Raw genomic sequence first — 45,956 nt, 5'->3', positions numbered from 1 at the left:
GAAATGCAGGATAGTGCGCGTGAAATGTGCTGAGTTTGGCGTGAAAAACACGGAGTCCCGCGTGAAAAGACACTCACGCAACACAGCTATACAGGAACGGCGTGAAAAGGCGCTGATTTGGTGTGAAAAAATGGTTATCCGGCGTGAAACGATTGAGCGTGTTTTAAAATAGATTGTCTTTTTATAAAAAAAGAAACCAATCTGCAGTGGTTAATTGGCCAGTATTCTTTATTCTAAGAGACCCTGACCGCCAATGTGTTATAATTAACAGAAAATACTGAAAGTAAACAGGGGGATCCTTCATGCCGCTATCCGCAGCTGAAATCATCAACCTGCCGGCCATGCAGGCAGCGAGGGTTGTCGCAGGTGAAAATAGTCTCAAGGATAAAAAAGTTGAATGGGTGTCTGTGCTGGAGACGCCGGTGGAGAACTTTGTCCGGAAAAATGAGTTTGTGCTCAGCACGGGAATCGGATGCGGACAAAGTGAAGCGTGTTTGCGTGATTTTGTGAAAGAGGTGTTTGAATCCGGCGCCACGCTGCTGGGGCTTGCAACCGGCCGGCATATTTATGACATACCACAGAGTGTGATCGAGTTCGGTGAACAGCATCAGTTTCCGATTATCGAAATTCCGTGGGAGATCCGTTTTGCTGATATCTCGAAAAATTGCATGGATATTCTGGATCGCCATCAGAAGGAAAAATATAAGAGATCAGAGGAACTGCAGCAGCAGCTTTTGCAGCTTGTACTTTCAGGAGGAGACTGTTCGGATATTTCAAGGTTCGCCAGAAAAGAACTCGGTCTCCCCATTTTAATTACTGATCAGAACGGAAAAGTGAAAGGGAAAGCCGGATGCCCGGGTAATTTGCTGGAGAAATGGGAGCGGTATGTGCTGGCAGGATTAATAGCAGGAAATCTGCCGCAGATCGAAAGTAAGGGCATGACTAGGCTTGAACCGGTGCCGGAACAGGAGGAAGCCGACTATACAGGGATCAATCCCATAGAAACTTCCCCGTTAGAGCCTGAAACTCAATCTGACCGGAATCAAAGTGAACTTCTTGAAACCCATCCGCTCCAAAAGCAACTTGAAGCAACTGACCTGGATGGAGTATTGGCACTGAAAATGAAAATCCAGTCTGCAGCTGTCATGCAGGGCTGGCTCGTTGTGTTTCTTTCAGAAGGGAAACCGGAGATTAATGAATCCGGAGTGAACATCATCGAGCATGCCGCAACTGCTGCGGCTCTGGCTTTTTTAAAAGACAATGCCATCGCTGAAACGGAGATGAGGCTGAAGGATGATTTCATCTGGAGTATAGCGAGCGGCGATATACCGGATAAAGACCGGATGGTGTCACGGGGGAAAATGCTCGGCTTCAATCTCAGTCTCCCTTACGTTTGTATTGTCGGTGAACTGGAAAATCTGCCCGAATTGTTTGATGCTGCAAAACCCGATTTCAAATCGTACGGGCACTGGTTTGAAAGTATGATGTATTACGCTGTGGACGAAATTGTGTATGCCGGTGAACTGGTGGAGAAGCGGCTTTTGATAACGTCAGAAAAGAACCGGGTCATCATCTTTTTTGAAGCGCCACCCCCCCTTGGCACGCAGATAGTCACCCAGTTTCTGGATCTTACTGAAAGGCGCCTGAAAAACTTCCTGCCTGGTGTTTTGCTGTCATGGGGCATCGGCCACGAGGAAGATGGGATTCATGTTTTCAAGGAAAGTTATGAAAAGGCGAAAACCGCGCTTGATCTCGGCAGAAGGCAAAAGGGCCCGGGGCACATTGTCAACTACGAGGATACAAAGATGAACCGCCTGCTGCTCAGGCTTTCGGATGACAGTGAAGTGCGGGAAATCATCCTGTCGACCATTGCGCCGATTCTCCAATATGATAAAAAGCGGCCAATGGATCTTGTCGGCACGTTCGCCGCTTATCACCGCAACAAGGGGAATGTCAGCCAGACTGCAAGGGAGCTGAATCTCCATCGCCAATCCCTGCTGTACCGGCTGAGGAAGATCGAGTCACTTACCGGGCTTTCCCTTGTGAATCCGGATGATGTGTTTTTGCTTGATCTCAGCATCAAAATTTGGTCGATCGGGGTTCGGCCTTTAGAGGAGAAGCCGAAATCCAAAAAATAAAATTTCTTATCTATATTGTACAAATTGGGAATTGAAACTTCATACAATTTTGCGATTGTTTCAAAGGAGTGAGTTCGATTATCATTTAAATTAATTGAAAATTTAAAAAATAAACAACCAGGAAGGGAGTGATTTCCCGTGGTCTCTTTCGAACTCCGGGAATTTCAGGAGAGGATTCAGCGCACGAAGCGCCGGATGATTGAAAAGGGGATCGATGTCCTTCTCATCACCGATCCTGCCAACATGAACTATATATCCGGATATGACGGCTGGTCGTTTTATGTCGATCAGATGGTTGTATTGGTCCTTGATGAAGAACAGCCGCTCTGGATCGGCAGGAAAATGGATGCAAACGGCGCCAAAGCGACCACCTGGCTTTACCATGAGAATATCATTCCTTATACAGATGATTATGTCCACTCTTCCACAAAGCACCCGATGGACTTTACCGCCGAAATTTTGGCGCAAATCGGGCACAGCAGGAGCAGAATAGGTGTGGAAATGGGCGCGTACTATTTTTCAGCACTTGCGTTTGAACGGTTGAAAAAAGGGCTGCCGGATGCAAACTGGCAGGATGCGACCCTGCTGGTCAATGATGTCCGCATGATCAAGTCTCCGCAGGAAATCGAGTACATGAAAAAAGCCGCCAAAATAGTGGAAGCGGCGATGAGAAAGGGTATTGATGCCATTGCGGAAGGAGTCAGGGAGTGCGATGTCGTTGCGGAAATCTATCACAAGCTGATCAGCGGGACGCCTGAGTTCGGAGGGGACTATCCGGCAATCGTACCGATGCTTCCGGCCGGAAAGAACACGTCGACTCCGCATCTGACCTGGTCGGATCAGAAGTACCGGAATAAAGATTCGGTGATTATCGAGCTTGCCGGCTGCTACAAACGGTATCACAGCCCACTTGCCCGGACCGTATCGATCGGGCCGCCATCCCCGAAAGTGAATGACCTGTCAAAAGTGGTCGTGGAAGGGTTGAATAATGCGCTGGATTTCGTGAAGCCCGGTGTCACATGTGAAGAAGTCGAAGAAGTGTGGCGCAGCACGATTTCCAAATATGGAATTGTGAAAGATTCGCGGATCGGCTATTCAATAGGCCTGAATTACCCGCCGGATTGGGGCGAGCATACGGCCAGCCTCCGCCAGGGGGACAAAACGGTTCTTAAGCCGAACATGACATTCCATATGATACCGGGAGTCTGGTACGGCGACTATGGTGTCGAAATCAGTGAATCCTTCCTGGTGACTGATAAAGGATGTGAAGTGCTTGCCGATTTTCCGCGCGAGTTGATCGTCACTCCGAAAATGATGGTGCTTGGCGGCACTGAAGCAGGTGACCTTGCCCACGGAGAACCGATGTAATTCTAATATAGGGAGCTGAGATGATGAAAAAATCACCAAGTATCGGAACCAAATCAGTATGGGACGGCGAAAAAGAGTATCTCGTCCACGGCGCGACACAGGTGCCGGTCGTCCACAGCGTATCGTTCGGCTATGATGACATGGATGAGTGGTATGACGTGGCGGTCGGCAATAAAGAAGGGCACATTTATGGAAGAAACACGAATCCAACCGTGCAGGCCTTTGAAGATAAGGTGAAATCCCTGGAGGGGGCTGAAGCGGCGACAAGCTTTTCGACAGGCATGGCGGCAATCAGCAATACCATTGCCACCTTCCTCGTTCCTGGGGACAGAATCGTCTCGATCAAGGATACGTACGGCGGCACGAATAAAATTTTCACGGAATTTTTGCCGAGACTGAACATTGATGTGGAGTTATGTGATACAGGAGACCACGAAGCAATCGAACGCCAAGTGGAAAAAGGCTGTAAAATCCTTTACCTGGAAAGCCCTACAAATCCTACAGTCAAAATCACTGACATTGAACGGATGGCCAAGGCAGGACAGGAAGCGGGCGCTCTTGTCATTGTCGATAACACCTTTGCGACACCTGTCAACCAGAATCCGCTTGAGCTTGGCGCGGACCTCGTTATCCACAGTGCGACGAAGTTCCTCGGCGGCCATGCCGATGCACTCGGAGGTGTCGTTTGCGGTAAGGAAGAGCTTGTTGAAAAAATTTATCACTACCGTGAAATAAACGGGGCCACTCTCGACCCGATGGCAGCCTATTTGCTTCTGCGCGGGATGAAGACCCTCCACCTCCGCGTCCGGCAGCAATGTGACAACGCAATGAAAGTAGCGGAATATCTGCAAAAACAGGATCTTGTCGAAGATGTATTCTATCCAGGGCTTGCAACCCATCCAGGCCATGATATAGCGAAAAAACAGATGAAAAACTACGGCGGTATGCTGAGTTTTGCGGTTAAAGGCGGTGTGGAAACTGTCCGTGACCTTCTTCCAAAACTGAAGTATGCCAATAGGGCGGCAAATCTCGGGGCAGTTGAGACGACGGTCGGGCCATCCAGAACGACAAGTCATGTCGAATGCACTCCTGAGGAGCGGGCCGCAATGGGGATACCTGAAGGGCTGATCCGCTACTCAGCCGGAATTGAAGATATCGAGGACTTGATTGATGACCTTGAACAGGCCTTCAAAGCGGTCAAGGAAGGAACAGCCGTATAGGGAATTGCCCGAAAAAGGAGGGAGCCGCGTGACCGGCAGCAGGCATGAACTGGCAGAGAGGGCTGACAGGCTTTATGAATCACTTGTCAGCTGGAGGAGAAATATTCACGCCAATCCTGAGCTGAGTTTCAAGGAAGTTGAAACATCGCGTTTCATCGCGGACAAGTTGAAAAAGATCGGTGTCGATTCAATTCAGTCAGGGATTGCCGGGACAGGTGTGGCTGCGATAATTTCATCAGGGGAAGGGCCAACAGTCGCTCTCCGTGCCGATATGGATGCCCTGCCGATCATGGAAGCCGGGTTTCACGATTACCGGTCGGTGAAAGACGGTGTCATGCATGCCTGCGGCCATGATGCCCATACCGCCATGTTACTGGGTGCCGCGTCCCTGCTTGTTGAAGATAAGAATAACAATCGCTTTAACGGCACCGTCAAACTTATTTTCCAGCCGGCGGAGGAGGATACAGATCAGGAAGGCAAATCAGGGGCTCCGCGCATGATTGAAGAAGGCGTGTTGGAGGGTGTGGACTTTGCGGCAGCCCTCCATGTTTGCCCGTGGCAGCCGCCAGGCACGATCCAGGTGAACGATCATTTCAGCATGGCCAATATCGATGTGTTTGAAGCGAAAATTTTCGGCACCGGCGGTCATGCGGGCTATCCTCACTTTGCAAAGGACCCGATTTGGATGCTGTCAACCGTGCTGCCAGTCCTTTACGGAATCATCAACCGCCGGATATCGCCGCTGGAAACGGCCGTCATGAGTATTGGGAAAATACACACCGGCACGGCAAGCAATGTCATCCCTGATGAGGTCTCGATTACCGGCACAATGCGGTCCTATACACCACAGGCAAGGGAGCAGCTCGTATCTGAGGTGAAGGCTGTTTTTAAAATGGTGGAAGCGTTAGGGGGGCGTTTTGAATTTATGCTTGAAAGAGGGGAGCCGGCACTGAATAATCATCCGGCTGTCAACAAGGAGATTGTGAAAGCTGCTAACCGGGTTTATCCCGACTTAAAAGTCGAATATGGTCCGTTCGGGCTTGGCGGTGAAGATTTCGGATTCATGACAGAGAAGATACCAGGGGCCATGTTTTTTCTTGGCTGTTCGTTACCGGATGGAGTGAACAGAGATCTCCATACCCCCGTTTTTGATATTGATGAATCATGTCTTCCGATTGGAACGGCGATTTTGGCAGCGGCGGCACACAGGCTGCTCCAAATGGAAAACCATCAAGGAAGTAAGATGAGGAAAGAGCAATTTTGAGAAAAAATTGCTTTTTTTTTGTGGTTAAGGAAATTATAAATTTTTTGTGGTGTGGATATAAAGCGAGAAGGGAGTCATCCAGCTCCAGGAGCCAGCGGCTACCGTCATAAGCGGTAATCCCCTTCGGAAGGAAAGTCACCTTCCTGCAGGTACCCCCGCTTATGCGTACGCTGCTAAGCGGGCGCCTTGCGATTTTGTTCCGGAATGCTTAGAAAGGCGTGGTATTTTCTTCTCATAAACAGTCCGTTTTGGTTGTCTGCACTTCCTTTAATCGGGAAGTTCGCCCCTATTTCCCATCCCTTTATTGATAATGATATCCAACACAGGTAAAATGCTCCTCATATTCTAAGCTGAAATATATTTGAAAAAGGAGCTAAAAAATGGCTGGTATTGAGAAACAGAGACGGCAGCTGCTGAAAGTTTATAAGCAAACGATTTTCCGATACCGGAAAAAGTATTTATACGGCTATATTTCAGCCCAGGATTACTGGGAAAAGTACATGTTTGCAGCGAGTATGCTCGTCGAAATGGAATATGCGATATCAACGGCACATCACTACTTATTTGAATCAGAGCGCCAGGCCGACCGTGATCTGGCATCGTTAAGTGAAAAGATAGAGGATCCTAGAGGGAAAGTGGGGGTTCATAAACGCATCCTGTTACATAAAAAGATTATGAATGATTATTGATTTCCAGCCTCTAAGTCTTGAAAATGATGAAGTCAGCACCTGTATGATTGTGTATACTTTACGTATAAGGAAAAGGGGGCAATCAAATGAAAACGAGATTGATGCATGTCCGGGCAAATGTGCGTAACTTAGACGAAGCGATTGACTGGTACACAGATGTTCTGGGGTTCAAGGTTACAGGCACATGGCCTCCGGAAAAACCGAATTATGCCCATTTTGAATCTGAAAATGGCGCAATTTTTGCAGTTATGGAAGATTTAAATACGCCTTCACATGGGCGGTTCAATTTTACCGTGGAAGATACAGATGCCCTATGGCAGCGGCTAAAGGACAGGGCAGAAGTGGTAGAAGAGTTATTTGATACGCCGTACGGTACCAGGAAATTCACGATTAAAGATATTGCGGGGAATGAATTGGGGTTTGTCCAGGAGCAAGGAAAAGATGAATAGATTTACATATTATAAAGGGAAGATCCAGAAAGTATAGCGCTCACTCGGCTTCTGGATCTTTTTTCCGTATAGGAATATAAATTGTCATCAAGGAAATATGTTAACGCAGTGGCCAATTTAAAGAATATAAACAAAATCAGCTGCATCTCTGTCTTCGCCTAAAGGGCCGCCAGTCGGCGAGTTTCACTTACTGGCCCATCTTTTCATCAAGTGCTTTATTAGCAAGGTTAACGTCATTTTTCAATAGCTTATTTAAATCATAAGAAGGATAATAGCCGTTCTGGTACATATAAGAGTAGATCGCTGCGTGCATATCAACCGCATTGTTCAAATGTTTTTTTAAAACGGCTCTTAGTGCAGGGGTTGCTGTTTCGGTAATGGCGATTGCATAGTTTCTTACCCCTGTTTTGAAGAGGGCCAAAACATCACCAGCATAAAACGGAAGATCCCCATCACGGTAATTGCTGCTGTGGCCCGGATGAGGCGCCATCGGATAAAAAGAGAGAAGATCCTGCAGGTTTTTGCTTAAGCCTTTTATCGCTTTCTTATACAGACTTTTTAGTGTGGGTCTGTAACTTTGGGATATGCCTTTTTCAGTTTCATGAGCCCGATTGATTGGAAAGCCACCAACTCATGGATTTCTAATGTTTCATGCCAGGCAAGATAGTGTGTTGACGGATTTTGATGTTGCATTTTTATTCCTCCCGATTAATAGTCCTTCACACAATATTCAGGAAAGGGGCCTATGGGAGCTTGCCTTGCCTAATTTGGGCTTGTTTGGATTTATGTCGGATTTGGTTTTATATAGCAATTAATCCGTGCCTGGCAAGCTTGCAGTGGTGAAAAGGAAATGATACCTCTCTTCTTTAGTGTAGTTTCCAATTCACGTTAAAAAAAAAGCATTTTTTAAAGGAAGATTCCCCGGGAAAGTTTTCCGTATTTTTATTTGGCTCTTTAAATAATGATGTTGATTTTCTGAAATAAAAGAAAGGACCTGATTTTATGGTCCTTTTTCTATTTCCCCCAATATTCGATTGTTACATATGAATATTCATCTTCACTTAGAACAAATCCAAAATTAAATTCTTCGGAAACAACAACCAAATCATCATGCATTTCTAACATCAGGTTCATAATAATATCTTTACTTTCAGATAATCGTAGTGTTGTGGCAAGAGGATAATCAAGGTAGAGTTGATTACTGCTCCTAAAGTAAAATCTGAATGTAGATGTAGAAGGATAAAACAAAACTATTTCTTCTCCATAATTCTTATAATAATCAAAGATAAGTTCAATCTTAGACTTGAGTGTTTTTTCGTCATAGGGGAATTTGAAAGAATTGATTTCATCAGTTCTAATTCGCTCATAAACCCTTTTATGCACTTCCTGTGATGTTTGATAATCCACAAATTCCTTATCCGAAATATCTATATCATGGTACTTTATTAAGTCATCAATAAGCTGTCTCTTAGCTTGTTTCACTTTATTTTTCTTCAGTAACTTTTCTAATTGGGCTTTCCTATTATTGGTCATAAAATCATCCTACTTCAAGCCTTGGTTATTTTAATAATCGAGTTCAAAACGACAATCTGCTAATCTGAGCTTATCATAAGTAGTATTTATTGAGAACGGGCAGCCATCAACCACCATTTTACTTACAGTTGTATTATCATTCCGATGTTTAATAATATCTATTGAAACCAACTCAAATAATGGTCGAGGTATATAGTTGCCACACCATTAAAACGGTCAATCCAGCCTTTAAGACGACTGTGATAATTATTTGCATTTTGGATGTGATAAAGCCCTTTAACTCGTTCCTTGCCATCTGATATGAAGAGATAATGTTCTAATCCTAACACTTAATGGTTTCGCTTGATACATTCCCAGCGGTAGATACAAAGTAGGAACGTGTCCAAAGACTCGGCAAATGTTGCAGATGTGCAAATTCCTCTCTTAGTATTTTTGAAGTGTAGCCTTTGATGTTTGCCATAATGTCCGAAGGACTTAATTTAGGCAGTACATTAAGAAACATATGCGTATGATCTTTATCACACTCAATAGCTACAATTTTTATTTCCAAATTCATCGCATACTTCCAGCACCAATTCTTTGAACCGCTTTTCTACATCTGTCCGTTGAAAAATCTTTCTTCTATAACGAGGACAGAAAAAAATGATAATTTAATAATGAAACGGTTGTTTTGGTTCTTCTATATTCATTCATATAAAAATTGTATCAGTTCACATAATAAACTGCACCGATTCACAAAAAAGAAATCCAGGATTTTCAAATACTTGAAGCACCCCAAACCTTCGGTTTATAAGGGGTACTCCGTATTTGACCTCACTCCCATCCCACACCTAAAGGAGTGGGCTTTCACGTTCGGAGATTCTGTAAAAAAAAACTCTTTTAGACGATATTGGTCTGCTTCACTTAGTTTATTAATTTCATTGATTATTTCAACCAAAGCCATTCGCATTCACCCGTTCTAATTATTTTATCTAATTATAGAACGGTTGTTCGCTTTGTTCAAATATCAACAGAGTTATTTAACAGAGCCTTTTATTTAAAAAAAGGAGAAACAGCAGCCAGGAAAGAAATAGAAAATACGTAAGGAATTTACTGCATGGAAATATGTCAGGGGAGGGTACGGTGAAACGATTATTAAAGTGGAGTCTTTTCATTACCGGATTAGGCGTCATTACTGGAGCATTACTTTTTGCGGTTTCGTTTGAACGGTCGGTACCGAAAGGAGTAGATCTCGGTATAGAACCTTTCTATTTTCTTGCATTTCTGGCAGGCGGGTTTATGGTTTTTTTAAGTACAAGATTTAGTCAAATGAAAAAGTCTGAAAAAGCGGGGTGCAATGAACAGTAAACTGCCTTGGGCAAGAACGAGCTATATCCCGGTAAGCAATTCCGGCCAGCCGGCTGAGTCATATGAAGATAAGCTGGATACTGAGATTAGCTGAAAAGACAATCAACAAGCCAACCTTGCAAGAGTGTGGATTGAGCTGAGTCATATCTTCAAAGAGAATTGAAAAAAATTATTTAAAAGTCAGGAGAACGATATGGAACAAGAACAGTTGAAAATATTTGACCGTTACCGAAATCAGATCGGTGTTGCCTCGCGTACGGAAGTGCACCGCATCGGCTACTGGCATGAAGCGTTCCAGTGCTGGTTTGTCGGCAGGGAAAATGACAGGGACATCGTTTTTCTGCAAATCCGGAGCGAGACGAAAAAGGACTACCCAAATCTGTTGGACATAACGGCTGCAGGTCATCTGTCAGCTGATGAAACCGTCCGCGACGGCGTAAGGGAGATTGAAGAAGAAATCGGAATCGATCTATCTTTTCATGAGCTGATACCGCTTGGGGTCATTGAATACTGTGTAACGAAAAAGAACTTCATAGACAAAGAACTGGCTAATGTTTTCTTATATCAAAGTGATCATTCTCTTGATGACTTTATCCTGCAGCGGGAAGAAGTCTCCGGCATGGTGAAGGCTGATTTGAACGAGTTTGCGGAATTATGGTCGGGAAAAAGGCAAGCTATCCGGATCGAGGGGTTTGAAAATAAAACGGATGGCAACAAAGCTTCGATTGATAAAATGGCTGGCAGGGATGAGTTTGTCCCCCATCCAGTTTCATATTACGAGACGGTGATCAAACGAATCAAAGAAAGAATGAATGATTAATAATAGAATTTTGAAGAAAGGGGGAGAGACTCTATGAAACTCGTCCTGTTGTTCGGTCCCCAGGCAGTTGGGAAAATGACTGTCGGGGAAGAACTGGAGAAAATGACGGAGCTCAAACTTTTTCATAATCACATGGCAATCGAATTTGTCACTCCCTTTTTCAGTTATGGAACCGCGGAAGGAAAACGCCTTGTTAACCTGTTCCGGCAAGAGATTTTTGAGGCTGTTTCTAATAGCAGTTTGTATGGCTTGATTTTCACATACGTATGGGCATTCGATCAGCAGGAAGACTGGGATTATGTAGCTAAGCTGTGCAGCACTTTTGAGGAAAAGGGCGGCACGGTTTACCTGGTGGAACTTGAAGCCAGTCTTCAGGAAAGGCTTAAGCGCAACAAAAGCGGGCATAGGTTACAACAGAAGCCAACGAAAAGAGATGTTGAGTGGTCTGAAAATGAATTGAAATCAAGCATGCTAAAATATAGGTTGAATTCCGAAGAAGGGGAAATACGAAGGGATACCTATTTAAGAATTGATAATACAAAATTAAGAGCTGAAGAAACTGCAAGAATTATTAAAGTACGGTTTGGACTGTAAAACAGTGACGATAAAAAGTGAGCAAGACTTAATTAGGTTCATAGAGAATGATATGTGGATGATGGATATGTTGTATGCTGCAAAAAAATTAGAATTATCCGATTGGTGGATATGTGCCGGATTTGTCCGTTCGAAAATTTGGGATATGCAGCATGGTTTCGGGGAAAGAACAAAACTGCCTGACATTGATGTCATCTACTTTGATCCAACAAATATCAAAAGTTCCCAAGAAAAGAAGCTTGAGAAGAGGTTGGAAATGATTCACCCGGGTGAGCACTGATCAGTAAAAAATGAGGCAAGGATGCATTTGGTTAACGGCTTTCCGCCTTATAAGTCTTCAGTCGATGCCATCTCAAAATTTCCGGAGACCGCTACTTCCCTTGGAGTGAAACGTGCTGACAATAACTGAGTAATGCTGGAGGCCCCGCACGGACTGAGGGATGCTGTGAACTTAGACGTTAAGCCGACTCCATTTTTTATGGAGAGTCCTGAGAGGCTCGAACTCTATACAAAACGGACTTCACGTAAAAAATGGAATTCAGTCTGGCCTAAGTTCAATGTACATATTGACGGAAACATCGCTTATCGGTAAACAAAGAGGAGACAAAAATTGAACAAATCTTTTTATGCGCTTCTAGTAAGTCAAACTTCAACAAATCTTGGTTTTGCCCTATATACTATGGCTGTGGTCCTGCATCTTTTTAATGAAACCGGTTCTACGGCCTTGTCGGCGGCAGTAACGCTCGTAAGCGTCATTTCACGCATGGTGAGTCATGTCGTGCTGCCGTCAATTTCTGACCGGTATAAACTTCGGGATATATTAAAACTGTCACAGCTGCTGCAAGTGGTCTTGCTTATCGGAATGTTTTTCTTGCTGCTTCAAAAGCTGACTGGCGTGATGACGACGGCAGTTTTTATTCTGTTGAGTTTAATCTCTTTTTTTAACGGATTTTTTGTACCAATCAAGAGCTCACTGGTCAAAGTGGTTATACCTGCAAAATTAAGAGTGAAAGCAAACAGTCTCATCTCAACTGTTGACCAGACATTTTTATTTGCAGGCTGGACGTTTGGCGGTGTGATTCTGGCATTTCTCGGGATACCACTCACTCTTATCATTACGATTTTCTTCCTTGCGATTTCAGTCTTCAGTTTATTGCTATTCAAAACAAACAGCTCGCCTGACATTAAGGAAACTGCCGGAATGATGGAACGTTTGACAATCGGATGGAAGTATCTCTTTAAACATAAGGGACTGCGGATTTTGATTATGATGGATTTAATGGAAGCATGGGTGGGAACGATTTGGATTGGTGCCGTTACGCTAACATACGCAGAACAAGCTCTCGGTAAGGGTGAAGCGTGGTGGGGTTACATTAACGGCGGGTATTATTTTGGAACCATAGCGGGAGGAATTTTGATTTATCGCCTTTCGAAAGTTATGCAAGGGCGTTTGGCCGGTTACATGCTTGTAGGTTCATTCATTTTTGGCATCTTGACGTTCTTATATGGCTTTATTTTCAAACCCCTTTGTTGCTTTATTATTGGTTATCCTGATGGGGCCGTCTTATCAACTGAGGGATCTTGCCCAGGAAACAATGTTTCAAAACAGCACCGATGAAAACACTCTTGCCAAAATACTTGCCGCACGATCTGCGCTCGTCCAGTTTATCTTTATATTTTCCATCTTAGGAATTGGCGCACTGACTGATCTTATTGGTGTTCGTCTTGTTTACATTCTATCGGGGGGCTTGCTGCTCTTTTCGTCAGTTTATGGATTTGTCCATTTAATTTTGGGCAAAAAGAGGGATTCACTGGAAACAGAAGATGCCGCAGCCAAATAGCTTTAAAGCGGAGTCCTGTGCCTATAATCAGCCCTGAGGGTAAAATATAGGCACGGAAATTCGTTTTCCCTGCCTATAATTAGAGGGAGCCCTACATTACAGGTCCTGAACCAAGATTCAGTGCCCATATTCAGCTGAATGATTGAAATAAAGGCACTGACTTCAGCCTGCCATGCCTATAAGGTTTTTGTTAAGCTTCATTCTGAAATCGGCGCCCGGCATCCAATTTTGCAGAGCCCTGAGAGGAATGTCTCAGAGAGAAATGAAGTCGAAGCAATGCCCTGCCAAATGGCGGCAGGGCACTGGAAATTAAGCTTCTGTCAAAATCCTTTTCTTCTTTTCATACTCTTCTTCATCAATTTCTCCGCGTGCATAACGTTCATTCAATATATCAAGGGACGATTGACCGGCCTTTTTCTCGAAATTTATGCCTCCTCCTGATTTGGTGAAATAATAAACGGCTGCTATCACGAGAACGATAAATACAATACCCACTTAAAATCACTCCTTTTAATTATCCTGGTTTTAGTATAACCCGATTTTATGGAGAAATTGTGCATAGGGTGAGGCTTGAAGCTAAGGCCGGGAAGTCAGAGAGGAAAAGGACGTTCCGGCCTTAAGTGGGCCAGAACGTCCAGAAGTCTACTCCTCCACTTTTATCTGTCCCGCCATCCCTGCATCTTCGTGATCAAGTATATGGCAGTGATACATGAAGATCCCCCTATAATCAAACGTGATAAGAACCTCCACTTCCCCGCCGGGATAGACGGGCACCGTATCCTTCCAGCCCCTTCCGTTTGCCGGAGGAGGGCTTCCACTATAAGAGAGTCTCTTCTTTCTGTTATGTAATTGCTTCAGTACAAATCTCATATACTGATTTATTATGCAGCAGTGACTGACAAAAATAATGAATTATTAAACAATTTCATCGTAAAAAGGTATGATAGAACATATAAAAGTGCCTTACCCTTATATGGTCAGGCACAGTCCACTGGGGGATACATATGGGGAAGCTCTTTTCGTACTTGAAACCTTACCGACTCCCGATCGGGGCGGCGGTGTTTTTAATGCTGACGGAACTGGCAGTCGAACTTGTTCAGCCGTTGTTGATGGCAGCCATCATAGATGAGGGGATCATGAAAAATGACCTGGATCGTGTCTTGTTATGGGGTGGTGTCATGATCGGTATTTCGCTGCTGTCCTTTGCTGCTGGCATCACGAACTCGTTCTTTGCTTCGCATGTCAGCCAGAGTTTCGGATACGATGTCAGGGTGGGCTTGATGGAGAAGCTGCAGTCTTTTTCCTTCAATAACTTGCAGAAGTTTTCGAATGCATCGTTGATAACAAGGATGACGAATGATGTCACCCAGGTGCAAAATACAGTGTTTATGGGAGTCCGCATCATGTTGCGGGCACCGCTGCTGCTGTTTGGCGGCGTGATCATGTCCCTTCTGGTAGATGTGCAGCTGGCACTAATCTTAGTTATCACAATCCCGATATTATTCTTATTCCTTGTGTGGGCTTTAAACAGGGCCGGCAAGCTGTTCACCTCTGTACAAGAGCGGCTCGATGCGGTCAACAACGTGATGCGTGAGAATCTATCCGGCATGAGGCTCATCAAAGCTTTTGTAAGAGGGCCGCATGAAATCGGGCGGTTTGAAGAAGTGAACGAACGGCTGAGGGACCGGACGATTGCTGCGCTGCGCCTTATTGAATTTACGATGCCGGTATTGCTCCTTGTGATGAATCTAAGTGTGCTCGTCGTGCTCTGGTTTGGAAGCATCAAGGTCGATACGGGAGGTGCAAGTGTTGGTGAAGTTGTCGCTATCATAAATTACGGAACACGGATGACGTCCGCACTCTCAGTCATGACCTGGATATTGATGGTGATTTCGCGGGCCAAAGCATCAGCTCGCCGGATTTCAGACGTGTTCGATGCAGAAGTGGATGAAACTAAGACAGAGGTTGGCGACCTGTCAGGAAAGATACGGGAAGGGAAAGTGGAATTTGATGAGGTGTCCTTCCGTTATCCGGGAACTGATGCATCCGTGCTTACTAACATTTCCTTTTCAGTGGATCCGGGTGAGACTGTTGCGTTTCTTGGTGAAACAGGCTCCGGAAAGACGTCTCTTTTTCAATTGATTCCCCGCCTGTATGATGCAGATGCGGGCGAGGTCCGGATCGACGGCAGGGGCGTGCGTGAAATAGATACCGGCATCCTGCGCCGGGCCATTGGTTTTGTGCCGCAGGAAGCCATACTGTTCAGCGGCTCAGTTAAAGAAAATATAAAATGGGGAAATGCGGATGCGTCCATGACGGATATCATTAATGCAGCACGGGACGCCCAGATTCACGGCACAATCGAAAAATTGCCGGGTCAGTATGAGACGAAAATTGGCCAAAAGGGTGTAAATCTCTCGGGCGGTCAAAAGCAGCGGCTGTCGATTGCAAGGGCGTTAGTCCGCAAGCCAAAGATCCTTTTACTTGATGACAGCACCAGTGCACTGGACATGCGAACAGAGGCAAGGCTGCTGCAAGCAATTGCAAACGATCATTGTACAACCCTGATTATTACGCAAAAAATCAATACGGCAATGAAGGCGGACCGCATCATCCTTTTGGAAGACGGGGAAATCGCAGGCGCAGGGAATCACCGCCAGCTAATGGAGGAATCGCACCTGTACCGAAAAATCGTTCTGTCTCAAAACTGGGAAGGGGATGAAGTATCATGTTCAAGGAACTGATCAAGCCTTTCCAATATAAGAAAATCAACCTGGCAAACATCGATGCCCAAAATCAGGAAGATGCAGCCCCGTTGAGTAACAAAAGCAAACGATTCGAAACGCTCAAAAGGATATGGCGCTTTCTGGCTGTTGAAAAAGGGCTGTTTCTGCTTGTGCTCCTGATGGTCGCAGGCAGTTCGGCGCTGGCACTTGCCGGGCCATTTTTTGTCGGTAAAGCAGTGGATGATTTTCTGGTCAACCAGGATATAAGCGGCCTTGGTTTTATGCTGGTGCTGCTTGTCGCCATTTATTTACTGCACTCAGTGACGCTCTTCCTGCAAAATTATTGGATGGTCGGCATTGCCCAAAATACCGTTTTTGCGATGCGTGACAAATTGTTCCGCCACCTCCATCGCCTCCCTGTTGCCTTTTTTGATAAAAGGAAGCATGGCGAACTGATGAGCCGGGTGACAAATGATATTGAAAATGTCAGCTCAACACTGAACAGCTCGGTTATTCAAATTTTCTCAAGCCTGCTGACCCTTATCGGCACGATTGCGGTCATGCTCTGGCTCAGTCCTTTGCTCACCTTCATCACCATTCTTGTCGTGCCGGCGATGTTTTTCGGTCTGAAGTGGATCACGAACCGGACCGGAAAGCTTTTTAAAGAACAACAGCGTAACCTTGGTGACATGAACGGTTTTATCGAAGAGACAATCTCCGGGCAGTGTATTGTCAAAACGTTTTCCAGGGAAAACGAAATCATTGAGGAGTTCAAAATCAAAAATGAAAAACTGAGGCGTTCGGCCTTCTGGGCCCAGGCCTTCTCAGGATTCATTCCGAAAGTGATGAATACACTTAATCATTTGAGTTTCGCATTGATTGCGGCAATTGGCGGCCTGCTTGCAATGAAAGGAGCAATTTCAATCGGGACCATTATTGTATTCACCGAATACTCACGGCAATTCACACGTCCGCTTAACGACCTGGCCAACCAGTTTAACACATTGCTTTCGGCCATTGCCGGAGCGGACAGGGTGTTTGACATCTTGGACGAGAAAGAAGAGGCAAAGCGTGAGTCTGAAGGAAAAGAATTCGGTGAGATAAAAGGTGAAGTCCGGTTTGACGATGTCTCGTTTTCCTATGAAAAAGATGACGATGGCGATACGGTAACAGACATCAGTTTCACGGTTTCACCGGGGGAAACAGCGGCACTTGTCGGACCGACGGGTGCCGGCAAATCGACGATCCTTAATTTATTGTTCAGATTTTATGACCCTGGCAGCGGTAAGATTTTGATCGACGGCCAGGATATATCTGAAGTAAAACATGAAAGTGTCCGTAAACAAATGGCATTTGTGCTCCAGGATACATTTCTTTTCGAAGGGACCATCAAGGACAATATCAGGTTCGGCAGGCTGGATGCCAGTGACGAGGAGATTGTGGCAGCGGCAAAGCAGGCAAATGCCCATTCATTCATCAGAAAGCTTCCGGAAGGATACGATACCGTGTTAAAACAGGACGGCAGCGGCATCAGCCAGGGCCAGCGGCAATTGCTTTCCATCGCCAGGGCGATCCTTGCCGATCCTGCCATCCTTATTCTTGATGAGGCGACGAGCAGCATCGATACCATAACGGAACTAAAAATCCAGGAAGCACTTGATCTGTTGATGAAAGACAGGACAACGTTCGTCATCGCCCATCGGCTGAACACCATTCGCAAAGCGGATCTCATCCTTTTCCTTGCGGATGGAGAGATTGTTGAGAAAGGGACACATGAGGAGTTGATTGGGAAGAGAGGGTATTATGCCGGGCTCCATGGGGCATAGCGTATTGGGTGCCTGGCCCCGGTGCGTTAAAACACCGGGACCACCCACCGTCAACGGCACCAGCAAAACATCCTACTCATAAATTTCGTCAGCGAATTCATAGCGCATTTTTTCAGAATGGATTTTTTCCTTTTTATCCTGCCCGGTGTTTTGGGCATTTGGCAAGCCTTCATTTTCCCGGGGCTCTTTTTGCTGCTGCTTGTTGTTGTTATCTTTCATGTAATCACTCCTGTGTTTAGACTATGGTTGTTATTTTACCCAGAGCTTATCGTTGAATGTAAAGAATTACAGGGTTTACGTCAGTAGATAGGGGGAAAGGAAATGGGATTTCCGGAATTGGAAACAAAAAGGCTGAAACTTGTTCAATTGGGAGAGGAACACATTCCCGGGTTTTATGACATTATGTCGCGCGATGAAGTCACTAAATACTACGGAATGGAAAGTTTAAAAAATTTGGAGGAAGCTGCCCGGATAATCGAATCTTTCCGTACGAATTTTGAAAATAAGAGGGCGGTAAGATGGGGGATCTTGCTAAAAGATACAGAAGATTTTGCCGGAACAGTCGGATTGAATAATCTCCACGTTCGGGGCAAGAGGGCTGAAATCGGCTATGAATTGCATCCTTCACACTGGAATAAGGGGATTACAACGGAAGCTGTCAAAGAAGTGTTGCGCTACGCTTTTGAAGAGCTGGACTTATTCAGAATGGGTGCTGTAACGTTTACCGAAAACAAGACATCTATCCAGTTATTAAAGCGCCTGGGCTTTAAGGAAGAAGGGATTCTCAGGGGATATCTGTTTCAGAATAATCAATCCCATGATGGTCTGGTGTTTTCGCTGCTTAAGACAGAATGGTGAGCGCTTGCTATGATAAACTGCCGTGATTAATTAAGGCCGATTTAACGTTCGATGTCGATGCCTGAAAATTAAATCGGAATAAACCTTGATATATGGAAAAAAGGAACTGCAGGGGGAAGAATCGAAAAGGATTAAGTGTTGCGTTTTTCCAGGACGGAATACAATCAGTATAAAGTTACAACTTCAGTTATCGGAGGGATACGATTTGAGTAAGAAACTTAGAGTAGGCCTGGTTTTTGGCGGTAAGTCGGCTGAGCACGAGGTATCACTTCAGTCGGCCAAAAACATTGTGGATGCGATTGATAAGGACAAATATGATGTTACGCTGCTCGGGATTGATAAAGAGGGAAAATGGCATTTGAATGACAGTTCAAAATATCTCATAAACGAGGAAAACCCGAAACTTATCCAGCTGAACAAGTCCGACCAATCGATTGCTGTTATTCCGGGAGAAGAGGACCGGCAAGTTTTGAATGTAACCCGTTCCAATCCCATTGAGCAGCTGGACGTGATATTTCCGATTGTCCACGGGACTCTCGGTGAAGACGGCAGTATCCAGGGGATGCTTCGCATTGCCAATATCCCTTACGTTGGAGCGGATGTGTTAGGATCGGCTGTTTGCATGGATAAAGATATAGCAAAAAAATTGCTTAAGAGTGCCGGTATTAATGTCGCCGATTCCCTGACGTACCGGAGAAGTTCCCGTCAGGCCATCAGCTTTGAAGAAGTGAAAGAAACACTGGGTCTGCCGTGTTTCGTAAAGCCTGCCAGCCAGGGGTCTTCCGTAGGCGTCAGTAAAGTGTACGACGAAGAAGGGTTCAACAAAGCGGTAGAAGAAGCTTTTTCTTATGATCATAAGATTTTGATTGAAAAAGCGGTAAAAGGCCGTGAAATTGAATGTGCAGTATTGGGGAATGATGAGCCGGAAGCTTCATTGCCGGGTGAAATCCTTCCGCAGGGAGATTTCTATTCGTATGATACAAAGTACATTGATGAAAATGGCGCTATCCTGGAAATGCCGGCAAAGTTAAATGATGAACAGATTGATGAAATTAAAAAGACCGCTATCGAAACTTTTAAAGTTCTGGAATGTCAGGGAATGGCAAGAGTGGATTTTTTTCTGACGGAAGATGGCCAGCTGATCATCAATGAAGTGAACACGCTGCCCGGCTTCACAAAAATCAGCATGTATCCAAAACTGTGGGAGATAAGCGGACTTTCCTATCCAGAGCTTATTGATCGGCTGATCCAATTGGGCATTGAGAGATATGAGCAGAATCAGATGTTGAAGAGTAGTGTGGATTGAATGTAGAGCAGTTGGTGCCTGCCCCCGGCGATTTAAAGCGACGGGGGCAGGCGCGGCAAAGGGGGAATACATATGCTAATCAAACCTAAAAAATTGCAGCCGGGTGACACGGTTGCAACCGTAAGCCCTTCCTGGGGCGGTGCAGGGGAACCGGATTTGCGGTGGCGTTATGAACAGGGTGTGGAGAGGCTGGAGAACGTTTTTGGCCTTAACGTTGTGCCGATGCCGAACAGCCTGAAAGGCGCAGAATATTTATACCAGAATCCGCAAGCCAGAGCTGAAGATTTGATGACAGCTTTCAGGGATGAAAAGGTAAAAGCGATTTTTGCCAATATCGGCGGGAGTGACAGCATTCGGCTGCTCCCTTATATCGATTTTGATGTGATCCGCGACAATCCGAAAATTTTTGTCGGCTATTCAGACAATACGATTTCTCACCTGTTTTGCCTTAAAGCGGGCGTTTCCTCCTTTTATGGTCCGGCTGTGATGGTCGATTTCGCTGAAAATGTGGAAATGGATCCGTACACGATTGAAATGGTGAAACGGACCTTCTTTTCAAATGACATCATTGGAGAAATCAAGCCGGCGGAAGAGTGGACCAGCGAGCACTTAAGATGGGAGGAAGGAAATAAAAGCCAGCGGCGTTCAATGAACAAGAATTCCGGTTATGAAGTCCTGCAGGGTTCGGGGAGCATTCAGGGACGTTTGATGGGCGGATGTATCGAGGTGCTGGAGTTTGCCAAAGAAACAGAAATCTGGCCGGCCAGAGAATACTGGAATGAAAGTATCCTCTTTTTTGAAACATCGGAAGAGAAGCCGAAGCCCGAGTACATCACATACTGGCTCCGCAATTATGCGGCGCAAGGGATATTGCAAAACGTGAAAGGAATCATTTTTGGCAAGCCTCAGGATGAAATGTATTACGAAGAATACAAACAGGAAATCCTGCAGGTTATGAAAGAATATGATTTAGAGGGCTTGCCGATTTTATATAACTTGAACTTTGGCCATACCGAGCCGAAAATTATTTTGCCTTACGGTGCGCTGGCGGAGATTGATTGTGATGGAGGGGCGTTTTCGATTTTGGAGAGTGGTGTGGAATGAGGATTGAAAAGAGGTGCAGCGTATGGAAATCACATACGGTCAAGTTAAAGGCATCAGGAACCAAATAATTCCCTATACATCGATTCAAACGGGCGAAAGCAATAATAGATTATGTGTTATGCTTCCAGGGTTAGGATATACAACGGACCATCCACTGTTTTACTATGTAACTTCTTTATTCTTAAATAAGAAATATGATATTCTTCATCTTAATTATAAATATGATCTGGACTCATTTGTTCAATTGGAGCGCAGCGAACAGATCCGGTTCGTGCAAGAAACTGTTAAAACTGCTCTGGACCAACTTTTGGATTCAGAAACGAACCAAAAAGTATTTTTAATTGCTAAATCGATTGGAACTGCAGCTCTTGTCAGTGAACTACAAACTCGGAGCGAAATCCAGAATGCCAAAGCTGTATGGCTGACTCCTCTTTTGAAAGAAGATCTTGTCTTTAATTATCTGAGTGCCCATAAACAACAGGGAGGGCTTCTTGTTATTGGAGACAGGGATCCTCACTATTCTAAAGAGCGTTACAATCGAGTTAGTGAAGTGCAAGAACTTAAGACTGTGTTGGTCCCTGAGGCAAACCATTCACTTGATCATAGCAATGATCCTTATAAATCAATAGATGTACTGAGGGATGTTATACAAGCAATCGATCGGTTTTCGTATGATGATGAAGAGTTGTGAACATGAGATTACTTGAAAAAAGGATCCGCCAGCTATGTTGGCGGGTCCTTTCCTTATATAACCATTTTATCATACCCCATATATAATATTCAGTCTATTTTGCGAGGAATTCTTTGTATACAATTAAGGAGCGAAAATAGTCTGGGGGGGAAATATAATGATTAAGGGCTTTGCTGAGAAAAGTGGGACAAGGAGTTACTTTAGTAACAAAAGGCATAGGGTGTTAATGCGTCAAACACCATGGTTTCAAGTCCCTCCAATTGCGATGGGAACACATCTTGGGGATATGACGGAGTCTGATTCGGCTCTGTACCGGAAATCATTATCATTCGGTTTGATGAATGGAATTAACATGATTGATACCGCATTGAACTACCGGGGAATGAAGTCAGAACGCGATATTGGAGCTGTCTTAAACATGTTGCTTGTTGATTCAGGACAGCTGAAAAGAGAACAGATTATCATCTCCACCAAGGCCGGAATCATTCCGGGGGACATTGATGCAAAGCTGGTGCCAAAAGACTATTTGGAGAAAATTCTCTATAAACAGAACATAATTTCCCCTGCTGATGTAAACAGTGTTGATCATCACCGTCATGTGCTGGCCCCGGATTACTTCCAGTTTGCAATAGAACAAAGCAGGAAGCATCTTAACTTAGAAACGATTGATATCTATTATCTTCATAATCCGGAGATTTCGATGATGACACTGGGTGCTGAATCTTTTTATAAAAAGTTACAGGCTTTATTCTCCTTTTTTGAAATTCAAATTGAGAAAAAGAGAATCCGTTTCTATGGAATGGCTGCCTGGGACGCGTTCCTCCTGCATGAAGGTAATCCCGGTTATATTTCGTTGGAGAAAGTAGTGGAAACCGCACGGTCTGTTGCGGGTGAAAGCCACCACTTTAAGTTTTTGCAAACTCCATATAATCATTTCAAACAGGAAGCGGGGAATCTGGCAAATCAAAAGGTGAAAGGAAAAAGCTATACGTTATTTCAGTCTGCAGAACAGCAAGGCATTTTTGTCACCACGAGTGCTCCTTTTCATTTAGGTAAGGTTTTCGAAGATGGAGTAAGTTCACGAAAAGCGTTATCGGACATCATCCAGACGCCAGGAATCCTTTCTGCCATGGTGGGAATGAAACAAGACGTGCATATGAAGGAAAATATTAAAACACTACATGAATTACCGGCTATAAAGCAGTGACTAAGCTTTTTGTTTTAAAATTTAATCGGAGGGGAAGACGGAATGTTTACTGTACAAAAAGCAAATGAGCAGCACAATTAATTGATTTATGGGAGGAAAACTTTTTGATTATCAGAGAAATAAACGCTTCAGACACCGAAGCATTCCTAAACCTGACAGCGGAAGTTGAAAGAACCTCCGACTTCATGCTCTGGGAAGAGGGCGAAAGGACAATCACAGCGGCTGATCAGCGCAACCGAATCGAAGCGATGAAACAAAGTGAGAACTCGACGATACTCCTAGCTGAGGTAAACAATAAGTTGGCGGGTTACGTTATGGCTTTCGGCGGAAATGCAAAAAGGAACAAACATTCAGCATACCTTGTTGCTGGAGTTTTAAAAGAATATAGAGGAATTGGGATCGGGACTGAGCTGTTCAAGGAAATGGAGAAGTGGGCAGTTGATCACGGTATCCATCGTCTTGAGTTGACTGCCGTAACCCAGAATGAAGCAGGTGTCGCCCTGTATAAAAAAATAGGATTCGAAATAGAGGGAACAAAACGGGACTCACTGTTTATCGGGGGCCGATATGTTGATGAGTATTATATGGGAAAGCTGATTTTTCCTGATGACTGAACAAAAAAAAATGGATTAAACATATGAAGAATGTCTGCTCAGAGTAGAATCGGAGTGTTTTATTTCGGTTCGTAAATAAGGAATAGGAGCAGGAAAGAAGAGGATATGCATAAAAGTTGGAAAATTTGGTAAAAGGGCCTCAAAAAATATGCCGTATTCTGGTAAAATGGTAGCATGCACAACACGTTTTATTCCATACCATTCTTTAAATAGAAAAGACAGGATTGCGGGGTTCGATATGAAGTCATTCGTAAATATTATCCTGAGGCTTTTTCTGTTCTTCGTGTTACTGGCAGCAGTATCATATTTCATTCTGGATCTGAACAATGAAGAAAAAATCATGGGGGCAGCCTTTGTGATCCTTCTTTTTTTACTTGCCGGTTTATCATTTGGGCTTGCCGGATTGTTTAGAGGGCATGTAAAGTTTCTCCGGATAAGAGGCAAAACCGGGTCGGCAGTGCTTTTCCTGAGCTCATTATTTTTGATCCTCTATATCAGCGGTCTCTCTATCATGAATGCAATGCTTGTTAAAGAGGTAATGGGACAGGATTTTGGAGCAAAGGAGAAAGCGGCTTTTTTAGTCAATGGCTTCGGTCAGGATGACTATCGAAAAGGCCTTTCAGCTGTTACATATCAGGGGTTAACCATTTATTATCCGGCTGATGATGAGGAAACTGTAAAAGAAATTAAAAATTATTATCCTGAAATGAAGGCAGAAGCGGATGCATTATTCGGCTCACAAAGGGCAGACACACTTACGGTTGTCGTCTATGATTCAAGTGAAACCCTTCAATCGAATACTTATCTGTCTGATGTAGGGGGATATTATAAGGCAAGTGATGACTCCATCCATATCCTCAGTTCGAAGCTGAAAAGCGCCTGGCAGTTCGAGGAAATGTTTGCACATGAATACATTCACTACCGGACAGATTTGTTTATGGAGGCTAACGATGTACCTTCTAAGACGATTCCGCAATGGATCTATGAAGGCGTTGCGGAAGCAGCCAGCACCTGGGCCGGATATATGGATATCAAGCATAACAGGGGCATGGATCTCAGCCTGATCGAAACGAATCAGCAATTCCATCAGGCAAGAGGCGGAATCTATAATCCGTATTTACAAAGCTACTATGCGGTGGAAGAGCTTCTCCACCTGCATGGGAACGGTGTAATCGCAAATCTCCTGCTGTCTGTGAAGGAGAATGATTTCAGTTCTGCCTTCGAGAAGGTAACCGGATCAACGATGAAAGAATTCGAAAACTCTTATATGGACCGGCGCCGGCGTGCCGGCAGCCTTTTGGAAAAAGTGGCGGCAGCCCAAAAGAACGATGACTATCTCCAGGCTGAAATACTATTGAAAGAAGCCGTCAGCATTGCTCCGGACAGCAAGGCATCTGAAAGTTTGATACATGTTTATATTAAACAGCAAAAGTTTAATGATGCGATTGACAGGCTTCAGAAAAACATGACAGATGATTCAGCGCCGGATCAATCAGACATGTTGTTACTGTCCGAGTTGCTTTTGCTCGAGAACCCGCAGCTTGCCCTGGAATATGCAGAAAAAGCAGAGCGGCAGGCAAACAAGAGGAGTTCATCCGGCGGCCATTTCGAAAAATTTGCAAATGCACTGAGAAAAATAAACTCCGATGATCCATTGGAAGGCTATATCATGTTGTTTTCTGAAGACTTGCTCGGCTATGATGAAATCAAAAACCCAATTTATGAAAAAGTCAAATCTTCATACTCGGGTGATAATCGTTTAATCAGTTTGCGGCAATAGCTGGCGGGCGGTGATGCAAAGTGGATATACAGCTGCAAAAAGCAATAGATCAAGATGCACAAGATATTTTCGACATACAAGTAAAAGCCTTTAAGCCGTTACTGGAAAAATATAAGGATGTCCATACAAACCCGGCTAATGAAACGATTGAAAGGGTCCTTGAAAGAATCCATCACCCTGACGGAAGCTTTTATAAAATTGTTGCCAACCGTCGTTTAGCCGGTGCAATATGCATTGTATGGAAAAATGACAGGAGATTCCGGATCAGCCCGATGTTCATTCACCCTGACTATCAGGGAAAGGGAATCGCCCAGCACGCGATTCGGTTAACGGAGGAATTATTCCCGCAGGCAGGCAGCTGGGAACTGGCAACAATCCTGGAAGAAGAGCGGAACTGCTATTTATATGAAAAAATGGGCTACTCAAAGACGGGCGTGAAGAAAAAACTGAATGAAGGGGCCACGGTTGTTTATTATGAAAAACCTGGAAAATGATAATAGCAAAAACAAACATCCGCAGGCCGGCCTGCGGATGAATTATGTCTAATCAAGTTTTACACTCAGGGGCAGGTCAAGACGCCGCAAAGAGGGATGCAGAAAAAAGTAGAGGGCAAATACAAAATATCCGCTACCTGCAATATGAAGTGTCAGCATCCCCGAACTGAATTCTCCGAGCAATCCTCCAAGAACATACCCGATAGGACTGAGTGACCCTAACAGCGATGATAAAAAGGCAAAGCCGATTCCGATATAGTCTTCCGGGAGGTTAACCTGAATCAAAGTTTGAATATAAATACTGAGAATCCCAATCCCAATCCATGATGAGAAGAAAAACACATATGGAATGATAAACAGACCGCTTGTGACAAAAGCGAGCAGCCAGCTGATACCAGCAATAAAGGAGACAGCAGGCATGATCCGGTTAAGCGGCAAGTGTTCCAGCCGGCTAGCAAGCAGGGTTCCGGTCAAAGTGCCGCCGGACATAGCTGCCAGCCAGAAGCCGTATTCAGCCGGTGACTTCGAAATAACGGGCAGCATGGCAAGCCCCATTGTTGCCAGTACATTTATGGCAATGATACCGGCAAGGATTGCAAGCAGCGTCCGCTGGTTTTTAACGGCATTGTATCCCTCAATGAAATCCTCCCTATACTGCTGGAAAAAAGATAACGCTGAAGGCTGTTTTTCTTTCTCTGTTTTAGGTATAGAAAGGTAAAAGAAAAATAGCAAGCCGGTTGCAATGAGGAGCAGGCTGTTTGATACAAAGATGTATCCAAGGCCGATAAATGCGATAAGGATTCCTGAAACAGCATCAGCGACAAGATCCAATGTTTGATAAGAAAAGGCAAAAACTGAATTTACTTTTGTCAACTTTTCATCCGCAGCCAACTGTTTGATCAGTGCACTTTCCGTTGGATATGTAATCTCAGACAGTGAAAGTGCCAGGAACATCAGCAGCAACAAGACCGGCAGCCATAGCGCGCTGCTGAGGTAAAGAATGCCGATGACACCGACGAGAATGCCCTGGCCCACTTGGGCGATGTATAGTATTTTCCGTTTCGAAAAACGGTCGATCAAGGGTCCGTATAGAAATTGCAATGTTACCGGCAGCATTGCAACGGCACTGGTCAAGCCGACCAAAAAAGCAGAATCTGCAGCTGTCTTGACAAACCAGACGGCTGCAATCATATACATGCTGTCTGCGATATTTGTAAGAATCCTGCCGCTTAATAAAATCCATAACTGTTTGTTCATAAATATTCCTCCTCCGATATAGTCGATCTGATTTGCTTAACGATCAACTTATCGGGGGGCCTCGGACACAAGGTTAATGGTCAAAAGGGTTTAAATGACAGATGGCGATCATCGGAACATCCTTTCTAAGAAATGGTAAAATAATTGTTTCATATAATGAATGAAAGTTCAATTAATAGTATTGCAAGGAGAGAAATGTATGTATATTAATTATGAAAGAATAGCAAGCTTGTACTTATTTACGATCGTGTTTGGCATCCTATCCATATTTGCCGGGTTTGAATCTGCACAGAATAGTGCTATATTCTTGATTATCTTTCTCCTGGCGGTCATTGCCGGAGCCCTGATTGATTTGATACGATTCTTGTCTGTATCATTGGCTGTTCTTGGACAAGGGAATCATGATGAAGTTGATGACTCGAATTCACCTCTGGGTGACCGAAACTGACGTTTTTCTGAGTATTAATAAAAAATCCTGAAGCAGTATTATGCCTCAGGATTTTTAACGAAAAACGATATGGCCAAACCGATGACCGCGGAAATGCCTGCTACGATGAATGAAACATTCACGCCATGAATCAGCCCTTCGACACCATGATCCGGCAGTGCTGCAGTCGACATGACCGTGACAAGCAACGCTGTTCCAACGGCTCCGGATACTTGCCGCATCGTGTTGTTCATGGCTGTGCCATGCGGAAGCAAATTAATCGGCAGTGCGTTAAGGCCGGCCGTTGTGACTGGCATCATCACCATAGCGACACTCAGCATCCTTACTGCATTGACGACCGTGAGATAAGCGAAGGACGTTTCAGGAGACAGGTTGGTAAACATAAATGTGGAGATGGTCAGCAGGCTAAGGCCGATAATAGCCAGCCATCTGGCTCCAAATTTATCAAAAAGCCGTCCTGTGGCAGGATTCATAAACCCCATAATGAGTGCACCCGGCAATAGCATCAGCCCTGATTCAAAGGCTGTATAACCAAGCATGTTTTGCATGAGGATCGGGAGAACGGTCGCTCCGCCAATCATTGCTATGAACATGAGCATGCCAAGGGCTGTTGACAGGGTGAATATTTTGTTTTTAAATACCCGAAACTCCAGGATCGGCTGTTTCAATTTGAACTGCCTTAAAATGAACAGAGTAAGCGTGATCGCTCCAACAGCCATTGAAATGATGACTTGGTCGCTTCCCCAGCCGGTGTTGCCTGCCATACTGAATCCATACAGCAAGCCGCCGAATCCGAATGAAGACAGGATAATGGAAAGAATATCAACTTTCGGAAACGTTTGTTTCGTCACATTTTTAAGAATAAAATAAGCAATGATGAAGTCGATGATCACAATCGGCAAAATGACATAAAACAAGCTTCTCCACGGAAAGTGTTCAACAAGCCATCCGGATAATGCAGGACCGATTGCCGGTGCAAATGAGATGACAAGGCCGAACATTCCCATTGCAGAGCCCCGCTTGTTAGGGGGATATATAAGAAACAGGATCGTCTGCATAAGCGGCATAATAATTCCGGCTCCGGAAGCCTGAAGAATTCTTCCGATCAGCAATATGGCAAAGTTAGGCGAGATGGCGGCAATAAATGTTCCGGCAGCAAAAAGGCCCATTGCCGAAAGAAACAGCGCCCTGGTCGTAAATCGCTCGATTAAAAAGGCTGTGATCGGGATCATGACACCATTCACAAGCATAAAAATCGACGTCAGCCATTGGGCGGTACTGGCTTCAAGGTTCAAGTCCCTCATGATATGAGGAAGAGCTGTAGCGAGCAGCGTCTGATTCAGTATCGCAGCAAAAGCACCTGAAAGCAGAACGGCGATAAGCGGAGCTTTGTTAACAGTTATATGTGCCTGTTCCGCATGTTCATTGTTTTCCATATTTCTTCCTTCTTTCTATATAAAAGGTGTATCAGCAGGGCTGTTCACTGAGGCCGGCTTTCAGCATTTTGATTTCAAGCCTGTGTTTTTGCATCGCATCTTCTGTTGTCAGTTCATTCGCGATGCTGTAGACCAGGTTATGGAAGGTGACAGCCATGATAAGCTGCATCGCATGGAATAGCTCTTCTTCTGTTGAGACGGCAATTATCTCGGTATCTAACAAAGGAAGTAATTCACTGTAGCCTCCGCCAGACGGCTCCCGGCCAAAAAAACGGGTCAATGCATGTTCGATTTTATAATTCATGTTGAGCAGGACATGTTTAATAAATTGATTTTGATGTTTTGCATCTTCCAACGATGATTGAAACAGGTCTATCGTTGCCTCAAACAGATCTCCGTCCCATTTTTTCAGCTTCGAGATGAACTTTTCCTGCCGTTCCCGTGCATGCTCATTCAGGAGATAGAAAAAGGCATCTTCCTTATCTTCGAAATATTGATAGAAGCTGCCTCTGGGGATGCCGGCAGTCTTAAGGATATTTGAAATGGAGGCTTCATACAGGGACACTCTGGCAAACTCTTTCCTTGCTGCCTCTATCAACGTTTTCTTCTTTTCTTCCTTCAAGTTATAAAAGGTTGGTTTCGGCATACACTTTGTCTCCCAACAATTTTAAAATGTGACAATCTGTCACAAAAGATAATGATAAGTGACACCGTGTCATATGTCAACTTGTTTGCTGAGGGCCGGCTAACCGCTGAATTGAATTAAATCTAACTGAAACCTTTCTTTTCCAATTCCGTATAAATAGTAACAGGCTGCCTGGTCAAATGAAGGAGGGGTCCATCATTCGAAAACTTGTAAGCATTGGACGGACTTTTTCGTTTCTTCTGGCTGTCAATATTGGAATCACTTTATTGGTTGATGCTCATTTTATTGATTTTGCATTCTTTACAGGATTGCTTGCTGTCTTTGTTATTCATTTTTTTCAGTTCATCCGGCGGGTTTTCGAGCCGTCAGCTTGATTTCCAAATCCAGTCCCAAACTGGGATGAAACAGGAAGCAGGAGAGCGTGTCTTTCATGCAGCCGCCAGTTTTTATACGGCTGCGGCTTATACGGTAATAGGTGGTCTCGGAGCGTTTGTATATTATTGGGAGTATTTTTTTTGATAAGCATGCAATGGAGCCGATCATCATATGGTGATTTGCGTACGGAACGGTTTGATTTCCGGAGGGGATTTTGTTTGCCGAGGAAGTTATTTGAAATCTATGCCGATAAAAATGATTGAAAAGGAAGTGGTTGAATGGGCTGGCTTTGGATCATGATTGGCGGTATTTTGGGATTTGCTTTCCTTTTAGATCGGAAAAGGAAGAGAAACAAAAACACTGGACAACAACCGATTAATCCCAATCAAAAGCCTGGTGAAGATGCCAATTATATGATGGGGGATAACCGGTATACGGGCGGCGGGCAGTGAATAACAGCTCAATCTATCCTTCAATTTTGAATATATGCTCGTGGCGCAGTGGGAACAGGCTGTCTCTTAAAACGATAGAATCGAATACAATGAGGAGGAGTAAAATCAAAACGGTTACGCCTCTTTATACGTATCCTTTTCATGCAGACTGCTTATTTGATTTCTGCAGTTGGCCTGAAGTTTTTTCTGTGTAAGTCCATCTTCATGAACGATTCCTCCAATCGCATATCCAATCCATCTCAGCATTGCTTACTTACTATATAGATTCGATGTTGGATTCTTATTCTTTTTTAGTCTGGCTGTGTTATCACGCTTGTTGATTCCACGCCGCACTTTGTTTCTGCGGTCCAAACGGGGATAAGCCGAAAACGGCCAGGTAGAGGTGATAACAGTAAAAAGACCCCTTCAAGTGAAGGGGAACACTCATTGAGTCTGATGTTTTAAGAAAACGTATTCTGCGATGAAAACCAGTCCAATGAAAACCACTGACACTATCACGATAAGAATATCTGTCTGCAGTTTGATCCACAGGAAAGCAGCCAGAACAATGCCATCCAGAGCCAGTGCGGATAACACAATTACAGGGTTTGCGTTAACTTTATCACGCAAGTTTCTGAACACACCCCAGTGGATAATCATGTCCATCACCAGATAAAGGATGGCGCCCATTGAAGCGATGCGTGTCAGATCAAAAAAGATTGTTAAAACCATTGCCAGAACGATTGTATACACAAGGGTATGCCGCTGGATTGTCCCGGACATGCCAAAGTGGCTGTGCGGGATCAGTTTCATATCCGTCAGCATGGCGAGCATGCGTGATACGGCAAAAACACTTGCAATAATGCCGGTTACCGTCGCGATGATTGCCAGAATGACGGTCATCCAGAGGCCTGTGCTTCCAAATGCAGGACGTGCTGCTTCAGCCAGCGCATAGTTTTTTGCCTCGATTGTCTCCGTTATCGACAGGTTGCTTGAGACTGCCCATGCAAGCAATAAGTAAACAATCAGGCTGATCAATATGGAAAAAGCAATAGCACGGCCGACATTCTTCTTTGGCTTCGTGATTTCCGCTCCGCTGTTTGTAATTGTGGTAAAGCCTTTAAAAGCGAGAATTGTAAGGGCAACGGCCCCGATGTACCTTGCCATACCTGGTTCTGGCGGATTTGCTCCCGGCTCAGCCAGATTGAAAGAAAAGTCTGCCGCCCAGATACCTGCAATCGCCATAGCCGAGAGACCAAGTATTTTAATTAAAGAAGCGATAGACGTGAACGTTTGAATAAATTCATTCCCTGAAATGTTAACGAGAAAGGCTATTGTAATCAAAATGACACCGAGAAGCGGCACAAGCCAGTCCGCCTGCTGTCCATCAAACAGCTGTAACGTATAGGTCCCGAATGTCCTGGCTACAAGACTCTGGTTAATGACCATAGAAATCGCCATCATGAGTGCCGCAGAAGCAGTGATGACTCCTTTGCCGTATGCTTTTACGAGAAACATGCCGATGCCGCCGGCAGAAGGGTATTCCTGACTCATCTTGATATATGAGTAAGAACTGAATGCCGTCACGATACTCCCTATCAGGAAAATAAGCGGAAACCAGACGCCGGAAAGCTCTGCGACCTGGCCAAGGAGTGCGAAAATACCGGCACTGATCATAACCCCGGTCCCGAGTCCAACGGCGCCAACAAGTGTTAAGCTGTTTTTTCTGTATTCCTGCAAGATTGACGCCTCCTTCTATTTTTCTCTAATCGTACTATTCCCTTTTACACCACATGTAATCTGGAATTAAGCCTGAGGTTCATATACTTTCTCTAACAAAAAGGTGATAAAATGACAAACCATATAAAGATAGAGATCAAACTACTCATGTACGTACTGTTAATAATGTCGTTTATTTTGACTGCCGGCTTTTTGTCATGGTTTTCTCTGAAAGCGGACTATCACGGTAAAATAACAGATTTGGATGGAGAGAAGTTTGTTCTCGTTCCGCTCGAGATCGATCCAGAGGCTGAATACAGTTTCCCTGCCATCCGTTATGGAAAACGTACAGAAATAACCGGAAACGGGAGCCGGCTGCAGGACCTGGCAGAGGGTGTGGAAGTGAAGGTATGGTCATCAGGGAAAATAGAAGAACGGTGGGCGGAAAAAATTAAACTATTGACTGAATGAATTGTTTTTGAAAGACAGGAAAGATTTCCGAAATTCATTTTACGAAACAAGGGATCTCTAATCCCACCGCAGTGATGGGAGGAAAGCCCGGTAACAGCGGGCGGCCTCAGCTGTTTATTTGGCATCCATCTTTGTGGATTTTCCTTCTGTTGTACTCCTCAAGCGTACCCAGTTCTTCATTTAATAAGCGCTTCATTTCAAGTAAGTGACTCTTTGCTACCACAGGGTCCTGCTCCGACCAGTTGACGATATATACGAAATAGTAATCCTGTATTTGGCGGAAGATGACGAGTGAACCGGGGAATAGGTCAAAGACGGCTTTGATGTTGTAACGCCTGGAGTATTCCCAATTTATCAGTTTCATTGCATATCCTCCCTGTGTGGAAAAACTTTCTGGTTTAATATATCAGAACCTTTATTCCACTCCACCTTTGCTGATAGTGAACCATTCATCATAGTATTATGGAAGAAAACAGAATTGGAGAGACGGGAAATGGATAACCTGGCTTTCCTTAAAGAAAAAATTGAGAAGCTGGAGAACGGCTGCTGACAGCTTAAGTAAGACAGTCACCAAAAAGAGTGAACAAATTGCTTGCCGATGAGTTTTTTGAATTCGGAGCACAGGGAATGTATTGTATAAAATTGATTGCATCGGTGAAGAAGGCCTTGGCGTATGGAAAATGACCCTCTTAGAGTTTGAATTTCATCCGCTCGCCGAAGGGGTTATTGTCACTACATACCGTGTTAAGGAAGAAACATGCAAGAGGAATACGCTGTGGAGTTCTATCTGGAAAAATCAGGATGGAAGATGGCGAATGTTTTTTCAGTGAACAGTGGCAAAAGGCTGACAATTTTCGGTGCCTGACCCCCGTGCGGCAATACTTTAACAGAGCGGGGGTCAGGCACGGATATGAACCGCAATGAGGAGGAATCAATCATGCTTGCATCTCTACTTAAAGAATCCAACTACACGGTCGTGTTGACAGGCGCCGGCATGAGCACTGAGTCGGGGCTGCCAGATTTTCGGTCATCATCCAATGGCATGTGGAAGGATGTCAATCCGCTTGAATTGGCAACAACGGAGGCGATTGAACATAACCGTGAAGCATTTGTGTCCTTCTACCGCAGCCGAATGGAACAGTTGGAGAAGTATAAGCCGCATGAAGGGTATCACATTTTAAAAAAGTGGGCGGATGACGGCCTGGTCCAGTCTGTAATCACCCAGAATGTGGACGGTTTTCATGCGGCCAGCGGTATCACCGATGCGGCCGAACTTCACGGAAGCTTGCGGAAGTGCCATTGCCATTCATGCGGCAAGGAATATCCAGGCTACACGTTTCTGGAGGATGACCACTTGGCCTGCAGCTGCGGGGGCTTCATCAGGCCGTCTGTCGTGCTGTTTGGTGAGATGCTGCCAGAAGAAGCGATTGTTCAGGCGGAAAGAGAGACAGAGAAAGCGGAACTGTTTATCGTTCTTGGCTCGTCCCTGCAGGTAAGCCCGGCAAACTTCTTTCCGGAAATGGCAAAAAACAATGGCGCCAAACTGGCCATCGTCAATATGGAACCGACACCTCTCGATCCGATCAGTGATGTGATCATCAAGGATCGGAAAATCGGGGATGTGCTGGCGGAAGCTGACCGCATTCTTAATGACGGCTAGATCCAAGCAAAAGCATGTTTCTGCTTTGAAGCAGTCTTTTTATAATTGAAATGAGCACAAATTGTGCACCTTATTCATAGCATACGTTAAGTATTTAATTCCGATGAGAAAACTAGGGTTGATTTCTCAGAATTCCGTGGTAAAATGAAAATACTCATTAAACAGCAAGCAAATTGAAGGCGGCTATTTTTTTAGCTTTAAAACTTAGTAAACTCATAGGAATTAATTAAATTAATAAGTAGACAAAATTGCCGCCTTCTTCATCATGGAAAGGGGAGACGAGATGAGTAAGAATCCTTTGTCCCATCAGATCTATAAAATGATGGCAAAAAAAGAAATTAAAAAAGTCAAAGCTGACACTGATCTCACGTTACTGAACAAACCGGAAAACGAGTGGAATGTTGCATTTCTGACAACGGCGGGTGTCCATTTGAAGACACAGACGCCGTTTGATGTCGACGCCGGCGACAATACGGTCCATTTGATTCCAGGCAAGGTCGATGTGGAAGATTTAATGATCACTCACACCCATTATGATACGGAAGACGCAGAGAAAGATGTCAATTGCGTTTTCCCGATCGAGCGCCTCCGCGAACTTGAAAACGAAGGAGTTATCGGCTCGGTTTCAGATGTCCACTTCGGTATGATGGGTTACATTCCCGATACGGAAAAATTGAAGCAGGAAAGCATACCGCTCATTTTGGAAGAACTGAAAAAAGCGGATGTGGATGTCCTGCTTGCATCGCCTGGCTGATATATTTGCCATCAATCCGTGGGATTGATTCAAAGAGCAGTAGAAGCGGAAGGAATTGCAACCGTGTCGATCAGCCATTTGCCTGATCTGACTGAACGCGTGAAAGTGCCGCGTGCACTTCACTTGAAATTCCCGCTTGGACGAAGTTTCGGCGCAGCCGGCCGGGATGACCTGCAGCGGAAGATTGTCATTGATATGTTGAAAGCTGTTAGTGAAATTGAAGAGACGGAGACAATCCAGAAGCTGCCTTATCGATGGAAGAGGGATTGACGGTAGTTTGGCGAGGAGGGGTGGATTGGATGCGCGGGTCAGCGGCCGGGTTTGGCGCGAAACGTTCACCGAATGGCGTGAAATGTTTGGTGAACGGCGTGAAACCTTGGTTGTGGCGTGAAAAGTATCGAGTTTAGCGTGAATTCACCTGAGTTTCGCGTGAAAAGGCAAGGTGTTGGCGTGATTTTTTACAGATACCGCATGAAAGCGTCAGCAGCAAGTAGGTAAATGATACATCTGGCGTGAAAGTTGCTGTATGTGGCACGAATCCAGGACCTTTTGGCGTGAAAACGCGGGCATATGGCTTGAAGAAAGTTCCGCTGCCGAAACAATGCTCCATTTATAGAATAAATCACTAAAAATTCATCGCAGCCAGGCTTCTTTGACCAGCACCCAAACCATTACTGTCCATTTCTCCGAGTTTACTGTCCAAATCTCAACCTTTACTTTCCAATTCAGCAACACCTCGGATTCATACTCGAAATAAGCAACCACGCTTTAAAACCGACTAAACAAATATGAATAATGGAGGTAAGAAGATGAACAAACAAGTGGCAGCCAGTCTTATAGCCCTTGCTGTATTTGTAATTGGTTTTTTCACCTATGATTATTTCACAGGGATCAAGGCACAGGAAGTCAACGTCAGTGCCCAGCAAGAGAAAATCAATGAATATTCGAATCCGGAATCTTTCATCACGCCTGAACAGCTGAAGAAACTGCAAGAGGATGCAAGTAAAGATGTCGTTGTCATCGGTGCGATGAAATCAAAAGACAAAGCGATTCCAGGATCATTCGTCTTATGGCGCGATGACTACCAGGGGTCGGAAGGCCATGAATACGGCGGAATGGCAAGTCCAAAGGAAAAAATGGAAGACATGCTAAGCAGCTTCGGGGTGACTAAAAATACGACAATTGTCACTTATGCAGCCAACGACCAACATGATTCAGCCCGCCTGTTCTGGCAGTTGAAGATGCTCGGCCATAAAGATGTCCGTTTCCTGGACGGCGGCATTAACGTATGGATTGGCGAAGGATATGAAACGGCAGAAGCTGCCCAGCCGGGTGACCGCCCGAAAACAGAATACAAAGCTCCTGATTTCAATGAAGAGGCATTCAATGCGGATGTTGATGAAGTTGCTTCCGCTGTAGAAAATAATGATGAATTTTATCTGCTGGATACACGTAGTGAAAGTGAAGAATCCGGCAGTGATACGAAGAAAGGTGCATATGGTCCGGGAAAAATCAAGGGATCAACATGGGTTGAGTACTCACAGGCCACATCGGAAGAAGGTACGCTAAAGTCGAAGGAAGAGCTTGAGGACTTATACGGTGAAATCATTGAGTCCAATAAGGAAGTGATCAGCTATTGCCAATCGGGAGTCCGCTCTGCCTATACATGGCTGGTGCTGACACAGGCGCTTGGATATGAGCGTGTGCAAAACTACGATGGTTCATGGATCGAATGGAGCTATAACTCTTATGAACAGGGTGATGAGGGCATCAAATCAAAAGTTGAGAACGGCAAGTTTTAAACAAAATGACAGAGGATGATCACCATGGCTTCCCGTAAGCAAGCAAAGAAAAAAGAATCAATAAAACTTTTGGCTGCGGTCACTCTGATCGCAGCAGCCTTTATAATCGCCTGGAAAACCGGACTTGTGGGTGTATTGAAAGATGTTCGGGCCATGCAGGACTGGTTTAACGGCTTCGGCCTTTACGGATATATTGTATTTGTTCTTGTTTTTGTAGCTGTGGCCGTGTTCATGCTGCCGGGTTCCCTTCTCACGATTATCGCCGGTATCACCTTTGGCGCAATCAAAGGAGGTACCCTTTCATTGCTTGGTGCTACACTGGGCGCCATGGCGGCATTTCTCATTGCCAGGTATTCCGCAAGGGAATTGATTGTTAAAAAATTTGAAGGGAATCCGATTTTTAATAAGATAGATGAAGGAGTGGAGAAGAACGGGATCAGCTTCCTGATTCTCACCCGCCTCGTTCCTGTTTTTCCGTATAATGTACAGAACTATGCATATGGTTTTACGAAGATTCCGTTTCTGACCTATTCGGTTATTTCTCTTATCACTATGGCCCCTGCCGCATTTATATATGCGTATATGGCAGGACAAATCGTGGAAGAAGGGGTCTCTGTAAAACTATTGATCGAGTTTGCACTGGCAGGAATCATCCTGTTCATCGTCTCATTGATTCCAAAATATATTTCAAAAAAGAAAGGGATCAGGCTGGAGGAATATCAATAGTTAAGCAGAGTCATGCATGCAAGCATGGCTCTTTTTTTATTATCGATTCCATATTTGATAAGCCTCAATGAAAAGCCAAGTTAGAACCAGTGTCCACAGCAGGATGATGATTGTGCCTGCAATCCAGTTCTTCGGTTTGCCTTTGGCCATAAGCTCATCTGCTTGTTCTCTACAGTCCGCAATAACGTGTTCTGGAATCATTTTTAGAGCAAGATAAATGCCGGTCGGAACAAGGAGGATATCATCCAGGTAGCCGAGCACCGGAATGAAATCCGGGATCAAATCTATCGGGCTGAAGGCATACGCAACAACCAGCGTGGTGAACAGCCGGGCAAACCACGGTGTCCGCTTGTCTTTGTAAGCAAAATATAAAATGAAAATCTGTTTTTTCAGCTGTTTAGCCCATGCTTTTAACTGTGCAATCATTATGCGGGCTCCTTATGTCTCTTATGACTTGTAGCTAGTATAAATCTGGAGTTGGGCAAGCGGGATCCCGCTGCTGCATCACCACTTTAGCGCAGCGGGGGTCAGGAACCAAATATATTAAAACTTACCTGAACGGTAATCTTCAAACGCCTGCCTGATTTCGTCTTCTGTATTCATGACAAACGGCCCGTGTGCAACGACTTTTTCTTTCACAGGTTTACCGGCGTACAGCAGTACGCGCATCGGCTCGTCAGCTTGAATGGAGATTTCGGTATCTCCTTCTTGATCTGGAAGGTTCATCAGTAAGGCTTGATTCTTTTCAGCCCGCATTTCATCTTGCCCGAAACGGCCGCTGCCTTCAAGAATATAGAAGAAGCCGTTGAAATCACCCGGCAGCTGCTGGGTGACCGAAGCGCCCTTTTCAATTGTCATCTCAACGAACGTAACCGGCACATGGTTTTGGGTGCTGGATTCGATATCCCCCGAAGTGCCAGAAAAGACTCTGATGTTCACGCCTTCTTCTTCCCGGATCGGAATGTCGCCAGAACTCAAGTCCTGATACCGTGGCTCTGTCATTTTTTTATGAGACGGCAAATTCACCCAGAGCTGCAGGCTGTGTACCGTTTCACCGGGCAGTGGATCTTCTGAATGGACGATGCCGCGCCCGGCAGTCATCCATTGCACATCACCTGGTGCAAGCACTCCGGAACCGCCATGATTGTCTTCGTGTTTAAGCTTTCCTTCAATGACATAGGTGACCGTTTCAATGCCGCGATGGGGATGGAAATCGAAGGTGCCCTGGCGGAACCAGTCTTCATTCAGCAGCAGGAAGGGATCAAATTCTTCCCAGCTTCCTGGCGGAATAACCTGGCTTACCTGCAGGTGCGGCCCCATTCCCGGACGGGGGCTGACATCCCACACCTTTTTTATATGACGCTGTTTCAATAAACACACCACCTTAACTGCAATTCACTTATTAACTTACGATTCGTAAGTAAGGATATTATTTCCATTATGATATAATAGCGATACACTGTCAACGAAGATGAAATGAGGTGCGGCATGTGGAAGAGGAATTTCAGTTGTGCCCCAAATTTGAAGCTGCATTTCAACTGTTGGGCAAAAGATGGACGGGCTTGATCATCCACGTATTGTTATCCGGACCGAAACGGTTTAAAGATATAGCGGCAATCATTCCGAATCTGAGTGATAAAATGATCGCCGAGCGGTTGAAGGAACTGGAAGCTGAAGGTGTTGTGACAAGGCGGGTATATCATGAGGTGCCCGTCAGGATCGAATACAAACTTACCGAAAAGGGCAGAGCATTGGAGTCAGTCATGGCCGGATTTCAGAAATGGGCGGAAGACTGGATGGACTGAAGTTTTTAAAAAGGATTTTCCATAAGTGAAGGTTGTTACGTTCTGCCGTGAAAAGGAAAACCTCTGTATCTGCTGATTCACGTCAAGCGGCAGAAGAAAAAACAGCAGCAGGACAGAAGGCGATAAAAACAAACCGAAATGGAAGAGCGGCAGCTAAGCTTGCGTGTATAGAAAGCAAGAAACGGATCTCCTGCAGCATAACAGGGGATCCGTTTCATATTTAATAAGGTGCCGAAGCAGTCAAAGTAAAGTTGACGTTGTTTCCTGAATACAGGCCTACATACACATAACGTGTACCGCCCGGAATGGCGCCTGATTCGTCGGCTGCAGTTGTTGCAATGCTGCCGATATATTCGAAGTTGCTATTGTAGAAGAAAATGTCAAAATCATAGGAACCGTTGCCAGGGCCAGCCACTTTCAGATTATGGATGCCGTCCCCGAATCCGTCAGGAAGGGTGACGACATAACCGTCCGTTCCCTGCGAAGCAGGCTTAGGGTTTTGAGTGCCGGTGAACTCCGTCTGGGTGACGCCGAGGGTTGCATCATCCACACCGGCAATGAGTCCGATACCAGTTCCCGGATTGCCAGCCTTGATGGTTCCTTCTGCGGTAAAAGGCTCTTCCGGTTCAAGATTAAGCGGCTCCATTTTTGCCTTGCCGGCAGCAAATGCCTGCAATTCAGCGATTTGCACGTAGCCGCCGTTGTCGTCTTGCGTATTATGGGCGGTCAGCTTCAAGTATTTTGCGTTGACGGGCTGATCCAGCTCGAACCTTTTATAGTGGAGATCAGGAGAGCCGGGCCGCGGTTTAGCGGCATTGAAGCTGCCTTCAAGCACCTTGTTCCAGGTCTCTCCATCAACAGACGCCTCGATCGTAAAGTCCTTCAGTGTCTGGAAGCGTCCTTTCTCTACATCCTTAAACGCACTGACCTGGATATGGGAGAGGCTGACCGGTTTGTCACCCGCAAGCGCCACTGTCACTTCCGAACCGGTAAACGCTTCTTCTTGTTTTGAAGTTGCGTACACACTGGCTTCGGTATCATCGATCAAGTTTTTAACCGGGTTGCTTTCGGATTCACTGCTCATCCCGTGAATTGCTGCACCATTGAATGCAGAAGCGGCATTTGGTTCAAGCGTGATTCGCATCCGTTTCTTTTTGCCGGATGTGAAGGACATGTTTTCCAGAGTTGTAGAACCGAAGCCCCGTGCCTGGATTGTAATATCGTATTCACCTTCGGTCATAGGCAAAGCGAACATTCCATCTGTAGATGTAACCGCCGCAGCACTTGTGCGGGCTTCGTATTGACCGACAATGATCCTTGCACCTTGAATCGGTTTGTTTGTAGCTGCATTGACGAGCTTGCCGGCAAACATGCTGTTATATGTGTCATTCGGATGGTCAAAGGCCGGCTGCGGGTCAATATCATCCCCGCCTTCAGAGAATGCAGACTGACCGAGTCCCCGCTGTGCAAATGCTTTCCACAGAGTATCATAGTGCTTGCCGCTGTACCTGATCATATCAGCTGCCAGAATGGCGTTGCGCATATCGACCATAGACGGATTAGGTGCAGAGATCGGCATTGCATCCATGACGAGGTGCTCGGCTGCTTTTTCACCTTCAGATTTGCCGAAGGAGTTGATGAGTTCTGAGCGCATGTGCCATAAAATGGCTGCCCAGATTTCTCCGTCAGCATGGACTTCGGGACCGATCAAATCGTACCCGATATCCCCAAAGCCGAGCGGGGAGTCATCGAGCGCCCAGTTGCGGATGCCGCGGTTGTCATTCCCGGTGACATAAGCACCGACAATCGGGCGGTCCTGCAATCCATTTTTCACGAGATAATGCATGGCGAACCAGTCGCCCCATGCTTCACCCATTGATCCGGACTGATGGCTGTTAAGCGACTCACCGCCTGCCACCAGCCTCTGGGAAAGGGCATGGGAGTACTCATGATAAATGATGCCGGCATCATAATCGCCATCCGCATATTCACCTTCAAATGCCCCTGCAATCGGTTCCCACAGGAACATTCCGCTCCATCCTGGAATGCCGTCTGGAAGCGTCAGCATGTAGGCATTGTCGCGGCCGGTATATGTCGGCTCCCCGCCTGAAGCAGCTCCCGCCTGGACAAGACCGAGAATCGGATCACCTTCCATACCGCCTTTTCCAAAGTTCGAAACTTGCATGTTGCCGGCAGCTTCCGTCCACCCCAGTTTGTAAAAGTAATCGTGGAAGAGGTTATGATGGTAGAACAGATTCGCTGTGGCGCTGTGTACGTCTTCTGCGTACGAAGGCGGAACAGTTGCGCCGTTTGTGTTTTGCCATTCATTCTTAAAATTGTATTTGAACTTGCCGAACGCATCGACAGGCCGTGTTAGTCCGGCACCTTCAGGAACGAGAAAATTCGACCAGTTTGCATAAGCATCCGCGTTGTTTCCGATTGTCGTAAAGCCGGTGTCAAGTCCCGGCAGGAGCCAGCCTTCCGGGGAAGCCTGCGGGTCGCCGCTGAATGACTTCACTGTTTGATGTCCGCCTTTTTCAGCATCTGGATAATTCTCGAAAACGAGTCCTTCAGGATCAAACATATATTGTACAAGCGGCCGTTCGAGCAGTTTTTCACCAGTAGCGCCGTCGATGATTACTTCCGAGGCATTATTCAGCTCTTCAATGAACAGTACCCTGAACGCGGGCCGAATTTCATTTGATGTGAAAAAGGCTGCCTTTTTGACACGCTGTTCCGCCGGAAGCACGTTCCCTCCATCGAAGACTTTCCAGCCCGCTTCATCTTTAAGAGCCGCCAGCATGTCGATTGACACATCCGGTTTGTACTCGGCGAGTACGTTTTTCAATGCGTCTGCTGCTGAGAGTGTAAAGCCTTCCGTAAAGCCTGTTCCGCCATCCGGGTTGATATTCCCTGATACAGAAGCGATCCGGCCGTCTTTCGTAACCGTTACAATAAGACGGCCGCCGTACGCCGATTCAATCCCGTCCACAGTTTGCTGGAAGGTGACGGGATGCATGCCGGTTCCGGGCATTTTAAATTCCTTTATCACCTTCAGGGAGGAAATCTCTTCTTTTGACAGTCCATAGAGTGCGCTGTTATTTGTTATCCATTGCCGGGCTAATTCAGCAGGTTCACCTGAAGACGGCTCTGTTAAATAGCCCTTGTCTTTCATGATCATTGCCGGTGTGCCGAACTCCGTATTCCATGTTATCCGTGTCCCGGCGCCAGCCGTATCCACAACCTGTTTTGCAGCATCGAGCCGGCTGTCATCAGGGAAGACAGCACTGGCTGCTGATCTGATATCATAGTACGTCTCTTCTGTATGGTCGAAAACATCAATGGCCTGGCCTGTTTCTGGTCCAGATGAACCAGTTTCGGCCGCAGTTGTCACTTGAGCCGCCTGGAACACCTGGGCACATAAAACCGCAACTGCAATTAGCGGCAATCCTAATTTTCCTATCACGCCGTTCACCCCTCTTATTTAATTGGTGAGTAGTTCGAACTGGTAATTCTAAAACAATTTAATCAGCCGGAAAGTGATGCGTCAATTAAATTCAGAATATTTAGTACATTAATAAACCAAAGTTAGACTAAAAGGGGAAAACGGAATACTCCTTTTGGGTTAATCGGATTTACCCTTTAGGCGGTGCTGTCTTGGTCATGCGGATGAATAGACATGATAGAAACTCTTATCCGCAAAAAGGATACTGGAGCAGACTATCGAACTAGTTCGGTAAGGGATAAATAAAAAGGGGACAGGAATATGACGAACCAGGAGAAAATAGCCGAATTGGAAAAGCGGGTAAATTCACTGCAGAAAGAAACGGTGGACCTGAAACGAACCATTCTTGAAATGAAACGGGACGCCATAAAAGAAGAGAAGGGCGGCCGCAGCCCGGTGATGACAAAAGCGGAAGGAAGAGAAGAAGATATTCATGGAAGACAACAAGAGGATTTGTTAAAACACAAAAAGGACCGGATTGAAAGAGAACCGATTGACTGGGAAAGGATGATCGGCCAGGTTTGGCTGCCCCGGATTTTCATTTTTGTGCTGCTCATCGGGGTCATCTGGGCTTTCAAGGCGGCATCTGATTACGGTTTTATCAATCCGCCGGTCAAAGTTGGGCTTGGTTATCTTTCTGCAGGCGGACTCCTTTATCTGGGACACAGGCAGATAAATAAAAAGCGGGCTGCCCTCGGCCAGGTGTTATTGAGCGGAAGTGTTGTGCTGCTGCTAATTTCAACCTTTGCCATGCATGCCCTTTATGGAATGGTTCCCGCCATACCTGCATTTCTTCTGAACCTTGCCTGGGTGGGGCTCGGCATTTTTCTTTCAGTAAGATACAGTTCTGAGCCGCTCGCGATTTTAACGGCGGCCGGCGGCTATTTGATTCCGTTTTTATTGGAGAGCCGCGAGCCGAGTGTCACCAATTTTGTGGTGTTTGAAACAGTCTTTTACACTGTGCTGCTGCTGTTTGCAATGAAGGAGAAATTCACTTATTTGTATTTTTCGGCATTTGGGCTGTTCCATTTGACCCTGGCGGCCGGAGTGATTTTCATTGCTCCGGTTGATAACAGCATTTTTGGCATTGCTGTTATCATCCAGCATGCCGCAATATTGGCTGCTTTCCTTTTCATCCCGTTTATGAAGAGGCGGCAGCTTGGCACCGTATTCGCAAGCTTTATCCTAACATCTGCCTGGGTGAAGTTAACATTAACTGATCTGCAGTATGAAATGGTCATGCTTGCTGCTTTAGGCGTGTATGCCGGCCTGGCGGTATACTTCCTGCAAAAGGATAGGGTACGGCTTCCGGCCGCTTTATCTGCTGCTACCATGGCACTGTTGTTTTACCTTACAAACAAGTTTGAAGCGGAGAATATATTGTCGGTTTTGATCATCCAGGGACTAGTGGCGGTTTTTCTTGGAATCAAAGCTTCGTCAAAACTTCAGCAGGCAGTCGGTGCCTTGATTTATCTAATAAGCGGCACTTTTATCGTTAATGATCCCTTTAGGGAAATCTGGCAAATTGAGTTTTTGAACTGGCTCGTTCTGACAGGGTCAACCGCTGGTGCTTATCTGCTTGTTTCCATGGTGAAAGGAATTGAAGAAGAGAGTAAAAAACAGGTGAAGCAGGTCGTCCTTGGCGCAGCACTGCTGTTATTCATGGCATTCATTACACTGGCCATACAGGCACTGACAGCAGGAGCAACGCTGAATATCCAGTATATGTCCGTTTCCATTGCGTGGGCAATATATGCATTAGGCGTCATCATTTTTGGCGTGTTCCAGAATAACAAACTGGTGCGGATGTTTGGCCTCATCCTGCTGTTTATCACTCTTGCGAAACTCGTATTTTTCGATCTTGCCTATCTGTCACTTGCCATTCGGGCGTTTCTCTTTATTTTACTCGGGCTGATTGGAATTGCAGGTTCGCGGATTTTCTATAAAAGCGGTATAAAGCAAGCCAAATAAGCTGGGTTCGAAAAAACCTACTTCAGAGAAGAAGTTCGAATTAATTAACGTGATCCAGCACAATACCTATTTTAATTTAAAGGATCTGACGGCCATCAGCTGATGGTGTGCCAATATCAGAGAGAGGAGGTTAGAAAGGATGGATTTGCTCCCGTATATCGTTGTGTCAGCAGTCATCCTCATTCTTGCCTTAATCAAAGTGAAAGACATGAAGCAAAACAGAACGCATCCCGAACGGCAGTGGGAGGGCGAGCGGCCTGAAGCGGATGAACGGCGGCGAAGGGATGCAGAAAATGATGCAGTTGTCAGGAGATGGACAGGGAATGCCGGCGGCCCAATGGGTTAAGGAGAAGCCAGCGGTCCATAAAAGCAGCCAGGCTGCCGGTGATTGCCGGCAGCCTGATGAATTCATACTTCCTTTTTCAGTTTGGTGAAGACGAGATACTTCATAAAAAAGAAACTTGCGGAGAAGGAAAGCAGCATTGCCAGTGCTTTTGATATGTTATGGATAATAAAAATTCTCAAGCCGGTGTATGCACCGAGCAACTCGATTGAACCGATGAAGACAAGGTTGCTGATGCCGAGGCTGACAAGAGCCTGGGCCACAAACTTCCACTTAACGCCGCCGGTCCGCTTCCCGTGCTTGAACGTAAGCCGTGAGTTGAAAAAGTAGCTGTTCAATACCGCGAGCGAATAAGCTGTTGTATTATAAACTGTCAGCAAAATATCGTTTTTGGTCGGAAAAAGGAAGAGGAGGATATTCAGTGACACGATATCGACAGCTGCATTCATCACGCCGATTGCACTGAATTGCATGAATTGAAAAGGTCCTTTTCTTCTCGTTCTTGCAGGCATACGATCCCTCGTTTTCTCGGTGTTAAGGAAATTTTAAAATTTCTGCTTGTGGATAATTGACCATGTTCCCGGGGTCTGTAAAGAATTGGCGCCAGTAAATGAATTGGACAGTAAATGAAGTGAAAACCAGACAGTATATTATTCATTTGACAGATTACAGGCAATGACATCGGTCAGTGCCTGTAAAGTAGCTTTTGCTCTAATTATAGGCACGGGAATCGGACTT

At 45.3% G+C, this 45,956-nt stretch carries 45 protein-coding genes and 4 pseudogenes; 32 read left to right on the top strand and 17 right to left on the bottom strand.

Features of this window, described 5'->3' with window-relative positions; translation table 11 throughout:
• The first annotated feature begins 302 nt into the window (after positions 1-302).
• The 6 genes from A4U59_RS02915 (at position 303) to A4U59_RS02890 (ending at position 7,128) form a co-directional block, all read left to right on the top strand.
• Complete coding sequence (locus A4U59_RS02915; protein WP_066175857.1) at positions 303-2,138, top strand: PucR family transcriptional regulator; 1,836 nt, start codon at positions 303-305, stop codon at positions 2,136-2,138.
• A gap of 138 nt (positions 2,139-2,276) precedes the next feature.
• Positions 2,277-3,506 (top strand): M24 family metallopeptidase, encoded by a 1,230-nt coding sequence (locus A4U59_RS02910; protein WP_083270623.1) that lies wholly within the window; start codon positions 2,277-2,279, stop codon positions 3,504-3,506.
• Between the two features lie 23 nt (positions 3,507-3,529).
• Positions 3,530-4,726 (top strand): cystathionine gamma-synthase family protein, encoded by a 1,197-nt coding sequence (locus A4U59_RS02905; protein ID WP_425388870.1) that lies wholly within the window; start codon positions 3,530-3,532, stop codon positions 4,724-4,726.
• Between the two features lie 28 nt (positions 4,727-4,754).
• Positions 4,755-5,990 carry a M20 metallopeptidase family protein gene (locus A4U59_RS02900; protein WP_066175852.1) on the top strand — a complete coding sequence of 412 codons (1,236 nt, stop codon included), beginning with the start codon at positions 4,755-4,757 and terminating at the stop codon, positions 5,988-5,990.
• A gap of 380 nt (positions 5,991-6,370) precedes the next feature.
• On the top strand, positions 6,371-6,679 hold the full coding sequence (locus A4U59_RS02895) for a hypothetical protein (protein ID WP_066175849.1): 309 nt from the start codon (positions 6,371-6,373) through the stop codon (positions 6,677-6,679).
• An 86-nt stretch (positions 6,680-6,765) separates the two neighbouring features.
• Positions 6,766-7,128, top strand: a complete 363-nt coding sequence (locus tag A4U59_RS02890) for a VOC family protein (protein ID WP_066175846.1) — start codon at positions 6,766-6,768, stop codon at positions 7,126-7,128.
• 187 nt (positions 7,129-7,315) lie between these two features.
• On the opposite strand, the pseudogene A4U59_RS02885 reads toward A4U59_RS02890, so the two are convergent.
• The 4 genes and pseudogenes from A4U59_RS02885 to tnpA all read right to left on the bottom strand — a co-directional run bounded on the left by A4U59_RS02885 (position 7,316) and on the right by tnpA (position 9,354).
• A pseudogene (locus tag A4U59_RS02885) lies at positions 7,316-7,821 on the bottom strand (spore coat protein).
• A 321-nt stretch (positions 7,822-8,142) separates the two neighbouring features.
• Entirely contained in the window at positions 8,143-8,661 is a 519-nt protein-coding gene (locus tag A4U59_RS02880) for a hypothetical protein (protein WP_066175843.1), read from the bottom strand.
• A 30-nt stretch (positions 8,662-8,691) separates the two neighbouring features.
• Positions 8,692-8,981 (bottom strand): annotated as a pseudogene (locus tag A4U59_RS20745) (IS1595 family transposase); the annotation flags it as partial.
• A 2-nt stretch (positions 8,982-8,983) separates the two neighbouring features.
• Positions 8,984-9,354 (bottom strand): annotated as a pseudogene (tnpA, locus tag A4U59_RS02875) (IS200/IS605 family transposase).
• 429 nt (positions 9,355-9,783) lie between these two features.
• Here tnpA and A4U59_RS02870 point away from each other — a divergent pair.
• The 6 genes and pseudogenes from A4U59_RS02870 (at position 9,784) to A4U59_RS22470 (ending at position 13,263) form a co-directional block, all read left to right on the top strand.
• Positions 9,784-10,008 (top strand): hypothetical protein, encoded by a 225-nt coding sequence (locus A4U59_RS02870; RefSeq protein WP_066175841.1) that lies wholly within the window; start codon positions 9,784-9,786, stop codon positions 10,006-10,008.
• A gap of 193 nt (positions 10,009-10,201) precedes the next feature.
• Positions 10,202-10,828: an NUDIX hydrolase gene (locus A4U59_RS02865; protein ID WP_066175838.1), complete on the top strand. Its 627-nt coding sequence runs from the start codon at positions 10,202-10,204 to the stop codon at positions 10,826-10,828.
• Positions 10,829-10,861: 33 nt separating this feature from the next.
• Positions 10,862-11,422: a DEAD/DEAH box helicase family protein gene (locus tag A4U59_RS02860; protein ID WP_066175836.1), complete on the top strand. Its 561-nt coding sequence runs from the start codon at positions 10,862-10,864 to the stop codon at positions 11,420-11,422.
• Between the two features lie 4 nt (positions 11,423-11,426).
• Positions 11,427-12,014, top strand: a pseudogene (locus tag A4U59_RS02855) (nucleotidyltransferase family protein).
• Between the two features lie 18 nt (positions 12,015-12,032).
• Positions 12,033-13,040, top strand: a complete 1,008-nt coding sequence (locus A4U59_RS02850; RefSeq protein WP_342670178.1) for an MFS transporter — start codon at positions 12,033-12,035, stop codon at positions 13,038-13,040.
• Entirely contained in the window at positions 13,018-13,263 is a 246-nt protein-coding gene (locus tag A4U59_RS22470) for a hypothetical protein (protein WP_342670177.1), read from the top strand. Before A4U59_RS02850 ends, A4U59_RS22470 begins: the two co-directional genes overlap by 23 nt.
• Before the next feature lie 309 nt (positions 13,264-13,572).
• On the opposite strand, the gene A4U59_RS02845 is transcribed toward A4U59_RS22470, so the two are convergent.
• Together A4U59_RS02845 and A4U59_RS20740 are read right to left on the bottom strand one after the other, a co-directional pair.
• The gene (locus tag A4U59_RS02845) at positions 13,573-13,758 is read right to left on the bottom strand and encodes an SHOCT domain-containing protein (RefSeq protein ID WP_066175833.1); all 186 of its coding nucleotides are present in this window, start codon (positions 13,756-13,758) and stop codon (positions 13,573-13,575) included.
• Between the two features lie 147 nt (positions 13,759-13,905).
• Positions 13,906-14,133, bottom strand: coding sequence for a multicopper oxidase domain-containing protein (locus A4U59_RS20740; protein ID WP_083270621.1), 228 nt, complete (start codon positions 14,131-14,133; stop codon positions 13,906-13,908).
• Positions 14,134-14,267: 134 nt separating this feature from the next.
• Between A4U59_RS20740 and A4U59_RS02840 the strand changes: the two genes are divergently transcribed.
• Complete coding sequence (locus tag A4U59_RS02840) at positions 14,268-16,007, top strand: ABC transporter ATP-binding protein (protein ID WP_066175830.1); 1,740 nt, start codon at positions 14,268-14,270, stop codon at positions 16,005-16,007.
• Positions 15,992-17,815, top strand: a complete 1,824-nt coding sequence (locus tag A4U59_RS02835) for an ABC transporter ATP-binding protein (protein WP_066175827.1) — start codon at positions 15,992-15,994, stop codon at positions 17,813-17,815. The genes A4U59_RS02840 and A4U59_RS02835 overlap by 16 nt, the downstream gene beginning before the upstream one ends.
• 72 nt (positions 17,816-17,887) lie before the next feature.
• Here the strand turns inward: A4U59_RS02835 and A4U59_RS21230 are convergent, their stop codons facing one another.
• Positions 17,888-18,034, bottom strand: coding sequence for a hypothetical protein (locus tag A4U59_RS21230; RefSeq protein WP_157888120.1), 147 nt, complete (start codon positions 18,032-18,034; stop codon positions 17,888-17,890).
• Positions 18,035-18,136: 102 nt separating this feature from the next.
• Between A4U59_RS21230 and A4U59_RS02830 the strand changes: the two genes are divergently transcribed.
• The 8 genes from A4U59_RS02830 to A4U59_RS02795 all read left to right on the top strand — a co-directional run bounded on the left by A4U59_RS02830 (position 18,137) and on the right by A4U59_RS02795 (position 25,869).
• Positions 18,137-18,673, top strand: a complete 537-nt coding sequence (locus A4U59_RS02830; protein WP_066175825.1) for a GNAT family N-acetyltransferase — start codon at positions 18,137-18,139, stop codon at positions 18,671-18,673.
• Between the two features lie 205 nt (positions 18,674-18,878).
• Positions 18,879-19,979 carry a D-alanine--D-alanine ligase gene (gene ddlA, locus A4U59_RS02825; RefSeq protein WP_066175822.1) on the top strand — a complete coding sequence of 367 codons (1,101 nt, stop codon included), beginning with the start codon at positions 18,879-18,881 and terminating at the stop codon, positions 19,977-19,979.
• A 72-nt stretch (positions 19,980-20,051) separates the two neighbouring features.
• Positions 20,052-21,083 carry a S66 family peptidase gene (locus tag A4U59_RS02820; RefSeq protein ID WP_066175820.1) on the top strand — a complete coding sequence of 344 codons (1,032 nt, stop codon included), beginning with the start codon at positions 20,052-20,054 and terminating at the stop codon, positions 21,081-21,083.
• 22 nt (positions 21,084-21,105) lie between these two features.
• Positions 21,106-21,774, top strand: coding sequence for an alpha/beta family hydrolase (locus A4U59_RS02815; RefSeq protein WP_066175817.1), 669 nt, complete (start codon positions 21,106-21,108; stop codon positions 21,772-21,774).
• 226 nt (positions 21,775-22,000) lie between these two features.
• Positions 22,001-22,981, top strand: a complete 981-nt coding sequence (locus A4U59_RS02810) for an aldo/keto reductase (protein ID WP_066175813.1) — start codon at positions 22,001-22,003, stop codon at positions 22,979-22,981.
• A gap of 104 nt (positions 22,982-23,085) precedes the next feature.
• The gene (locus A4U59_RS02805; protein ID WP_066175809.1) at positions 23,086-23,595 is read left to right on the top strand and encodes a GNAT family N-acetyltransferase; all 510 of its coding nucleotides are present in this window, start codon (positions 23,086-23,088) and stop codon (positions 23,593-23,595) included.
• A 238-nt stretch (positions 23,596-23,833) separates the two neighbouring features.
• On the top strand, positions 23,834-25,375 hold the full coding sequence (locus tag A4U59_RS02800; RefSeq protein ID WP_066175806.1) for a gluzincin family metallopeptidase: 1,542 nt from the start codon (positions 23,834-23,836) through the stop codon (positions 25,373-25,375).
• Positions 25,376-25,395: 20 nt separating this feature from the next.
• Positions 25,396-25,869, top strand: a complete 474-nt coding sequence (locus A4U59_RS02795; protein WP_066175803.1) for a GNAT family N-acetyltransferase — start codon at positions 25,396-25,398, stop codon at positions 25,867-25,869.
• Between the two features lie 48 nt (positions 25,870-25,917).
• Here the strand turns inward: A4U59_RS02795 and A4U59_RS02790 are convergent, their stop codons facing one another.
• Complete coding sequence (locus A4U59_RS02790) at positions 25,918-27,126, bottom strand: MFS transporter (RefSeq protein WP_066175800.1); 1,209 nt, start codon at positions 27,124-27,126, stop codon at positions 25,918-25,920.
• Positions 27,127-27,325: 199 nt separating this feature from the next.
• On the opposite strand from A4U59_RS02790, the gene A4U59_RS02785 reads away from it, so the two are divergent.
• On the top strand, positions 27,326-27,574 hold the full coding sequence (locus A4U59_RS02785; RefSeq protein ID WP_066175797.1) for a hypothetical protein: 249 nt from the start codon (positions 27,326-27,328) through the stop codon (positions 27,572-27,574).
• A gap of 38 nt (positions 27,575-27,612) precedes the next feature.
• On the opposite strand, the gene A4U59_RS02780 is transcribed toward A4U59_RS02785, so the two are convergent.
• Complete coding sequence (locus A4U59_RS02780) at positions 27,613-29,010, bottom strand: MDR family MFS transporter (protein ID WP_066175794.1); 1,398 nt, start codon at positions 29,008-29,010, stop codon at positions 27,613-27,615.
• Positions 29,011-29,041: 31 nt separating this feature from the next.
• Positions 29,042-29,656, bottom strand: a complete 615-nt coding sequence (locus A4U59_RS02775; protein WP_066175789.1) for a TetR/AcrR family transcriptional regulator — start codon at positions 29,654-29,656, stop codon at positions 29,042-29,044.
• Between the two features lie 653 nt (positions 29,657-30,309).
• Here A4U59_RS02775 and A4U59_RS21610 point away from each other — a divergent pair.
• Positions 30,310-30,483 (top strand): hypothetical protein, encoded by a 174-nt coding sequence (locus A4U59_RS21610; RefSeq protein WP_169823895.1) that lies wholly within the window; start codon positions 30,310-30,312, stop codon positions 30,481-30,483.
• Positions 30,484-30,597: 114 nt separating this feature from the next.
• Here the strand turns inward: A4U59_RS21610 and A4U59_RS22325 are convergent, their stop codons facing one another.
• Together A4U59_RS22325 and A4U59_RS02765 are read right to left on the bottom strand one after the other, a co-directional pair.
• Positions 30,598-30,729 (bottom strand): hypothetical protein, encoded by a 132-nt coding sequence (locus A4U59_RS22325; RefSeq protein ID WP_281183305.1) that lies wholly within the window; start codon positions 30,727-30,729, stop codon positions 30,598-30,600.
• A 177-nt stretch (positions 30,730-30,906) separates the two neighbouring features.
• On the bottom strand, positions 30,907-32,202 hold the full coding sequence (locus A4U59_RS02765; RefSeq protein ID WP_066175783.1) for an APC family permease: 1,296 nt from the start codon (positions 32,200-32,202) through the stop codon (positions 30,907-30,909).
• A 111-nt stretch (positions 32,203-32,313) separates the two neighbouring features.
• On the opposite strand from A4U59_RS02765, the gene A4U59_RS02760 reads away from it, so the two are divergent.
• Positions 32,314-32,652 (top strand): hypothetical protein, encoded by a 339-nt coding sequence (locus tag A4U59_RS02760; protein ID WP_066175780.1) that lies wholly within the window; start codon positions 32,314-32,316, stop codon positions 32,650-32,652.
• Positions 32,653-32,758: 106 nt separating this feature from the next.
• Here the strand turns inward: A4U59_RS02760 and A4U59_RS02755 are convergent, their stop codons facing one another.
• On the bottom strand, positions 32,759-33,016 hold the full coding sequence (locus A4U59_RS02755) for a hypothetical protein (RefSeq protein WP_066175776.1): 258 nt from the start codon (positions 33,014-33,016) through the stop codon (positions 32,759-32,761).
• Positions 33,017-33,589: 573 nt separating this feature from the next.
• On the opposite strand from A4U59_RS02755, the gene A4U59_RS02750 reads away from it, so the two are divergent.
• From A4U59_RS02750 to A4U59_RS02730, 4 genes are all read left to right on the top strand, one after another.
• Entirely contained in the window at positions 33,590-34,312 is a 723-nt protein-coding gene (locus A4U59_RS02750; protein WP_066175773.1) for an NAD-dependent deacylase, read from the top strand.
• A gap of 319 nt (positions 34,313-34,631) precedes the next feature.
• Entirely contained in the window at positions 34,632-35,336 is a 705-nt protein-coding gene (locus A4U59_RS22165; protein ID WP_425388871.1) for a glycine/sarcosine/betaine reductase selenoprotein B family protein, read from the top strand.
• A gap of 539 nt (positions 35,337-35,875) precedes the next feature.
• Positions 35,876-36,868: a sulfurtransferase gene (locus A4U59_RS02735; RefSeq protein WP_066175765.1), complete on the top strand. Its 993-nt coding sequence runs from the start codon at positions 35,876-35,878 to the stop codon at positions 36,866-36,868.
• 24 nt (positions 36,869-36,892) lie between these two features.
• Positions 36,893-37,594, top strand: coding sequence for a TVP38/TMEM64 family protein (locus A4U59_RS02730; protein ID WP_066175763.1), 702 nt, complete (start codon positions 36,893-36,895; stop codon positions 37,592-37,594).
• A gap of 39 nt (positions 37,595-37,633) precedes the next feature.
• Here A4U59_RS02730 and A4U59_RS02725 read toward each other — a convergent pair whose 3' ends face one another.
• Positions 37,634-38,020 (bottom strand): YkvA family protein, encoded by a 387-nt coding sequence (locus tag A4U59_RS02725; RefSeq protein WP_066175760.1) that lies wholly within the window; start codon positions 38,018-38,020, stop codon positions 37,634-37,636.
• Between the two features lie 117 nt (positions 38,021-38,137).
• The gene (locus A4U59_RS02720; protein ID WP_066175863.1) at positions 38,138-38,914 is read right to left on the bottom strand and encodes a pirin family protein; all 777 of its coding nucleotides are present in this window, start codon (positions 38,912-38,914) and stop codon (positions 38,138-38,140) included.
• A 161-nt stretch (positions 38,915-39,075) separates the two neighbouring features.
• Here A4U59_RS02720 and A4U59_RS02715 point away from each other — a divergent pair, with 161 nt between their 5' ends.
• Positions 39,076-39,399: a winged helix-turn-helix transcriptional regulator gene (locus A4U59_RS02715; RefSeq protein WP_083270617.1), complete on the top strand. Its 324-nt coding sequence runs from the start codon at positions 39,076-39,078 to the stop codon at positions 39,397-39,399.
• A 220-nt stretch (positions 39,400-39,619) separates the two neighbouring features.
• Here the strand turns inward: A4U59_RS02715 and A4U59_RS02710 are convergent, their stop codons facing one another.
• Positions 39,620-42,865 (bottom strand): M36 family metallopeptidase, encoded by a 3,246-nt coding sequence (locus tag A4U59_RS02710; RefSeq protein WP_245680480.1) that lies wholly within the window; start codon positions 42,863-42,865, stop codon positions 39,620-39,622.
• A gap of 300 nt (positions 42,866-43,165) precedes the next feature.
• Here A4U59_RS02710 and A4U59_RS02705 point away from each other — a divergent pair, with 300 nt between their 5' ends.
• Positions 43,166-44,875, top strand: coding sequence for a DUF2339 domain-containing protein (locus A4U59_RS02705; RefSeq protein ID WP_066175755.1), 1,710 nt, complete (start codon positions 43,166-43,168; stop codon positions 44,873-44,875).
• 139 nt (positions 44,876-45,014) lie between these two features.
• Entirely contained in the window at positions 45,015-45,221 is a 207-nt protein-coding gene (locus A4U59_RS02700) for a hypothetical protein (RefSeq protein ID WP_066175747.1), read from the top strand.
• 62 nt (positions 45,222-45,283) lie between these two features.
• On the opposite strand, the gene A4U59_RS02695 is transcribed toward A4U59_RS02700, so the two are convergent.
• Positions 45,284-45,730 (bottom strand): GtrA family protein, encoded by a 447-nt coding sequence (locus tag A4U59_RS02695; protein ID WP_066175745.1) that lies wholly within the window; start codon positions 45,728-45,730, stop codon positions 45,284-45,286.
• Between the last annotated feature and the right edge of the window lie 226 nt (positions 45,731-45,956).

Source organism: Bacillus marinisedimentorum (assembly GCF_001644195.2).
In the GTDB taxonomy this organism is placed as follows: domain Bacteria; phylum Bacillota; class Bacilli; order Bacillales; family Bacillaceae_O; genus Bacillus_BL; species Bacillus_BL marinisedimentorum.
The sequence above is the reverse complement of the archived record's forward strand: the minus strand, read 5'-3'. Positions and strand labels throughout refer to the sequence as shown.

Excerpts from the sequence above, each read along its gene's own strand:
- A4U59_RS02915 (WP_066175857.1), top strand. The coding sequence starts at position 303 with ATGCCGCTATCCGCAGCTGAAATCATCAACCTGCCGGCCATGCAGGCA.
- A4U59_RS02905 (WP_425388870.1), top strand. The coding sequence starts at position 3,530 with ATGAAAAAATCACCAAGTATCGGAACCAAATCAGTATGGGACGGCGAA.
- A4U59_RS02895 (WP_066175849.1), top strand. The coding sequence starts at position 6,371 with ATGGCTGGTATTGAGAAACAGAGACGGCAGCTGCTGAAAGTTTATAAG.
- A4U59_RS02890 (WP_066175846.1), top strand. The coding sequence starts at position 6,766 with ATGAAAACGAGATTGATGCATGTCCGGGCAAATGTGCGTAACTTAGAC.
- A4U59_RS02880 (WP_066175843.1), bottom strand. The coding sequence starts at position 8,661 with ATGACCAATAATAGGAAAGCCCAATTAGAAAAGTTACTGAAGAAAAAT.
- A4U59_RS02865 (WP_066175838.1), top strand. The coding sequence starts at position 10,202 with ATGGAACAAGAACAGTTGAAAATATTTGACCGTTACCGAAATCAGATC.
- A4U59_RS02860 (WP_066175836.1), top strand. The coding sequence starts at position 10,862 with ATGAAACTCGTCCTGTTGTTCGGTCCCCAGGCAGTTGGGAAAATGACT.
- A4U59_RS22470 (WP_342670177.1), top strand. The coding sequence starts at position 13,018 with ATGTTTCAAAACAGCACCGATGAAAACACTCTTGCCAAAATACTTGCC.
- A4U59_RS20740 (WP_083270621.1), bottom strand. The coding sequence starts at position 14,133 with ATGAGATTTGTACTGAAGCAATTACATAACAGAAAGAAGAGACTCTCT.
- A4U59_RS02840 (WP_066175830.1), top strand. The coding sequence starts at position 14,268 with ATGGGGAAGCTCTTTTCGTACTTGAAACCTTACCGACTCCCGATCGGG.
- A4U59_RS02835 (WP_066175827.1), top strand. The coding sequence starts at position 15,992 with ATGTTCAAGGAACTGATCAAGCCTTTCCAATATAAGAAAATCAACCTG.
- A4U59_RS21230 (WP_157888120.1), bottom strand. The coding sequence starts at position 18,034 with ATGAAAGATAACAACAACAAGCAGCAGCAAAAAGAGCCCCGGGAAAAT.
- A4U59_RS02830 (WP_066175825.1), top strand. The coding sequence starts at position 18,137 with ATGGGATTTCCGGAATTGGAAACAAAAAGGCTGAAACTTGTTCAATTG.
- A4U59_RS02820 (WP_066175820.1), top strand. The coding sequence starts at position 20,052 with ATGCTAATCAAACCTAAAAAATTGCAGCCGGGTGACACGGTTGCAACC.
- A4U59_RS02815 (WP_066175817.1), top strand. The coding sequence starts at position 21,106 with ATGGAAATCACATACGGTCAAGTTAAAGGCATCAGGAACCAAATAATT.
- A4U59_RS02810 (WP_066175813.1), top strand. The coding sequence starts at position 22,001 with ATGCGTCAAACACCATGGTTTCAAGTCCCTCCAATTGCGATGGGAACA.
- A4U59_RS02800 (WP_066175806.1), top strand. The coding sequence starts at position 23,834 with ATGAAGTCATTCGTAAATATTATCCTGAGGCTTTTTCTGTTCTTCGTG.
- A4U59_RS02790 (WP_066175800.1), bottom strand. The coding sequence starts at position 27,126 with ATGAACAAACAGTTATGGATTTTATTAAGCGGCAGGATTCTTACAAAT.
- A4U59_RS02785 (WP_066175797.1), top strand. The coding sequence starts at position 27,326 with ATGTATATTAATTATGAAAGAATAGCAAGCTTGTACTTATTTACGATC.
- A4U59_RS02780 (WP_066175794.1), bottom strand. The coding sequence starts at position 29,010 with ATGGAAAACAATGAACATGCGGAACAGGCACATATAACTGTTAACAAA.
- A4U59_RS02775 (WP_066175789.1), bottom strand. The coding sequence starts at position 29,656 with ATGCCGAAACCAACCTTTTATAACTTGAAGGAAGAAAAGAAGAAAACG.
- A4U59_RS21610 (WP_169823895.1), top strand. The coding sequence starts at position 30,310 with ATGGGCTGGCTTTGGATCATGATTGGCGGTATTTTGGGATTTGCTTTC.
- A4U59_RS22325 (WP_281183305.1), bottom strand. The coding sequence starts at position 30,729 with ATGCTGAGATGGATTGGATATGCGATTGGAGGAATCGTTCATGAAGAT.
- A4U59_RS02760 (WP_066175780.1), top strand. The coding sequence starts at position 32,314 with ATGACAAACCATATAAAGATAGAGATCAAACTACTCATGTACGTACTG.
- A4U59_RS02755 (WP_066175776.1), bottom strand. The coding sequence starts at position 33,016 with ATGAAACTGATAAATTGGGAATACTCCAGGCGTTACAACATCAAAGCC.
- A4U59_RS02750 (WP_066175773.1), top strand. The coding sequence starts at position 33,590 with ATGCTTGCATCTCTACTTAAAGAATCCAACTACACGGTCGTGTTGACA.
- A4U59_RS02735 (WP_066175765.1), top strand. The coding sequence starts at position 35,876 with ATGAACAAACAAGTGGCAGCCAGTCTTATAGCCCTTGCTGTATTTGTA.
- A4U59_RS02730 (WP_066175763.1), top strand. The coding sequence starts at position 36,893 with ATGGCTTCCCGTAAGCAAGCAAAGAAAAAAGAATCAATAAAACTTTTG.
- A4U59_RS02725 (WP_066175760.1), bottom strand. The coding sequence starts at position 38,020 with ATGATTGCACAGTTAAAAGCATGGGCTAAACAGCTGAAAAAACAGATT.
- A4U59_RS02720 (WP_066175863.1), bottom strand. The coding sequence starts at position 38,914 with ATGGGGCCGCACCTGCAGGTAAGCCAGGTTATTCCGCCAGGAAGCTGG.
- A4U59_RS02705 (WP_066175755.1), top strand. The coding sequence starts at position 43,166 with ATGACGAACCAGGAGAAAATAGCCGAATTGGAAAAGCGGGTAAATTCA.
- A4U59_RS02700 (WP_066175747.1), top strand. The coding sequence starts at position 45,015 with ATGGATTTGCTCCCGTATATCGTTGTGTCAGCAGTCATCCTCATTCTT.
- A4U59_RS02695 (WP_066175745.1), bottom strand. The coding sequence starts at position 45,730 with ATGCCTGCAAGAACGAGAAGAAAAGGACCTTTTCAATTCATGCAATTC.